The 56,505-nt window shown below is 64.2% G+C and carries 51 protein-coding genes (1 of these 51 only partly in view); 20 read left to right on the top strand and 31 right to left on the bottom strand.

Translation table 11 applies throughout. The annotated features are described in order from the left end of the window. From AAHB08_RS10245 to rpmE, 3 genes are all read right to left on the bottom strand, one after another. On the bottom strand, positions 1 to 1,213 hold the 5' portion of the coding sequence (locus AAHB08_RS10245; protein ID WP_342058862.1) for a malic enzyme-like NAD(P)-binding protein. It extends 44 nt beyond the left edge of the window; the window shows 1,213 of its 1,257 coding nt (coding positions 1-1,213); its start codon is at positions 1,211 to 1,213; its stop codon lies off the left edge, out of view. A gap of 178 nt (positions 1,214 to 1,391) precedes the next feature. Further along, on the bottom strand, positions 1,392 to 2,825 hold the full coding sequence (locus AAHB08_RS10240) for a DUF2867 domain-containing protein (RefSeq protein WP_342058861.1): 1,434 nt from the start codon (positions 2,823 to 2,825) through the stop codon (positions 1,392 to 1,394). 122 nt (positions 2,826 to 2,947) lie between these two features. Next, positions 2,948 to 3,163 carry a 50S ribosomal protein L31 gene (gene rpmE / locus AAHB08_RS10235; protein WP_016352348.1) on the bottom strand — a complete coding sequence of 72 codons (216 nt, stop codon included), beginning with the start codon at positions 3,161 to 3,163 and terminating at the stop codon, positions 2,948 to 2,950. A 148-nt stretch (positions 3,164 to 3,311) separates the two neighbouring features. On the opposite strand from rpmE, the gene priA reads away from it, so the two are divergent. After that, a complete protein-coding gene (gene priA, locus AAHB08_RS10230; RefSeq protein ID WP_342058860.1) occupies positions 3,312 to 5,519 on the top strand; it encodes a primosomal protein N' in 2,208 nt (735 codons plus the stop codon). 217 nt (positions 5,520 to 5,736) lie between these two features. Here the strand turns inward: priA and ompA are convergent, their stop codons facing one another. From ompA to ilvG, 6 genes are all read right to left on the bottom strand, one after another. Next, the gene (ompA, locus tag AAHB08_RS10225) at positions 5,737 to 6,858 is read right to left on the bottom strand and encodes a porin OmpA (protein WP_342058859.1); all 1,122 of its coding nucleotides are present in this window, start codon (positions 6,856 to 6,858) and stop codon (positions 5,737 to 5,739) included. Between the two features lie 235 nt (positions 6,859 to 7,093). Continuing rightward, positions 7,094 to 8,626, bottom strand: coding sequence for a threonine ammonia-lyase, biosynthetic (gene ilvA / locus AAHB08_RS10220; RefSeq protein WP_342058858.1), 1,533 nt, complete (start codon positions 8,624 to 8,626; stop codon positions 7,094 to 7,096). Between the two features lie 199 nt (positions 8,627 to 8,825). After that, positions 8,826 to 10,667, bottom strand: a complete 1,842-nt coding sequence (ilvD, locus tag AAHB08_RS10215) for a dihydroxy-acid dehydratase (RefSeq protein WP_342058857.1) — start codon at positions 10,665 to 10,667, stop codon at positions 8,826 to 8,828. Between the two features lie 146 nt (positions 10,668 to 10,813). Next, the gene (locus AAHB08_RS10210) at positions 10,814 to 11,758 is read right to left on the bottom strand and encodes a branched-chain amino acid transaminase (protein ID WP_342058856.1); all 945 of its coding nucleotides are present in this window, start codon (positions 11,756 to 11,758) and stop codon (positions 10,814 to 10,816) included. Positions 11,759 to 11,770: 12 nt separating this feature from the next. Next, entirely contained in the window at positions 11,771 to 12,034 is a 264-nt protein-coding gene (ilvM, locus tag AAHB08_RS10205; RefSeq protein WP_139438078.1) for an acetolactate synthase 2 small subunit, read from the bottom strand. After that, on the bottom strand, positions 12,031 to 13,677 hold the full coding sequence (gene ilvG, locus AAHB08_RS10200; RefSeq protein ID WP_342058855.1) for an acetolactate synthase 2 catalytic subunit: 1,647 nt from the start codon (positions 13,675 to 13,677) through the stop codon (positions 12,031 to 12,033). Before ilvG ends, ilvM begins: the two co-directional genes overlap by 4 nt. Before the next feature lie 384 nt (positions 13,678 to 14,061). Here ilvG and AAHB08_RS10195 point away from each other — a divergent pair, with 384 nt between their 5' ends. From AAHB08_RS10195 to AAHB08_RS10185, 3 genes are all read left to right on the top strand, one after another. Beyond that, entirely contained in the window at positions 14,062 to 15,579 is a 1,518-nt protein-coding gene (locus AAHB08_RS10195; protein ID WP_342058854.1) for a YifB family Mg chelatase-like AAA ATPase, read from the top strand. 132 nt (positions 15,580 to 15,711) lie between these two features. Then, positions 15,712 to 16,611, top strand: a complete 900-nt coding sequence (locus tag AAHB08_RS10190) for an acyltransferase (protein ID WP_265435079.1) — start codon at positions 15,712 to 15,714, stop codon at positions 16,609 to 16,611. 9 nt (positions 16,612 to 16,620) lie between these two features. Continuing rightward, a complete protein-coding gene (locus AAHB08_RS10185; protein WP_342058853.1) occupies positions 16,621 to 17,568 on the top strand; it encodes an acyltransferase in 948 nt (315 codons plus the stop codon). Here the strand turns inward: AAHB08_RS10185 and AAHB08_RS10180 are convergent. Then, entirely contained in the window at positions 17,511 to 17,999 is a 489-nt protein-coding gene (locus AAHB08_RS10180) for a DUF523 domain-containing protein (RefSeq protein ID WP_342058852.1), read from the bottom strand. The two genes, AAHB08_RS10185 and AAHB08_RS10180, sit on opposite strands and share 58 nt — an antisense overlap. 77 nt (positions 18,000 to 18,076) lie before the next feature. Further along, a complete protein-coding gene (locus AAHB08_RS10175) occupies positions 18,077 to 18,727 on the bottom strand; it encodes an NUDIX hydrolase (protein WP_342058851.1) in 651 nt (216 codons plus the stop codon). Between the two features lie 74 nt (positions 18,728 to 18,801). Between AAHB08_RS10175 and AAHB08_RS10170 the strand changes: the two genes are divergently transcribed. From AAHB08_RS10170 to phnE, 5 genes are all read left to right on the top strand, one after another. Then, complete coding sequence (locus AAHB08_RS10170) at positions 18,802 to 19,437, top strand: nicotinamidase (RefSeq protein WP_342058850.1); 636 nt, start codon at positions 18,802 to 18,804, stop codon at positions 19,435 to 19,437. 101 nt (positions 19,438 to 19,538) lie between these two features. After that, positions 19,539 to 20,717 (top strand): nicotinate phosphoribosyltransferase, encoded by a 1,179-nt coding sequence (gene pncB, locus AAHB08_RS10165; protein ID WP_342058849.1) that lies wholly within the window; start codon positions 19,539 to 19,541, stop codon positions 20,715 to 20,717. Between the two features lie 123 nt (positions 20,718 to 20,840). Beyond that, the gene (locus AAHB08_RS10160; protein ID WP_218329618.1) at positions 20,841 to 21,686 is read left to right on the top strand and encodes a putative selenate ABC transporter substrate-binding protein; all 846 of its coding nucleotides are present in this window, start codon (positions 20,841 to 20,843) and stop codon (positions 21,684 to 21,686) included. Continuing rightward, a complete protein-coding gene (locus AAHB08_RS10155) occupies positions 21,683 to 22,444 on the top strand; it encodes a phosphonate ABC transporter ATP-binding protein (RefSeq protein ID WP_342058848.1) in 762 nt (253 codons plus the stop codon). The genes AAHB08_RS10160 and AAHB08_RS10155 overlap by 4 nt, the downstream gene beginning before the upstream one ends. Beyond that, positions 22,441 to 23,979 (top strand): phosphonate ABC transporter, permease protein PhnE, encoded by a 1,539-nt coding sequence (gene phnE / locus AAHB08_RS10150; protein ID WP_446699523.1) that lies wholly within the window; start codon positions 22,441 to 22,443, stop codon positions 23,977 to 23,979. The genes AAHB08_RS10155 and phnE overlap by 4 nt, the downstream gene beginning before the upstream one ends. 105 nt (positions 23,980 to 24,084) lie before the next feature. On the opposite strand, the gene AAHB08_RS10145 is transcribed toward phnE, so the two are convergent. The 9 genes from AAHB08_RS10145 to rph all read right to left on the bottom strand — a co-directional run bounded on the left by AAHB08_RS10145 (position 24,085) and on the right by rph (position 33,747). Then, the gene (locus tag AAHB08_RS10145; RefSeq protein ID WP_342058846.1) at positions 24,085 to 24,693 is read right to left on the bottom strand and encodes a thiol:disulfide interchange protein DsbA/DsbL; all 609 of its coding nucleotides are present in this window, start codon (positions 24,691 to 24,693) and stop codon (positions 24,085 to 24,087) included. A 239-nt stretch (positions 24,694 to 24,932) separates the two neighbouring features. Continuing rightward, positions 24,933 to 25,922 carry a serine/threonine protein kinase gene (locus tag AAHB08_RS10140; RefSeq protein ID WP_042654444.1) on the bottom strand — a complete coding sequence of 330 codons (990 nt, stop codon included), beginning with the start codon at positions 25,920 to 25,922 and terminating at the stop codon, positions 24,933 to 24,935. 142 nt (positions 25,923 to 26,064) lie between these two features. Continuing rightward, positions 26,065 to 27,516 (bottom strand): cytochrome c oxidase accessory protein CcoG, encoded by a 1,452-nt coding sequence (gene ccoG, locus AAHB08_RS10135; RefSeq protein WP_342058845.1) that lies wholly within the window; start codon positions 27,514 to 27,516, stop codon positions 26,065 to 26,067. 197 nt (positions 27,517 to 27,713) lie between these two features. Beyond that, on the bottom strand, positions 27,714 to 27,977 hold the full coding sequence (locus AAHB08_RS10130; RefSeq protein WP_139438101.1) for a YihD family protein: 264 nt from the start codon (positions 27,975 to 27,977) through the stop codon (positions 27,714 to 27,716). 30 nt (positions 27,978 to 28,007) lie between these two features. Next, positions 28,008 to 29,162: a GGDEF domain-containing protein gene (locus tag AAHB08_RS10125; protein WP_162519267.1), complete on the bottom strand. Its 1,155-nt coding sequence runs from the start codon at positions 29,160 to 29,162 to the stop codon at positions 28,008 to 28,010. A 161-nt stretch (positions 29,163 to 29,323) separates the two neighbouring features. Beyond that, on the bottom strand, positions 29,324 to 29,713 hold the full coding sequence (cueR, locus tag AAHB08_RS10120; protein ID WP_005323722.1) for a Cu(I)-responsive transcriptional regulator: 390 nt from the start codon (positions 29,711 to 29,713) through the stop codon (positions 29,324 to 29,326). After that, positions 29,710 to 32,139 (bottom strand): heavy metal translocating P-type ATPase, encoded by a 2,430-nt coding sequence (locus AAHB08_RS10115; RefSeq protein WP_342058844.1) that lies wholly within the window; start codon positions 32,137 to 32,139, stop codon positions 29,710 to 29,712. The genes cueR and AAHB08_RS10115 overlap by 4 nt, the downstream gene beginning before the upstream one ends. 154 nt (positions 32,140 to 32,293) lie before the next feature. Beyond that, positions 32,294 to 32,947: an orotate phosphoribosyltransferase gene (gene pyrE, locus AAHB08_RS10110; protein WP_042078213.1), complete on the bottom strand. Its 654-nt coding sequence runs from the start codon at positions 32,945 to 32,947 to the stop codon at positions 32,294 to 32,296. Between the two features lie 83 nt (positions 32,948 to 33,030). Continuing rightward, on the bottom strand, positions 33,031 to 33,747 hold the full coding sequence (gene rph / locus AAHB08_RS10105) for a ribonuclease PH (RefSeq protein ID WP_025328763.1): 717 nt from the start codon (positions 33,745 to 33,747) through the stop codon (positions 33,031 to 33,033). Positions 33,748 to 33,894: 147 nt separating this feature from the next. Here rph and AAHB08_RS10100 point away from each other — a divergent pair, with 147 nt between their 5' ends. Next, positions 33,895 to 34,758, top strand: coding sequence for a YicC/YloC family endoribonuclease (locus AAHB08_RS10100; protein WP_342058843.1), 864 nt, complete (start codon positions 33,895 to 33,897; stop codon positions 34,756 to 34,758). Positions 34,759 to 34,937: 179 nt separating this feature from the next. On the opposite strand, the gene AAHB08_RS10095 is transcribed toward AAHB08_RS10100, so the two are convergent. The 3 genes from AAHB08_RS10095 to waaF form a co-directional block, all read right to left on the bottom strand. Next, complete coding sequence (locus tag AAHB08_RS10095; RefSeq protein ID WP_342058842.1) at positions 34,938 to 35,816, bottom strand: DMT family transporter; 879 nt, start codon at positions 35,814 to 35,816, stop codon at positions 34,938 to 34,940. Between the two features lie 145 nt (positions 35,817 to 35,961). Next, positions 35,962 to 37,227, bottom strand: coding sequence for a lipid IV(A) 3-deoxy-D-manno-octulosonic acid transferase (waaA, locus tag AAHB08_RS10090; RefSeq protein WP_342058841.1), 1,266 nt, complete (start codon positions 37,225 to 37,227; stop codon positions 35,962 to 35,964). A 1-nt stretch (position 37,228) separates the two neighbouring features. Then, positions 37,229 to 38,326 carry a lipopolysaccharide heptosyltransferase II gene (gene waaF / locus AAHB08_RS10085; RefSeq protein ID WP_342058840.1) on the bottom strand — a complete coding sequence of 366 codons (1,098 nt, stop codon included), beginning with the start codon at positions 38,324 to 38,326 and terminating at the stop codon, positions 37,229 to 37,231. 288 nt (positions 38,327 to 38,614) lie between these two features. Between waaF and AAHB08_RS10080 the strand changes: the two genes are divergently transcribed. Continuing rightward, a complete protein-coding gene (locus AAHB08_RS10080; RefSeq protein WP_265437240.1) occupies positions 38,615 to 39,403 on the top strand; it encodes a glycosyltransferase family 2 protein in 789 nt (262 codons plus the stop codon). 58 nt (positions 39,404 to 39,461) lie between these two features. Here the strand turns inward: AAHB08_RS10080 and AAHB08_RS10075 are convergent, their stop codons facing one another. Further along, positions 39,462 to 40,505, bottom strand: a complete 1,044-nt coding sequence (locus AAHB08_RS10075; protein WP_202047699.1) for a glycosyltransferase family 9 protein — start codon at positions 40,503 to 40,505, stop codon at positions 39,462 to 39,464. 223 nt (positions 40,506 to 40,728) lie between these two features. Between AAHB08_RS10075 and coaD the strand changes: the two genes are divergently transcribed. After that, a complete protein-coding gene (gene coaD, locus AAHB08_RS10070) occupies positions 40,729 to 41,211 on the top strand; it encodes a pantetheine-phosphate adenylyltransferase (protein ID WP_139744767.1) in 483 nt (160 codons plus the stop codon). A gap of 75 nt (positions 41,212 to 41,286) precedes the next feature. Here coaD and AAHB08_RS10065 read toward each other — a convergent pair whose 3' ends face one another. The 6 genes from AAHB08_RS10065 to radC all read right to left on the bottom strand — a co-directional run bounded on the left by AAHB08_RS10065 (position 41,287) and on the right by radC (position 44,958). Then, complete coding sequence (locus AAHB08_RS10065; protein WP_342058839.1) at positions 41,287 to 42,165, bottom strand: VirK/YbjX family protein; 879 nt, start codon at positions 42,163 to 42,165, stop codon at positions 41,287 to 41,289. Between the two features lie 176 nt (positions 42,166 to 42,341). Further along, entirely contained in the window at positions 42,342 to 43,154 is an 813-nt protein-coding gene (gene mutM, locus AAHB08_RS10060) for a bifunctional DNA-formamidopyrimidine glycosylase/DNA-(apurinic or apyrimidinic site) lyase (protein ID WP_163137455.1), read from the bottom strand. Positions 43,155 to 43,181: 27 nt separating this feature from the next. Further along, complete coding sequence (locus AAHB08_RS10055; protein WP_247627597.1) at positions 43,182 to 43,637, bottom strand: hypothetical protein; 456 nt, start codon at positions 43,635 to 43,637, stop codon at positions 43,182 to 43,184. A 94-nt stretch (positions 43,638 to 43,731) separates the two neighbouring features. Beyond that, a complete protein-coding gene (gene rpmG, locus AAHB08_RS10050; RefSeq protein ID WP_005323752.1) occupies positions 43,732 to 43,899 on the bottom strand; it encodes a 50S ribosomal protein L33 in 168 nt (55 codons plus the stop codon). Positions 43,900 to 43,910: 11 nt separating this feature from the next. Continuing rightward, complete coding sequence (gene rpmB / locus AAHB08_RS10045) at positions 43,911 to 44,147, bottom strand: 50S ribosomal protein L28 (protein ID WP_005307492.1); 237 nt, start codon at positions 44,145 to 44,147, stop codon at positions 43,911 to 43,913. A 136-nt stretch (positions 44,148 to 44,283) separates the two neighbouring features. Beyond that, complete coding sequence (radC, locus tag AAHB08_RS10040; protein ID WP_042648929.1) at positions 44,284 to 44,958, bottom strand: RadC family protein; 675 nt, start codon at positions 44,956 to 44,958, stop codon at positions 44,284 to 44,286. 147 nt (positions 44,959 to 45,105) lie between these two features. Here radC and coaBC point away from each other — a divergent pair, with 147 nt between their 5' ends. From coaBC to pgi, 5 genes are all read left to right on the top strand, one after another. After that, a complete protein-coding gene (coaBC, locus tag AAHB08_RS10035; protein ID WP_342058838.1) occupies positions 45,106 to 46,308 on the top strand; it encodes a bifunctional phosphopantothenoylcysteine decarboxylase/phosphopantothenate--cysteine ligase CoaBC in 1,203 nt (400 codons plus the stop codon). Between the two features lie 128 nt (positions 46,309 to 46,436). Further along, entirely contained in the window at positions 46,437 to 46,895 is a 459-nt protein-coding gene (dut, locus tag AAHB08_RS10030) for a dUTP diphosphatase (RefSeq protein ID WP_025328776.1), read from the top strand. A 71-nt stretch (positions 46,896 to 46,966) separates the two neighbouring features. Then, entirely contained in the window at positions 46,967 to 47,563 is a 597-nt protein-coding gene (gene slmA, locus AAHB08_RS10025) for a nucleoid occlusion factor SlmA (RefSeq protein WP_005323760.1), read from the top strand. Between the two features lie 269 nt (positions 47,564 to 47,832). Then, positions 47,833 to 48,669, top strand: coding sequence for a mechanosensitive ion channel domain-containing protein (locus tag AAHB08_RS10020; RefSeq protein WP_139438123.1), 837 nt, complete (start codon positions 47,833 to 47,835; stop codon positions 48,667 to 48,669). A gap of 401 nt (positions 48,670 to 49,070) precedes the next feature. Continuing rightward, positions 49,071 to 50,720: a glucose-6-phosphate isomerase gene (gene pgi / locus AAHB08_RS10015; protein WP_342058837.1), complete on the top strand. Its 1,650-nt coding sequence runs from the start codon at positions 49,071 to 49,073 to the stop codon at positions 50,718 to 50,720. 151 nt (positions 50,721 to 50,871) lie between these two features. Here pgi and ilvC read toward each other — a convergent pair whose 3' ends face one another. Next, positions 50,872 to 52,353, bottom strand: coding sequence for a ketol-acid reductoisomerase (gene ilvC / locus AAHB08_RS10010; protein ID WP_342058836.1), 1,482 nt, complete (start codon positions 52,351 to 52,353; stop codon positions 50,872 to 50,874). A gap of 224 nt (positions 52,354 to 52,577) precedes the next feature. Between ilvC and ilvY the strand changes: the two genes are divergently transcribed. The 3 genes from ilvY (at position 52,578) to AAHB08_RS09995 (ending at position 56,429) form a co-directional block, all read left to right on the top strand. Continuing rightward, the gene (gene ilvY / locus AAHB08_RS10005; protein ID WP_342058835.1) at positions 52,578 to 53,471 is read left to right on the top strand and encodes an HTH-type transcriptional activator IlvY; all 894 of its coding nucleotides are present in this window, start codon (positions 52,578 to 52,580) and stop codon (positions 53,469 to 53,471) included. Between the two features lie 102 nt (positions 53,472 to 53,573). After that, positions 53,574 to 53,765, top strand: a complete 192-nt coding sequence (locus AAHB08_RS10000) for a hypothetical protein (RefSeq protein WP_025328781.1) — start codon at positions 53,574 to 53,576, stop codon at positions 53,763 to 53,765. A gap of 90 nt (positions 53,766 to 53,855) precedes the next feature. Then, positions 53,856 to 56,429, top strand: a complete 2,574-nt coding sequence (locus AAHB08_RS09995) for a bifunctional acetate--CoA ligase family protein/GNAT family N-acetyltransferase (RefSeq protein WP_342058834.1) — start codon at positions 53,856 to 53,858, stop codon at positions 56,427 to 56,429. Positions 56,430 to 56,505 lie beyond the last annotated feature (76 nt).

Genomic DNA, 56,505 nt, shown 5'->3' with positions numbered 1-56,505 from the left:
CGGAGGCCACCGCCGCCAGCGCCACGGCGCGAGCCACGCGGGGCAGCAGACGGGCATCCATCGGCTTGGGAATGACGTACTCCTTGCCGAAGGTGAGCGCACTCACCCCGGCGGCGGTCAGCACCTCGGCCGGGACCGGCTCCTTGACCAGGCCGCGAATGGCCTCCACCGCCGCGACCTTCATGGCATCGTTGATGCGGCTGGCGCGCGCGTCCAGGGCACCGCGGAAGATGAAGGGGAAGCAGATGACGTTGTTGATCTGGTTCGGGTAGTCGGAACGACCCGTGCCCATGATGAGATCGCTGCGCACCGAGTGCGCCAGGGCCGGCTTGATCTCGGGATCCGGGTTGGAGCAGGCGAAGATCACCGGATTGGGGGCCATCAGGGCCACCGCCTCGGCAGGCAGCACGTCCGGGCCCGAGACGCCGACAAACACGTCCGCCCCGTCGATCACCTCCATCAGGGTGCGCAGGGGGGTGTCGTTGGCGAAGCGCTGCTTGTACTGGTTGAGATCGGTGCGACCGCTGTGGATCACCCCCTGACGGTCCAGCATGAAGATGTTCTGTGGCGCGGCGCCGCACTTGATCAGCAGGTCCATGCAGGCGGTGGCGGCGGCACCGGCGCCCATGCAGACGATGCGGCTCTGTTCGATGCGCTTGCCCTGCACTTCCAGCGCGTTGAGCAGACCGGCGGCGGTGACGATGGCGGTGCCGTGCTGATCATCGTGGAACACCGGGATGTCGCAGCGCTCGATCAGCGCCTGCTCTATCTCGAAGCACTCGGGAGCCTTGATGTCTTCCAGGTTGATGCCACCGAAGGTGTCGGCGATGGCGGCGACAGTGTCGATGAACTGCTGGCTGGTCTCGTGCTTCACCTCGATGTCGATGGCGTCGATGCCGGCAAAGCGCTTGAACAGCAGGGCCTTCCCCTCCATCACCGGCTTGGAGGCCAGCGGCCCCAGATTGCCCAGCCCCAGGATGGCGGTGCCATTGGAGATGACGGCCACCAGGTTGCCCTTGCCGGTGTAACGGTAGGCATCGGCCGGGTTGGCGGCGATCTCGCGCACCGGCTCGGCGACACCCGGACTGTAGGCCAGGGCCAGATCTCGGGCGGTCTCTGCGGGTTTGGTGAGGGCGATGGCTATCTTGCCGGGAATGGGCTGGGCGTGGTAATCGAGCGCTTGTTGACGAAGATCGTGACGCAGATCGGACATGGGGGACCCCGATACGGAAGTGAGTGAGTGGTGCATTGGCTCGCCTGTGGCGAGGGCTCGGGATCATAAAGAAAACCACCGGGCTTTCACAGCAGAAAATATCGCCAAATCCCACTGATAGCCGACTCAGCAGCATCTCCCGCCACGCAAAGATACCCATTTAGTTATAGATCCGCTTTCAGTCCATCACGGGAATACCGGCCCTCGCCTCCGCCTGGCGGGCGATGGCCTCCGTCATCCCCTGGAAGATGAAGAGGTGGAAGGGCAGCATGGCGAGCCAGTAGGCCAGCCCCCAGGCTCCCTGGGGGTGCCAGTGGGCGGTCACCCGCAGCCGGGTCAGGCCGGACTCCTGGGGCTGGATGTTGAACTCCAGCCGCCCGACGCCGGGGGCCTTCATGTTGAACAGCAGATCCAGCCTGCGCCCCTCGTCCACCCCGAGGATCTGCCAGGAGTCCAGCATGTCCCCCTTCACGAAGCGATCCGGATTGGTGCGGCCCCGGGTGAGGGCCGGCCCCCCTATCAGGTGATCCATCCATTCGCGCACCACCCACAGCTCATTCATGTAGAAGTAGCGCTGCTCGCCCCCCAGCTGCTGCAGCACCTGCCACACCACCTCGGGGGAGGCGAGGCACTCGGCCTCCCCGCTGGCGGTGCGGTCGTAGAAGCCGTACTCGGGATGGCGCCAGCGCAGGCCGAGCGGCGTCTCCTCCCCCTGCTGCTCGGCGCCGAGTGTCTGCTCCAGCGCCAGGCTCTCCGTCAGCGCCTCGTCGAAGCTGAGCAGGTGCTGGGGCAGCAGGGCGCGCAAGGGGCCATCGTCGGCCGGGATGTCGTGCTTGAGGCCGCCCACCAGCGCCTTGGCGATGGGTTGGGGCACAGAGGTGGCAAACTGCAGCCACCAGGCGGAGAGCCGGGGGCTCAGGAAGGGGATGGGGATGATGGGGCAACGCTTGCCGATGTGGGCGGCGAACTTCTGCAACTGCTGCTGGTAGCTGAGCAGCTCGGGGCCCGCCGCGTTGAAGATGCGGCCATCCACCCCTGGCGCCTCCACCAGGCCGCCCAGATAGTGCAGCAGGTTGGAGAGCGCAATCGGCGGCGTGCGGGAGCGCACCCACTTGGGCGTCACCATCATGGGCAGGTTGAACACCAGATCCCGCATCACCTCGAAGGCGGCCGAGCCCGGCCCTATGATGATGCCGGCCCGCAGCTCCACCGTGGGCACGCCCGCGTCCCGAAACAGCTCGCCGCAGTGGCGACGGGAGTTGAGGTGGCGACTGTTGCAGGGGATCGGCTGTATGGCCCCCAGATAGATGATGCGGCGCACCCCGGCGGCGCGGGCGGCGGCGGCGAAGTTCTTCACCCCCTGCTGCTCCAGCCGGTGAAAACCGGCGCCTGCCCCCATGGCATGCACCAGATAGAAGACGGTATCCACCCCGGCCAGGGCCGGCAGCAGGGTGATGGGCTTGAGGCTGTCGGCGAGACGAAACTCCACCCCCTCCGGCAGGCGGCAGGGACGGCGCGCACCGGCGATCACCCTGTAACCCAGCCCTTGCAGATGAGGCACCAGGTAGGAACCTATGTAACCCGCCGCACCCATCACCAGACAGTTTCGCATTCCGACACTCCTCATCCCCCATGGACTCGCACCACCATAGGGCAAAGCGCCGCATTACAGAACGCCCACAAGCAAAAAAGGCGCCCGATGGGCGCCTTTTTCAGAATTCTTCAGAAGCAAGATTACTTCTTGGTGGTCATCGCACCGAAACGCTTGTTGAACTTGTCTACGCGGCCGCCGCTAGAAACTTCTTTCTGCTTGCCGGTATAGAACGGGTGGCACTCGGAGCACACGTCCAGGTTCAGATCTTTACCCAGGGTAGAGAAAGTGTTGATGACGTTACCGCAAGAGCACTTGGCGGTGATGGCTACGTAGTCAGGATGGATACCAGCTTTCATGGACAACCTCAATTGATAGGCCGTGTCGCCATCCGATCTCTTGTCGGACACCACACGATTGTTGAACACAGTTTCAAAGGTTGCGAATAATATAGGAAATGCCTGAGTTCAGGCAAGTGGCTTCGCAGAAAAAATAGGCAACCTTTTGGTGGATTCATCGCAAACGCTTGATCTGGTTCGTGTCGCTGTCCCGGTGCCCTTGCGCCGTCACTTCGACTATCTTTCTCCCCTGCCTTTACCTGCCCCCGGCTGCCGGGTCGAGATCCCGTTCGGCCCCCAGACCCTGGTCGGTCTGGTGGTGGATCACCCGACCGAGAGTCAGGTGCCCCGCGCCAAATTGAAGCCCTTGAAGCGGGTTCTCGACACGGCTCCCGTGCTCGGGCCCGACATACTGGCGCTGATGGCCTGGAGCGCCAGCTACTACCAGCATCCGCTGGGGGAAGTGCTGCCTCACGCCCTGCCGGTGCTGGTGCGCAAGGGGGAGCCCGCCGCCTATCGGGAGCTGGAGTTCTGGTTTGCCACCGAGGCAGGCATGGCGCTCGACCTCAACGAGCTCAAGCGGGCGGCCAAGCAGCAACAGGCCCTCGCCCTGTTGCGCAAGGGGCCGCAGACGCCGTCGGCACTCAAGCAGGAGGAGATCCAAAGTGCGGCCCTCACCGCGCTGGAGAAGAAAGGACTGCTGGAGAAGCGCAGCCTGGAGCCGAGCCACGACGGCGACTGGGCCACCCATTTTGACGCGGGGGAAGGGCTGCGCCTCAACGGCGAGCAGGCCCTGGCGGTGGCCGCCGTCACCAGCCAGAGCGACAAGTTCGGCGCCTTCCTGCTGGACGGCATCACGGGCTCCGGCAAGACCGAGGTTTACCTGAGCATCCTCGAGCCCCTGCTCAAGGCGGGCAAGCAGGCCCTGGTGATGGTGCCGGAAATAGGCCTCACCCCCCAGACCATCAACCGCTTCCGCCGTCGCTTCAAGGTGCCCGTGGTGGCAATGAACTCCGCCATGAACGACAGAGAGCGGCTCGATGCCTGGCTCGCCTGCCGGGACGGTGGCGCCGCCATCCTGATCGGCACCCGCTCCGCCGTGTTCACCCCGTTCAAGAACCTCGGCATCATCATCATCGACGAGGAGCACGACGGCTCCTTCAAGCAGCAGGACGGTTTTCGCTACCACGCGCGGGATCTCGCGGTGATGCGGGCCCATCGCGCCGGCATCCCCATCCTGCTCGGCTCCGCCACCCCGTCGCTGGAGACGTTGCACAACGCCCGCAGCGGCAAGTATCACCACCTCAGCCTGACGCGGCGCGCCGGTAACGCCCAGACCGCCCGCCAGGTGATCCTGGACATCAAGAGCGTGCGGCTGCAGGCCGGGCTCTCCCCCCAGCTGGAGCAGCTGATGGCAGAGCATCTGGTGGCGGGCAACCAGGTGATGCTGTTTCTCAACCGGCGCGGCTATGCCCCTGCCCTCATCTGCCACCAGTGCGGCTGGAGCGCCGCCTGCGAGCGGTGCGATGCCTGGTACACCTGGCATCAGGCCGGGCGACGGTTGCACTGCCACCACTGTGACAGCGTGCGCCCCCTGCCCCACCACTGCCCCGAGTGCGGCAGCCACGAGCTGATCGGCTCGGGAGTGGGCACCGAGCAGCTGGAACAGCTGCTCACCACGGTTTTCCCCCAATACCCTGTGGTGCGTATCGATCGGGACAACACCCGCCGCAAGGGGGAGCTGGAGACTCATCTCGGCGACATCAAGGCGGGCAAGTACAAGATCCTGATCGGCACCCAGATGCTGGCCAAGGGCCACCACTTCCCGGATGTGACCCTGGTCGGCCTGCTGGATGTGGATGGCGCCCTGTTCAGTGCCGATTTTCGCGCCGCCGAGAAGCTGGCCCAGCTCTACACCCAGGTGGCGGGCCGGGCCGGTCGCGCCAGCAAGCCGGGGCTGGTGGTGCTGCAGAGCCACCACCCCGAGCATGCCCTGCTGCAGGATCTGACCCAGAACGGTTACGGCCACTTCGCCGACACCGCGCTCAAGGAGCGCCGCCTGCTGGGACTGCCGCCCTTCAGCTATCAGGGACTGTTCCGGGCCGAGGCCAACGGCCGGGACGAGGTGCAGCTGTTCCTCTCCCGTCTCGCCGATACCCTGCGCAGCGCCCGCTACCCCCAGGTGCAGGTGCTCGGGCCCATCAGCGGCTTCATGGAGCGCAAGGCGGGCAAGTTTCGCATGCAGTTGCTGGTGCAGGGGCCGAACCGGGCGCCGTTGGCCCAGCTGCTGGATTGGGCGGTGAAGGAGCTGGACGCCTGGCCGGAGACCAAGAAGGTGCGCTGGAGCCTGGACATAGACCCCACGGAGTTGAATTAAACCACCGCCATCGCGCGCCGCTAGTGGTGTTTCCCTTATCGTGTGTCTGACTACGCCGCTTAGCGGTGAAATACGGGCCTGGCGATAGTGCGCACCCGCCGTGGCGTGTTTGCTCCCTTCTCCCCTCGCGGGAGAAGGGTTGGGGATGAGGGGGGAGCCAGAACACAACGAGGGGGCCAAGGCCCCCTCGTTGTTTTTACCGCATGGCTGCTCCGGCTTACTCGGCGACCTGCGAGACCCCGGTCAGGCGCACCTCGACCCGGCGATCCGGGGCCAGACAGGCGATCATCTGCGCCTTGGCACCATCCGGGCAGCTGCCCCCCGTCACCGGTGACGACTCGCCCTGCCCCTCGGCCCGCACCTTGTCGGCAAACAGCCCCTTGGCAATCAGGTAGTCGGCCACAGTGCGGGCACGCTGCTCGGACAGGGACTGGTTGTACGCATCGGAGCCGATGCGGTCGGTGTGGCCGATCACCGTCGCCACCCCATCCTTCGGATTGGCCGCCAGGATCTGGGCAAACAGGTTATCCAGTGCCTGGCTGGCCTCGGGCTTCAGGGTCGCCTTGTTGAATTCAAACAAGACGTCCGAGTCCAGGCTGAACTGCTTCTCCACCAGCACGGGAGCCGGCTCAGGCACGGGAGCCGGCGTCGGCGCCACCGGCTCGTCACCGATCTGACCGAAGCGATAGAGCATGCCCACCGACAGCAGGCCGTTGTCCAGCTCTATGCCGGATTCATCCAGCGAGTCCTTGCCGAGCGGCGTGGTGTACTGGTATTCGAGGCGGGCGGCCCAATCCTTGTCGATGGCGTATTCGAGGCCCAATGCCCCCACAAAGGCGGCACCGTGATACTTGCCCCCGCCCGATGCCGAGAGGTTGTTGGTGCCATCGTTGGCCCAGGCACTGATGGAGCTGTCGGTCCAGGCGTAGGCGCCCCCGAGGCGGCCGTAGATATCCAGGGCCTCGGTCGCCGGGAAGCCGATCTTCATGGTGGCCTGGATCATCTGGGCCTTGGCCTCCCCATCCAGTCCTGCCTCCACCCCGTTGCCGCTGAAGCGCTGATCGACCTGATACTTGCCGAGCCAGTCATAGCCGAGCTCGACGGCCACGTTCCGGTTTACCTGATAGCCGGCGAAGGCCCCCAGGCCGAGGTCGCTGTGATCCTGGCCGGGATCAAAGGCATCGAACAGCTCCTTGACCTGATCGTCGTAATCCACCCCGTAAAAATTGGACCAGCCGGCCTTGCCGCCGACATACCAGGTGTTGTCCTGGGCGGCAGCCTGCACCGTCCCCGTTGCCATCAGAGCGCCGACGAAGACGGCGAGCATAGATCTGTTCATGGATGAGCCCCTGCAATGAATTGTTATGACGCGACTGCGCCTCTCTTCCCTGACGGGGCCCTGAACCCAAGCCCCGCACTCAGATTATCCCATCTGCAACCAGCCTCAAACGACCAGGGACTCAGGAGTGTGATATTGGCGACATTATCGGTAGATGCGCCCCCTGGAGCGCTCATAAAAAAACGAAGAGCCAGGCTCTTCGTTTGCATCTCAAGGCGGGATGGTCAAGCCGCCGTCACTGACTGCCCTGGCTCGCCAGGAACAGGCGGTAGGCGGGATCCTCGCTCACCTCCTTCCAGCCGTAGCCAATCTCGTGCAGGTAGTCGTGGAAGGCGGCCACGTCCTCGTCCGGCAGCTCGAAGGCGCACAGCACCCGGCCATAGTCGGCGCCGTGGTTGCGGTAGTGGAACAGGCTGATGTTCCAGCGGCAACCCAGGGTCTCGAGGAAGCGCATCAGGGCGCCCGGCTGCTCCGGGAACTTGAAGCTGTAGAGACGCTCACCGAGGGGCCGGGCCGGGCGGCCGCCAATCATGTAGCGCACGTGGTTCTTGGCCAGCTCGCTCTCGGTCATGTTGACCACGGGGTAGCCGTTTTCCTCCAGTTGCTGCTGGATCTGGCCGAGCTCCTCGTCACCCCCGGTGAGGCGCACCGAGACGAACAGGGAGGCCTGGGCCGCATCCGCGTAGCGGTAGTTGAACTCGGTCACCATGCGGGGCCCAAGCTGACGACAGAAGTCGAGGAAGGCCCCCTTGCGCTCGGGGATGGTCACCGCCAGCATGCCCTCGCGCTTCTCGCCTATCTCGCAGCGCTCCGACACGTAGCGCAGGCTGTGGAAGTTGACGTTGGCGCCGGACAATATGGCCGCCATCCGGCCGCCCTTGACCTGTTCCCGCTCGCTGTAGGCCTTGAGACCGGCCAGGGACAGGGCACCGGAGGGCTCGGCGATGGCGCGGCAGTCATCGAAGATGTCTTTCAGCGCCGCGCAGATCTGGTCGTTGGAGACGGTCACCACCTCGTCCAGATACTGGTTGCACAGGCGGAAGGTCTCCTCGCCGATGCGCTTGACCGCCACCCCGTCCGCAAACAGGGAGACCCGCTCCAGGTTGACCGGCTCGCCGGCCTCCATGGCGGCCTTGAGGCAGGCGGAGCCCTCGGCTTCCACCCCGATCACCTTGACGTCCGGCAGCAGCTGCTTGATGTAGACAGCCACCCCGGCGGCCAGGCCGCCCCCCCCCACAGGCACGAACACGTGGGTGAGGTGGGTGTCCTGCTCCAGCAGCTCCTTGCCTATGGTGCCCTGGCCCGCGATCACCTCGACGTCGTCGAACGGCGGTATCAGGGTGTAGCCCTCCAGTTCGGCGAGGCGGCGGCTCTCGCCGTAGGCCTCGTCGAAGCTGTTGCCAAACAGCAGCACGTTGCCGCCCAGGCGGCGCACCGCATCTATCTTGATGTCCGGCGTGGTCCTGGGCATCACTATGATGGCCTTGATGCCGAGCTTGGCCGCCGACAGCGCGACACCCTGGGCATGGTTGCCGGCCGAGGCCGTCACCACGCCATGGGACTTCTGCTCGGCGCTCAGGGTGGCGATCTTGTGATAGGCACCCCGCAGCTTGAAGGAGTGCACCGGCTGCAGGTCTTCCCGCTTGAGCGCCACCTGGTTGCCGAGTCGCTCGGAGAGTTTTTTCAGGGTCTGCAAGGGTGTCACCCGCGCCGCCTCATAGACGGGGGAGAGCAACACCTTGCGTAGATAATCAGCCGCAGAGACCATGTCTTACTCCTCCAGCTTGCTAAGGTCGCGTACCGCGCCCTTGTCGGCACAGGAGGAGGCGAGTAGCTCTTTGCATAGATGATTTGTCATTCCTTTCATCATCACTCCCCCAGCTTGCTAAGGTCGCGCACCGCGCCCTTGTCGGCACAGGAGGAGGCGAGCAGTACTTTGCATACATGATTTGTCATTCCTTTCATCATCACTCCTCCAACTTGCTAAGGTCGCGCACCGCGCCCTTGTCGGCGCTGGTGGCGAGCATGGCGTAGGCACGCAGGGCGTAGGAGACCTGGCGCTGACGGTTCAGCGGCTTCCAGCCACGGGCCGAGGCTGCCACGCGGCGAGTGGCCAGCACGCTGTCAGCCACCTCCAGCACCATGCTGCGGGCCGGGATGTCGATATTGATGATGTCCCCATCCTCCACCAGCCCTATGGTGCCGCCGGAGGCCGCCTCGGGAGAGACGTGACCGATGGAGAGGCCAGAGGTGCCGCCGGAGAAGCGCCCGTCTGTGATCAGGGCGCAGGCCTTGCCGAGGCCCATGGATTTCAGATAGGTGGTGGGATAGAGCATCTCCTGCATGCCGGGGCCCCCTTTCGGGCCTTCGTAGCGGATCACCACCACCTCGCCTGCCTGCACAGTGCCGTCCAGGATGCCGGCGACCGCCGTGTCCTGGCTCTCGAACACCCGGGCCGGGCCACGGAAGCAGAGGTTCTCGTCATCCACCCCGGCGGTCTTGACGATGGCACCATCGAGGGCCAGGTTGCCGGAGAGCACCGCCAGTCCCCCTTCCAGGCTGTAGGCGTTGTCCAGAGAGCGGATGCAGCCTTCTGCCCGGTCCAGATCCAGTTCTGGCCAGCGGCAATCCTGGCTGAATGCCTTGGTGGTGCGAATACCGGCCGGACCGGCGCGGTAGAAGTCGTGTACCGCCTTGTCGTCGCAGCGGCTGACGTCGTACTGCTCCAGCAGCTCGTGCAAGCTGGTGCCGAGCACGTTGCGGGTATCCCCGTGCACCAGACCGGCCTTCTCCAGCTGGCCCAGGATGGCGACCACGCCGCCAGCGCGGTGCACGTCTTCCATATGGTACTTCTGGGTGGACGGGGCCACCTTGCACAGCTGGGGCACCTTGCGGGACATGCGGTCGATGTCGGCCATGGTGAAGTCCACCCCGGCCTCCTGGGCCGCCGCCAGCAGGTGCAGCACCGTATTGGTGGAGCCACCCATGGCGATGTCCAGGGCCATGGCGTTCTCGAACGCCGCCTTGGTGGCGATGTTGCGCGGCAGGGCGCTCTCGTCATCCTGCTGGTAGTAGCGATTGGCCAGAGCGACGATGCGCTGGCCCGCCAGCTTGAACAGCTGCTCCCGATCGGCATGGGTCGCCAGCAGGGAGCCGTTGCCCGGCTGGGAGAGACCCAGCGCCTCGGTCAGGCAGTTCATGGAGTTGGCGGTGAACATGCCGGAGCAGGAGCCGCAGGTGGGGCAGGCGCTGCGCTCGATCTGATCGCTCTGGGCATCGGACACCTTGGGGTCGGCACCCTGGATCATGGCGTCCACCAGATCCAGCTTGATGATCTGATCGGAGAGCTTGGTCTTGCCCGCTTCCATGGGGCCACCGGAGACGAAGATCACCGGTATGTTGATGCGCAGGGCGGCCATCAGCATCCCCGGGGTGATCTTGTCGCAGTTGGAGATGCAGACCATGGCGTCGGCGCAGTGGGCGTTGACCATGTACTCCACCGAGTCGGCGATCAGCTCCCGGGACGGCAGGGAATAGAGCATGCCGCCGTGGCCCATGGCGATGCCGTCATCCACGGCGATTGTGTTGAACTCCTTGGCGACGCCGCCGGCGGCCTCGATCTCCCGGGCCACCAGCTGGCCCAGATCCTTGAGGTGAACGTGACCGGGCACGAACTGGGTGAAGGAGTTGACCACGGCAATGATGGGCTTGCCGAAATCCTGATCTGTCATGCCGGTGGCACGCCAGAGGGCGCGGGCCCCGGCCATGTTACGTCCGTGGGTGGTGGTGGCGGATCTCAACTTCGGCATTGTCTCTACTCCCTGAATGCCCCTGGGGCGCATTGTCTTTCAACATGAATGTGTGATTCGCGGATCGGGAATCGATCCTGGTGAAGGCACCACGGGGAGCCTTCACCGGAAGCGACTCGGGGAGGCGTGACGCCTCCCCTCTCTCATCAGTCGTTGACCGGCGTCAGCCAGCCCCACTTGTCCTCGGTCTTGCCGTTGAACAGGCCGAAGAAGGCGTTCTGCAACTGCTCGGTCACGGGGCCACGGCTGCCAGCGCCCACCTGCATCCGATCGACGGAGCGCACCGGGGTCACCTCGGCCGCCGTGCCGGTCATGAAGATCTCGTCCGCCACGTAGAGCGCTTCGCGCGGCAGTGCCTGCTCGCGCACCTCATACCCCAAGTCACGAGCGAGCGTCATGATGGTGTCGCGGGTGATGCCGGGCAGGATGGCGGCGGTGGCGGGCGGGGTGAACAGCACACCGTTCTTCACCAGGAAGAGGTTCTCCCCCGCCCCTTCGCTCAGGTAGCCGTTCACGTCCAGCGCCAGCCCCTCGGCGAAGCCGTTGCGCTTGGCCTCGCGGCTGATCAGCTGGGACGACAGGTAGTTGCCCCCGGCCTTGGCACCTGTGGGTATGGTGTTCGGCGCAAGCCGGCTCCAGGAGGTGACGCACACATCCACCCCGTTCTTCAGCCCCTCCTCCCCCAGATAGGCGCCCCAGGGCAGGGCCGCGACCATGAGATCTGCCTTGGCATCCAGCGGCGGGTGCAGCCCCAGCCCCACGTTGCCGACAAAGGCCAGCGGGCGCAGGTAGCCGCTCTTGAGGCCGTTCTCGCGCACCACGGTGCGGCAGGCATCATTCACCTCGGCCTCGCTGTAGGGCAGGTCCATCCAGTAGATCCTGGCGGAGTCGAACAGGCGACGGGTGTGCTCCTGCAGGCGGAAGATACAGGTCCCCCTGGGGGTGTCGTAGGCGCGCACTCCCTCGAACACCGAGGAGCCGTAGTGCAGGGCGTGGCTCATGACGTGCACCTGGGCATCCTGCCAGGGCACCAGCTTGCCGTTGAACCAGATGTATTGGGGGTGAGTGGCGGATTGGGAAGGCTGTGACATTGGCTTGGCTCCTTAAGCGCTGATCCGGGGTTGCTGTTCCAGTGCATCGACCCGGGAGACATCCACCAGCTTGACCAGCTGGCTCCACAACTGCTGGATGGGACGCTCCGACTCGACAGTAACCGTGATCCGCAGCTGTTGGCAATCCTGCTCCATGTTCAGAGCGCAGAGAGCGAAGCCACGGTGACGCACCACCCGCAGCACCCGCTCCATCACTTCGGGTCTGGGCTGGGCGTGGATATGCAGGGTGTGTTGGTGAAAGCTGTGCTGCTTCATGGGCGTTGCTCCATCATCTTGTGGTTGGCGACTCCCGGCGGAACCAGGGGCCAGACGTTTTCTTCCTCTGAAATGGCCACATGCAGCAGGTAGGCGCTCTCGCTCGCCAGCAGGCGGTCGAGTGCGCCGGCTATCTGCTCCTTGCATGTGATGGTCTCGCCCGGGATGCCGAACGCGGCGGCCAGGGCGATGAAATCCGGGTTGTCGGAGAGGATGGTCTCGCTGTAGCGGCCGTCGAAGAACAGCTCCTGCCACTGGCGCACCATGCCGAGACGTTGATTGTCGATCAGCACCATCTTCACCTTGAGCTGGGCGCGGCGTATGGTGCCGAGCTCCTGCACGTTCATCATGAAGGAGCCGTCACCGCTCACCAGCACCACCTCGTCATCGGGGCGCGACATCTTGGCGCCGATGGCGGCGGGCAGACCGAAGCCCATGGTGCCGAGGCCGGCGCTGGAGAGGTGATTGCGCGGGCTGGTGAAGCGCATGTGCTGAGCCACCCACATCTGGTGCTGACCCACGTCGCAGGCCACCACGCTGGTGTCCGGCAGCCGTGCCGAGAGCTGCTTGAGCAGGGCCGGGGCATAGATAGGCTGGCCGGGGTGGTCGTAGCGGAAGGCATATTCGCGAGCCATGGCGGCGCAGTGCTCACGCCAGGGATCGATCGCCAGCGCCATGGCCAGGGCGGGCAACACCCGCTTGAGATCCGTGGTGATGCCCACGTCGGCGGCGCGGCGCTTGCCGAACTCGGCGGCATCCACGTCCAGGTGGATCACCCTTGCCTCGGGAGCGAACTCCTCCAGCTTGCCGGTCACCCGATCATCGAAACGGGCGCCCACCACCACCAGCAGATCGCACTGCTGCACCGCATAGTTGGCGGCCTTGGTGCCGTGCATGCCGAGCATGCCGAGGTAGACGGGGCTGTCAGGGTCGAGGGCACCTATCCCCTTGAGGGTGGTGACCGCCGGCATGCCGGTGGCGGCGGCAAAGTCCCGCAACTGCTGCTCCGCATTGGCCATGCCCACCCCACCGCCGACGTAGAGCACCGGGCGCTCGGCGGCGGCCAGCAGGGTGCGGGCCAGGGTCAGCTCGGCTGGATTGAGGGGCTCGGGCTCCTCCACCGCAAACAGCGGGCTCTGGGTCGGCACGGCGGCCAGCTGCACATCCTTGGGAAAGTCGATCAGCACAGGACCCGGACGCCCCTCGGTGGCGATGGCGAAGGCTTCTGCCAGCACCCGCCCCAGATCGGCGGCATCGGTCACCATGAAGGAGTGCTTGGTGCAGGAGAGGGACATGCCGAGCACGTCGACCTCCTGAAACGCATCCGTGCCCACGGCGGCGCAGGGCACCTGACCGCTGATGGCGACCAGGGGCACGGAATCGAGCAGCGCCTCGGCCAGGCCGGTCACCAGGTTGGTGGCTCCCGGGCCGGAGGTGGCGATGCAGACCCCCACCTGGCCGGAGGCGCGGGCATAACCCACGGCGGCCATGGCGGCACCCTGCTCGTGGCGGCAGAGCTGATGGGCCAGGCCACCGTCATACAGGGCGTCGTAGACCGGCATGATGGCCCCGCCCGGGTAACCAAACACCTGGGTCACACCCTGTTTCTTGAGAGCCTGTACCAAAAACTGCGCGCCGTTCATGTGGAAAATCCTGTCCTTTGGTCGAAAAAAAACCCCCGGGCCGTGAGGCTCGGGGGTCGCTTGTTTCGTTCTGTCCGGTGGTGGGTCTATCCCTTGTTCCGTGCAGCTAAACGAGCCCCGAGCGGTGAGATAATAATCACCACTAGGACCACAATAATGCTGACGAAACGGGAGGCCATGTTCATAGTTACAACCGGAAATCCTGTGAGATGGGGGCGGTTTGCACCGCGAATGGCTATTAGAACTAGCACGGTGATTTTTATTGGGCAAGCATTTTTTACCTGACAAGACTCTGATTTTGACTGATCTGCAAGCTGCTCTCTGGAACAAAAAACTAATAAAAAACGGTTAACCAGCACATACATCAAACCAAGGACGGGATTTATGTCATTAGCTGTGGTTTATAGCCGTGCCAGCCTGGGGATCGCGGCGCCGCAAGTCACGGTGGAAGTCCATTTATCCAACGGACTGCCCGCCTTCAACATGGTGGGCCTGCCGGAAACCTCGGTGAAGGAGTCGCGGGATCGGGTGCGCAGCGCTCTGCTCAACGGCAACTTCGAGTTCCCCTCCAAACACATCACGGTCAACCTGGCCCCCGCCGATCTGCCCAAGGAGGGAGGCCGTTTCGATCTGGCCATCGCCATCGGCATTCTCGCCGCTTCCAAGCAGATACCTGCAAAATACCTGCTCGATCACGAGTTTTTAGGGGAGCTGGCCCTGACCGGCGAGATCCGGCCCGTGCTCGGGGTGCTGCCCGCTGTGCTTGCCTGCCGCGACGCGGGGCGCACCCTGCTGGTGCCGCGGGAGAACGGCCCCGAGGCCTCCCTCATCCAGGATGCCGAGGTGCGCACCGCCCACCAGCTGCTGGCCGTCACCGCCTGGCTGGCGGGTCAGTACGAGCTGCCCCTGCCCGACCCCCAGACCACGGACGTCCTGCCCGACGTGCCGGATCTGCAGGATGTGATCGGCCAGTCCCAGGCCAAGCGGGCGCTGGAAATCGCCGCCGCCGGCAGCCACAACCTGCTGTTCATCGGCCCGCCCGGCACCGGCAAGAGCATGCTGGCGAGCCGATTGCCCGGCATACTGCCGCCGCTGAGCGAGCAGGAGGCGCAGCAGACCGCCGCCATCCACTCCATCGGCGGCCTCACCCCCCGCGCTGGTCACTGGCATCACAGGCCCTATCGCACGCCGCACCACAGCGCCTCGGCGGTGGCCCTGGTGGGGGGCGGCAGCCACCCGAGGCCAGGGGAAATCTCCCTGGCCCACAACGGGGTGCTGTTTCTCGACGAGTTGCCTGAGTTCGAACGCAAGGTGCTAGACTCCCTGCGAGAGCCGCTGGAGACGGGCCACATCACCATCAGCCGCGCCGCCCGCCAGGTGGACTTCCCCGCCCGTTTCCAGCTGGTGGGCGCCATGAATCCCAGCCCCTGCGGCCACTACGGGGACGGCCAGACCCGCTCCAGCCCGGATCAGATACTGCGCTACCTCGGCAAGCTCTCGGGCCCCTTCCTCGATCGGTTCGATCTGACGGTGGAGGTGCCGCTGCTGCCCAAGGGGAGCCTGACCGGCAAGGCGGAGCGGGGGGAGTCTAGCCGGCAGATCCGCGATCGGGTACTGGCAGCGCGAGAGCGCATGCAAAGCCGCAACGGCAAACTCAACAACCTGCTTGATAGTCGTGAGATAGAGGATATTTGCCGATTATCGCCGCAAGACGCCGAATTTCTGGAGAACGCCATCCAGAAGCTGGGGCTCAGCATCCGCGCCTGGCACCGCATACTGCGGGTGTCGCGCACCATAGCGGATCTGGCGGGGTGCCCCGCCATCGAGAAGGAGCATCTCATCGAGGCGCTCGGTTACAGGGCCATGGACAGGCTGCTGTCACGGCTGCGCAGCGGCCAGTGATCGCGACATGATGGCGAGGAGATCCCGGCGTCAATGCGGTGCATTCATGGTCTAGCGCCGGATCGGCTGATATTATGGCCACAGATCTGACCACCTGGTTGCCACCCACAGACACGAAAACGGATCCGATTCATGCACAACAAGCTGATAGAGCGGCTGCGCGGCTGCCTCTCGACCCTGCTCTATTTCCTCAACACCCTCTTCTGGTTTGTCCCCATACTGCTGCTCGGCCTCGTCAAGCTGCTGCTGCCGCTCAAGGGCTGGCGCACCCTCTGCAACGCCCTGCTGGACGGCTGTGCCAGCTGCTGGATAGGTTTCAACAACCTGATCCAGAAAATCATCATCAGAACCCCTTTCGAGGTGGTCGGAGTGGACAAAGGGCGCCGGAATGAGTGGTATATGGTGGTTGCCAACCATCAATCCTGGGTCGACATACTGGTACTGCAGCGGATTTTCAATCAGAAAATTCCCTTCCTGAAGTTTTTCCTCAAGAAAGAACTGATTTGGGTACCTTTTCTCGGTCTGGCCTGGTGGGCGCTGGACTTCCCCTTCATGCGGCGATATTCACGCAGCTTGCTGGAAAAGAAGCCGCATCTGAAGGGAAAAGACATAGAAACGACGCGCAAGGCCTGTGCCAAGTTCCGCCACATTCCGGTGAGTGTGATGAACTTCGTGGAGGGCACCCGCTTCACCGCCCACAAGCACGACAAACAGGGCGCACCCTATCGCCACCTCCTGCACCCGAGGGCTGGCGGCATCGCCTTCACCCTGGCGGCCATGGGGGATCAACTGCACAAGCTGGTGGATGTGACCATCGCCTATCCGGGCGGCATCCCAAGCTACTGGGACTTCATGTGCGGCCGGGTCAAGGAGATCAAGGTTCGGGTCCGCTTTCTGCCGATCGAACGCAATCTGGTGGGGGATTACTTCAATGACCCCGAGTTCCAACAAGAGTTTCAACAGTGGCTGAACGGGATCTGGCGCGAGAAAGACCAGACCCTGGGTCAGCTGCTGGCGGACAAGACGCAGTAAACGACACCCATGCTAAGCCTGCTCCCCGGCCCCCTGGTGCTGCTCATCAGCGCCGGCCTGACCATATTGTTCACCGCCCTGTGCGCCAGCCTGATCCTGCTGGTCTCCCTAGGGAAATTGTTGTTGCCCATCCCGGTCTTCGGCCGTGCCTGCAGCCGGCTCAACAATGGCTTCATGAGGCTGTGGCTGGGTTGCAACGCCCTGGTGATCCGCCTCACCACCCGCATCGACTGGCAGCTCGAGGATGAGACCCGGCTGCGCAAGGATGGCTGGTACCTCATCATCAGCAACCACATGAGCTGGACCGACATAGTGGTGCTGGGCCATCTGTTCCGGGACAGACTGCCGGTGCCCAAGTTCTTCATGAAGCACGAGCTCATCTACATACCGCTGCTGGGGCTCGCCTGCTGGGGGCTGGACATGCCCTTTATGCGCCGCTACTCACGGGAGTTTCTGCTGCGCAACCCGCACCTGAGGGGCAAGGACATAGAGACCACCCGCCACGCCTGCGAGAAGTTTCGCCACATCCCCACCACAGTCATCAACTTCGTGGAGGGGACCCGCTTCACCGAGGCGAAGCGAGAGGCGACCCGTTCCCGCTACCGCCACCTGATGTCCCCCAAGGCGGCGGGGCTCGCCTTCACCCTGGCGGCCATGGGGGAGCAGTTCGACAGCCTGATCAACGTCACCATCCGCTACCCGGACAACAGCGAAACGCCGTTCAAGGACTTCCTGATGGGGCGGATGAAGCGCATTCAGGTGCGCATCGAGGAGTTGCCGGTGAATGAGGCGCTGGTGGGGGACTACTTCAACGACAAGCAGTTCAAGCGTGGTTTTCAGGCCTGGCTGAACCAGCGCTGGCAAGAGAAGGATGACGTTCTGGAAGAGTGGCAGCGAGCTCAGGAGCCCGCTGCGGTGGCCGCCAGGGAGAGGGCCGACGCCAGCTCGGGCAACTGATCCTCGCTGAACACCTGAATGCCGTGACGGCGCAGCAGGGCCGTGGTCTTGCCCTCTCCCGCCATGGAGACGCCTTCAAAGCGGCCGTTGTAGATGCGACCACTGCCGCAGGAGGGGCTCCCCTCCTTGAGCAGGGCAAAGCGAATGCCCTGTGCCTGGCAGAGTTGCAGCGCCAGCCGGGCGCCGTGATCGAACTCGGCCGTCACATCCAGCCCGCTTATCGTCACCACCAGCTCGCCCTGCCGCTCGGCGGGTGGACGGGGGGTCGGCAAGCCGCCCGCCACCTCAGGGCAGAACGCCAGCGCCCTCCCCTCGGCCCCCAGCGCCTTCAGCCAGTCGCTGACGATCCCCTTGCTCTGACCGTCGTAGCGTACCGGCTGGCCCAGCAGGCAGGCACTCACCAGCACCTTGTGCATTCCCGTCTCTCCCATGCTGTCACTCCCTGTGTGAGGGTGCCCGCGCACCAGACCCGCTATCGGGCGACAATCCGGCTTTCGCAGGCACCGGCTTATGCTTCCGCACCGTGCATCACCTGATCGAACATCACGCAGCAGGGATTCTCCAACCGGTAGAGAATGGCGGGCCTCTGCTTGCCGGTGCGCTTGCGGCCGGTATCCACCAGGATGTCGGCGCGATGGATCCGCTTGCGAAACGCCGCCGTGTTCATGGGGGTCTGCAGGACTATCTCGAACGCCCGCTGCACCTCGGAGAGGGTGAACTCGGCCCCCAGCAGTTGCAGCGGCAGTGTGCTGTAGCGGCTCTTGATGCGCAGCCGCTCCAGCCCCATGGCGACCAGCTGGCCGTGATCGAAGGCAAGATTCAGGTCGGGCAGGTCGGCAACCGGGTGCCAATGACCTCGCACGGCCTCCACTTTCGGCTCCACCAGACAGAGATAAACCAGGGTGGTGGACCAGCCACGGGGATCCCGTTCCAGATTGCCGAGGGTACAGACCTGCTCGCTGTAGCAATGACCCAGCCCCCACTCCCCCAGCAGGCGGTGACGGGCGGCATCCAGATCCCGATCCCGGGTCTCGTCGATGCGCAGGGCCGGCAACTGCCAGCAGTGGCTAAAGGGAGGGCGATCCCGGGTCTCGAGGAGCAGCTCGAGCCGCTCCTCGTGCAACCGCAGCACCACCATATCCAGACTCATTCTCGGCATCTCGGTCAACCTGCTCGCCTTCTAATAATGTTTGGTAGATAATATCACAAGAATATTATGTGCAGGAGCCACCCATGGGAACCATCGCCAGCCTGGATATAGATGCGCAGAAGGGATTTACTCCCCTCTGCCCGAACGAGCTGCCCGTCGCGGGCGGGGCTGACATAGTGGCCGCTCTCAACGCGCAGGCCGCCCTCGCCAGCCTGCGAATCGGCAGCAAGGACGCCCACCCAGCGAACGCCGCCTGGGTCGTGACAACCCCCGCCGCCATGCTGCAACCGCTGGACCTGCCCAACGCCGACCTCACCTGGCCGGCCCATTGCGTGCCGGGCACCCCGGGCTTCGAACTGCTCGATGGCCTGCCCGCCCCCATCGACTATGACTTCTTCGTCTGGAAGGGGGTCGAGCCAGACCTGCATCCCTATGGCGCCTGCTACCATGACCTGGCCGAGCGGCGCAGCACCGGGCTTATCGAATTCCTGCAAGCACGGGGGGTCAGCACAGTGCTGGTGGGGGGCCTCGCCACCGACTACTGCGTCAAGACCAGCGTGCTGCAGCTGCGCCGCGCCGGTTTCCGGGTGATCGTCCATCTCGATGCCTGCCGTGGCATAGCGCCCGAGACTGTGGCCCAGGCCCGCACCCGGATGACCGAGGCCGGCGCCGAACTGGCCCAGACCCTGGTCGATGTACAACGCCTGCTGGACGCCTGATATGTCACCCATTTTTTCCCGCCAATCCGATACCGGCGCCTGCAATCTACATATGTGGCAGGGGAGCGCCATCGTGCTCACCCGTCTGCGAGGAGCCTGATATGCCACCCATCCTCAACAGCCTGCTCGATACAGATGCCTACAAGCTGCACATGCAGCAGGCGGTGTTCCATCGTTACCCGGATGCCGAGGTGGTGGCCGAGTTCCACAGCCGCAACGAAGAGGATCTGTTGCCCATGATGGGCCAGATCGAGGAGCAGCTGCGCCTCGCCGGCTCCCTGCGGCTGACCAAGCCCGAGCTCGACTTCCTGGCCGAGCGTCCCTTCTTCACCGCCGATTACCTCGATCACCTGCGCCGCAAGCCGCTCGATGCCTCCCTGCTGCGGGTGTTCGAACAGGATGGTCGCATCAATGTGCGGGTCGAGGGCCCCTGGCAGGACGTGATCCTGTGGGAGATACCTGTGCTCGCCATCATCAGCGAGATGCGCAACCGCTTCCGCTATCCCCAGTTCGGGGTGAGCCAGGCGCTGGATCGGCTGGAGCAGAAGATCGACAAGCTGGAGCATGAGCTGAGCCCGGCGGAGATGCAGGATTTCAACCTCATCGACTTCGGCACCCGCCGCCGCTTCTCCCACGCGGTGCAGGATGCCGTGGTGGGCCGTCTCAAGGAGCGCCTGCCGGCATTCAAGGGCACCAGCAACTACCAGCTGGCCCAGAAATACCGGCTGCCGGCGGTGGGCACCCAGGCCCACGAATGGTTCCAGGCCCACCAGCAGCTCGGCTTCCCGCTGGAGCACAGCCAGCGCGCGGCCCTCACCAGCTGGCTGGATGAGTTCACCAACCACCTCGGCATCGCCCTGACCGACTGCATCACCATGGATGCCTTCCTGCGCGACTTCGACTTCGAGCTGGCCAGCCGCTACCAGGGCCTGCGCCACGACTCCGGCGATCCCGTGGTGTGGGGCGAGAAGGCCATCAGCCACTATCAGCGGCTCGGCATAGACCCCAGAGACAAGACGCTGGTGTTCTCCGACGGCCTCAACCTCGACAAGGCGGTGCAGCTGTTCCGCCACTTCCGCGGCCGCATCAACACCAGCTTCGGCATCGGCACCAAGCTCACCTGCGATCTGCCCGGCGTCAGCCCGATGAACATCGTCTTCAAGCTGATGGAGTGCAACGGTGGCCCGGTCGCCAAGATCTCCGACAGCCCGGGCAAGACCCTGTGCCGGGATGCGGACTTCATCCGCAACCTCAAGCAGGCGTTTCACATCGGGGTGTAAGGTAGCTTTTTAGGGGCAGCGCCTTGTGCATCACGCCGCCGGCGCCCTACCATGATTCACTTGCCAGGTCCGACAGTTGTCGGGCCTTTCTCTTGCCCGAACGACAGACCACAAGGAACTGCCATGACACGTAAATGGATGTTTGCCCTCACCACCCTGCTCGCCAGCCTGGGCGCCACCGCCGCCGAGCCGCTGCGCGTCTCCGCCATTCCGGACGAGGCTCCCACCGAGCTGCAGCGCAAGTTTGCCCCGCTGGGTGACTACCTGGCCGAGCAGACCGGCCGCGAGGTGGTGTTCGTGCCGGTCAACGACTACGCCGCCGTGGTGGAGGCGCTGGCCTCCGGCAAGCTCGACATGGCCTGGCTCGGGGGCTTCACCTACGTGCAGGCCCATCGCCGGGCCGACAAGGTAGTACCGCTGGTACAGCGTCAGGAAGATGCCCAGTTCACCTCCAAGTTCATCGCCAACGCGGACAGTGGCATCAAGACCCTGGCCGACACCAAGGGCAAGGACTTCGCGTTCGGTTCCCCCTCCTCCACCTCGGGCCACCTGATGCCGCGCCACTTCCTGGCCGAGCAAGGCATAGTGCCGGAGCGTGACTTCGCCCACGTCGCCTTCTCCGGCGCCCACGACGCCACCGTCGCCTGGGTCGCCTCCGGCAAGGTGCCGGCCGGTGCGCTCAACGCCTCGGTGTGGGACAAGCTGGTGGAAGAGGGCAAGGTCGATACCGCCAAGGTGAAGGTGATCTGGACCACGCCGACCTATTTTGACTACAACTGGACGGTGCGCGGCGACCTGGACCCGGCGCTGCAGGAGAAGATCAAGCAGGCCTTCCTCAAGCTGGATCCCGCCGTCCCGGCCCAGGCCGAGATACTCAAGCTGCAACGAGCCAGCCGCTTCATCGAGACCAAGCCAGAGAACTACCTGGGCATCGAAGCCGCCGCGACCCAGGCCGGCCTGCTGAAGTGATCGCCGTCGCCTTGACAGGGGAAGGACTGCGGCTCGGCCAGAGCCGCATCCTGCACCCGTTCAGCCTGCGGCTGGAGGCGGGTGAATGCGTCGCCATCATAGGGCCGAGCGGAGCGGGCAAGACCAGCCTGCTGCGCCTGCTCGGCACCGAGCTGCGCGGGGAGGGCAGCCTCAGCCTCTGGGGGCAGGATCCCTGGGCGCTCTCCAGCCACGCCCGCCAACGGCTGCGCAGCCGGATCGGCATGGTCTGGCAGCAACCGCCCCTGCCCGCCTCCCAGCCGGTGCTGACCGCCGTGCTGGCCGGGCGGCTCGGCCAGTGGTCCCTCGGCCGCGCCCTGCTCTCGCTGCTGCGCCCCTGCGACCCCGATGGGGCCAGGGCCGAGCTGGCCCGCCTCGGCCTCGCCGACAAGTGGCAGCAGCGCTGCGGCGAGCTCTCCGGCGGCCAGTTGCAGCGGGTCGGCATAGCCCGGGTGCTCTATCAGCAGCCGGAGCTGATCCTGGCCGATGAGCCTGTCTCCGCCCTCGACCCCGTGCTCGCCCGCAGCAGCCTGGACGCCCTGCTGGCCCAGGCCCGCGCCCGGGGCAGCACGCTCATCGCCAACCTGCATGCGGTCGAGCTGGCGCTCGAGCGCTTCCCCCGCATCATAGGCCTGCGCGAGGGACGGGTGCAGTTCGACTGCTCCGCCCAGGCGGTCACCCCGGCCATGCTGAGCGCGCTCTACGCCGGCGACGACGAGGTGGATGCGTGCCTGGGCTGACGGATCGCTGGCGCCATCCCCTGCCCTGGCTGCTGGCGCTGATCGGCTTCAGCCTGTGGCAGCATGCCGAGGGCTGGCTCGGACTGTTCGACGGCCAGAGCTGGCGGCAGATGGGCAACTTCCTCGCCACCAGCTGGCCACCCCGCATGGATCAGGACTTTCTCGGCCTGACCCTGAGCGCTGCCCTGGAGAGCCTGGCGGTCGCCACCCTGGGGCTGGCCGGTGCCCTGCTGCTCGGCGTCCCGTTCGCCCTGCTCGGCTCCCGCGCCCTGTCGCTGGCCGAGCTGGGCCCCATTCCCAGCCCGCTGCGCGGCGCCTTGCGGGTCCTCAGCCGGCTGATCGCCATCCTGCTGCGCAGCCTGCCCGAGCTCATCTGGGCGCTGCTGTTCGTGCGGCTGTCCGGGCTCGGGCCCCTAGCCGCCATCCTGGCCATCGCCGTCAGCTACGGCGGCATGCTGGCCAAGGTCTACAACGAGATCATGGAGAGCGGTGCCCTGCAACCGGCCCGCGCCCTGCTGCTCGGCGGCAGCGGCCGCCTGCAGGCGCTCTGGTACGGCGTGCTGCCCGCGGTACGCCAGGAACTGCTCTCCTACACCGTCTATCGCTGGGAGTGCGCCCTGCGCGCCTCCGTCATCATGGGCTTCGTCGGCGCCGGCGGGCTCGGCCAGCAGCTCGAACTCTCCCTGCGCATGTTTGCCGGCGGCGAGGTGGTGACCCTGCTGCTGGCCTTTATCCTGCTGGTGACCCTGGCCGACGGCCTCAGCGCCTGGCTGCGCCACAGCCGCTCCCCCGGCCTGCAACTGCTGGCCTGCCTGGGGCTGGCCGGCGCCTTGGCGTTCCACCAGCTCGACTGGCGCATGCTGAGCTTCTCCTTCGGCGGAGTGGGGCAGTTTGTCGGCGAGTTTCTGCAGCCGGACTGGTCTACGCCCTTCCTGCTGACGGTGGGCACCGGCCTGCTCGATACGGTGCAGATGGCGCTGCTGAGCACCTTGCTGAGCGCCCTGCTGGCCCTGCCGCTGGCCTGCCTCGCCCGTCACTGCTGGCCGCTGCGGCTGCTGTTCAACCTGCTGCGCTCCGTGCCCGAGCTCATCTTCGCCAGCCTGCTGGTGATCGCGGTCGGGTTGGGGCCGGTGGCGGGCATACTGGCGCTGGCGCTGCACACCACAGGGGTGCTGGCGCGGCTGTTCGTGGAAACGCTGGAGAATGCGGATCAGGCCCCCCGCCTCGCCCTGCAGCTGAGCGGCGCCGGTCGCATCGCCAGCTTCTGGTACGGCCTGTTCCCGCTGGTGGCGCGCCAGTGGCTGGCCTACAGCCTCTATCGCGGCGAGATGAACCTGCGCGCCGCCACCATCCTCGGGGTGGTGGGCGCCGGCGGCTTGGGGCAGCAGCTCTATGTGTCCCTGAGCCTGTTCCGTTACGATCAGGCGGCCACCCTGATCCTGGCCATATTGCTGCTGGTCTGGCTGGCGGAGGCCGTCAGCCGCCGCACCCGGCTGCCGCGGCCGGCGCCGTCCCAGCGGGACTGCCAGATCTGAATCCGGATCGATCCGCCCCGTCGGTCTTGCCCGCCGAGATGGCCGTAAAAAACAAAAAGCCCGCCGGTTCGCACCGGCGGGCTTTTTTCATGAGGTCAGGCGGGATCAGTCTTTCTTGGCCAGCAGGAACTTCACCAGCTGGTTGAACTGCTCCTGGGAGGTGATGGATTCAATCTTCACCATGTACTTGCCGTTGACCAGGAAGGCCGGCACACCGCGGATGTTGTAGCTCTCGGTGTTGCGATCGAACTGGGAGACCATGCCGGAGACCGCGAAGCTGTCGACGGCACCGTCGAACTCTTCGGCCGGTACGCCGTTGTCCACGAAGATCTGCTTCACGTCAGCACGGCTCTGCGGCATCTGACGCTGGGTATGGATCTTGTCGAAGATGGCCGGGGTCAGCTTGCCTTCCACGTTCAGCAGGTTGGCGACCGCATAGGCACGCTGCATCTCGGGACCCATCTCGCGACCCAGGAAGGCCACCGGGTTCTTCTTCATCGGCACGCCTTCCGGCAGGTTCTTCTTCAGATCCTCGGCAATCGGCTCGAACTTGGCGCAGTGCGGGCAGAAGTAGGAGAAGAACTCCAGCACTTCCGGTTGGGCGCTGCCGGTCTGGGTAACCACGTCATAGTTGACGCCTTCCTTGAATTCCGGGGCGGCGTGAACCATGGGGATCATCAGCATGGCAGCGAGGAAAAATAGTACTTTTTTCATGACGTTTCCTGTTAAGGGATCACTGTGAGGCACGCCCGGCGAACCGAAGCAGTCCAAGCCTATTGCGTCACCCTCTTGCCGTCAATGCCCAAGGCGAGCCAGGCAGGATCGCCAGCGGGCACGAGGACCCGCAAACGGCATCACCACCCCGGCGTCAGTGACAGCGGCGGCGCTTGCAGGGCGGCAAGCCGATCGTGCTCAGGGATGGCGATCTGCAAACAGCATCCCCATCCCTGGCATCACCATCCCGGCGTCAGCGACAGCGGCGGCGCCTGCAGGGCGGCGAGCTGGTCATGCAAGGTCGCGATCTGCTGGTGCCAGTAGTGGTCGGTGCCAAACCAGGGGAAGTGGCGCGGAAACGCTGGATCTTCCCAGCGCCGGGCCAGCCAGGCCATGTAGTGAACGATGCGCATGGCCCGCAGTGGCTCGATCAGCGCCAGCTCCCGCGGGTCGAACTCCATGAACTCCTCGTAGCCGGCCAGCAGGGTATCGAGCTGGATCAGCTGCTCGTTGCGATCCCCGGACAGCAGCATCCACAGATCCTGGATGGCGGGGCCGGTGCGGCAGTCATCGAGATCGACGAACATGGGGCCGTCACGCCACAGTATGTTGCCGGGGTGGCAATCCCCGTGCAGGGAGATCTGGGCCACGTCCAGGGTCATGGCGTCGCAGACATGCCGGATCAGCTCGTCGAGCACCCCGAAGAACTGCTTGGCCAGCCCGCTCGGCACCCACTCACCGGCCGCCAGCAGCTGACGCGGCTCGTGCAGCATGCTCTCCACATCCAACCGGACGCGGTGATGGAAGGGGCGGCTGGCGCCGATCCGGTGGATGCGGCCGAGATAGCGCCCCACCCACTCCAACTGCTCCAGGTTGTCCACCTCGAACTGACGGCCCCCCACGCTCTGCCAGATGGCGAAGGGGTAGCCCTGATGCTCCAGCAGAGTCTCACCGGCGAAGGCGAGCGGCGCCGCCACCGGGATCTCCGCCTCGTTGAGGCGGGCGGAGAAGCCGTGCTCCTCCAGGATCTGGGCCCGGCTCCAGCGGCCGGGACGATAGAACTTCACCACGAAGCGGCGGCGATCCTCATCCTGGAACTGGTAGACCCGGTTCTCATAGCTGTTGAGCTCGATGAGGCCGGAATCGATGCGCAGGCCGCTGAGATCGATCGCATCCATGATGAGATCGGGATTGAGGTCGGAATAGTTGAAACGCATGTCATCCACCATGAGAAAGGGGCGCTGTTGCGCCCCATTCTATCCGAGATGGCGGATGAATACCGCCCTCGGCACCGGTCGATAAGCCGGCCGGCTTGCCCCTGGGCAGGGAGCGGCCGCCATGGCGGACCCACTCCGCTCATGGCCAAGGCCGTCACAGCCGGCTGATAAACTTGCTGGCCTGGCGCAGGGTGCCCTTGCTGTCGCCCTCTGCCACCCCTTCCCGCTTCAGCACGAACTGGATGTCCAGGGTCGGCCGCTTCAGGTTGAAGGGGTCCACCGCCAGGCTCACCGGCAGGGTGAAGATTTCCCCTGGTTTGAGAGTCACCTCGCGCGGGCCGAACCACTGGTGCTCCGGCAGCCCTTCCACATCCAGCTGATAGGTCTGGGGCTGCAGGGTCTTGTTGAGGATCTTGAGGGTATAGGTGTTCTCAATCAGCCCCTCGCTGTTCTCGCGGAACAGCTGGTTGCGATCCCGCAGTATGTCGAGTCCCATCGGCATGATGGACATGGCGTTGTAGACGAACACCCCCAGCATGATGACCATCACCAGGCCATAGCCGAGCAACTTGGGCCGCGCCACCTGGGTGACGTTGTGGGCCAGCTTGTGCTCGGTGGTGTAGCTGATGAGGCCGGGCGCATAGCCCATCCGATCCATGGTCTGATCGCAGGCGTCGACGCAGGCGCCACAGTTGATGCACTCGTACTGCAGACCGTCGCGGATGTCGATGCCGGTCGGACAGACCTGCACGCAGAGGTCGCAGTCGATGCAGTCCCCCAGCCCCAGCGCCTTGGGATCGGCCTTGCGGCCACGGGCGCCACGGGTCTCGCCGCGCTTGGTGTCGTAGCCGACTATGTAGGTGTCCTTGTCGAACATGGCGGACTGGAAGCGGGCATAGGGACACATGTGGATGCACATGATGGCGCGCATCCAGCCGGCGTTGCCGTAGGTACAGGCGGCGAAGAAGATCACCCAGAAGATGACCCAGCCGCTCGCCTGCAGGGTGAAGAAGTCAGGCACCAGCTGGAACACATCCTGGAAGTAGGCGACGAAGGTGAGGCCGGTGCCCAGGGACAGCAGGATCCAGGCCAGGTGCTTAGCGCCCTTGCGGGCCAGCTTCTCGCCACTCCAGGGGGCGGCATCCAGCTTGCGGCGCTTGTTGGCGGCGCCTTCCAGCTTCTCCTCGAACCAGATGAACATGAAGGTCCACACCGTCTGGGGGCAGAGATAGCCGCACCAGACCCGGCCGAGGAAGGTGGTGACGAAGAAGAGGGCGAAGGCGGCGATCATGAAGACCCAGGCCAGCAGGGTCAGATCCTGCGGCCAGATGGTGGCGCCAAAGATGTGGAACTGCTGATGCTCCAGATCGAACAGCACCGCCTGGCGGCCGTCGTAACGCAGCAGGGGCAGGGTGACGAAGAGGGCGACGAAGAACCAGCCCATGGCCTTGCGCACCCGCTGCCAGTAGCCGGTCTGGGACCTGACGTAGATGCGGTTGCCGGGATTGAACCTGTCATCGCCCGCCTTGAACGTGTGGGGATTGAAGGTCCCGGTTACGTTCTTGTCGGTCACATCCTTGATATCGATCTTGTCCTGGTCGGCCATTGCAGCACATAGCTCCACTCATATTGTTATGAAGCCGATTATATCTTAAACAGCCTGCTAATTGTGTGGGTTAAATGTATCTATAGTTCGAGTGCCGTCGCAATTTCAGGCAACAAAAAAGGCCCATAGCCAGTTGACTATGGACCTTTTTGGAGATTCTCTTGAAACCTTCCTCTTCCGGCAACCCGGCGGCCGGGTTACTTGATGCCGCGGGCCTTGAGCAGGGCTTCCTTGAAGTCAGGAACATGATCCTTGGCCAGGCCCGGGATCATCGCCTGCTTGTCGGATTCGCGCATCTTGAGGTGGTAGATCAGCATGTCGTCGGTCAGCTCGGACAGGGCGCCCTCATAGCCGGCCTCCGCCGCCAGTTTGGCGATGAATTGCACCAGGCTGAGATCCTGATCCTTGATCCAGGCGGGCTGCAGCAGCTCCAGCAGCTCTTCGATACGATGACATTGCATAGACGACCTCTTTAATCTGTCATGTGAAACTCAGGCAACCTTACCCATCAAGGCTACTTCGATACGATCACGGCCATTATGCTTGGCCTGATAGAGGGCCGCATCCGCTTTTTGGATGAGCTCGGCGATGGAGTGGTGCTGATCCGGTACCAGGGTCGCCACCCCGAAGCTACAGCTGACCCGGCCGGATACCCGGGACTTGTGGTGGGGAATGCCAAGGGTGCGCAGGGCCGTGCGCACCTGCTCGGCGATCTGCATGGCCCCCTGCAAGGTGGTGCAGGGCAGCAGCAGGGCGAACTCCTCCCCGCCGTAGCGGGCGGCCAGATCGTCCTCCCGCCGCAACACCTCGGCCAGCAGGCTCGCCACCTGCTGCAGGCACTGGTCCCCCAGCTGATGGCCATAGTGATCGTTGAACTGCTTGAAGTAGTCCACATCCACCAGCACCAGGGAGAGGGGTGCCCTGGCCCGGTGACAGCGGCGCCAGGCCCGTGCCAGGGTGTCATCCAGGTGGGCCCGGTTGGCGATGCCGGTCAGGCCGTCCAGGCGGGAGGTGAGCTTGAGATGCTCGGAGACCGCCTTGAGTTCGGCCACCAGTTCGGCGTTGGAAAAACTGTGGTAGAGGGAGGCCACCTGATCCCGGCGCAACCGGCGCAGCAGGGTCGGCAGAAACACGAACAGGTAACCCGCCAGCATGCAGGAGACGATCCGCTCCTGCTCGTTGCCGCCGCTGAGCTCGAACAGCATGGCAAACCCGAGGGGCAGCACGGCACCGTAGAGGGTGCGGCGACTGCCGAACAGCATGATGGCGCTGCCGGTGAGGATCAGGCTGGTGAGCATCAACATGGCGGCGCGGTAGGTGTCCGGCAGCCTGTCCATGTAGAGCAGCACGCCGAGGGCCCAGATGATGGAGGTGATGGTCACCCCGATGAAGAGCTCCCGCTCCAGCACCGGCAGCGGCAGCTCTGCCAGCCGGGGCTGACGCCAGCGCAGGTGCCACCAGCGTCCCAGCAGCAACAGGAAGACCAGGCCAAGCCAGCCGAGCGCCTCCCTGGCGGGCAGGTAGTCGTGGAACAACAGGCTCCAGCTGATCGCCAGCAGCGCCAGACAAGGCAGGCTGAAGGAGGCGTGGGTATAGAGCTGGACCATGATGGCCCGCCGCACCTGGTGATTCACACTCTGGGTCAACTGGGTACTCCCTGTACAAGAGCCGCACAGTCTAACACTCCCTTTTCCTGCTCAACAATCAATCGCCCGCTATTAAGCAGCCACTCAGCCCCTGGCTCGTCGCGCCACGCAGGCAGGATCCCGGGACACTCCAGCCTGCTCGCGCTCGCCCGGCAACACCCTCAACCCTTCTCGAGCTCGTCGAGTATGGGGCACTGGGGATTCGCGTCCCCGTGGCAGCACCCCACCACCTCCTCCAGGGAACTGAGCATGGCCTGCAGGCCGGCGATGCGGGCCCGCAGATCGACGATCTTCTCCTGCGCCAGCTTCTTCACTTGGGCGCTGGTCCTGTGCTCGTCCCGGTAGAGCGCCAGCAGCTCCTGACACTCCTCCAGGTTGAAGCCGGTCTCCCGCGCCCGCTTGACGAAGCGCAGCTCCCGCAGGGCGCCGTCTGTGTAGCTGCGATAGCCGTTGTCACTGCGCACCGGCGCCGAGATGAGGCCGATGCTCTCGTAGTAGCGGATGGTCTTGGCGGACAGCCCAGTGGCCTTGGCAACCTTGCTGATGTTCATGGATGACTCCTTCTCGATTCAGATTGGCGCTGGCTGCCCGCCCTGGGCTGCCAGCGTTTCAGTAACAGGGAATTGCTCAATACCGTGATGCTGCTCAGGGCCATGGCCGCCCCCGCCAGCTCGGGGCTGAGGTAGCCCAGCGCCGCCAGCGGAATGCCGATGATGTTGAACACGAAGGCCCAGAACAGGTTCTGCTGTATGGTGCGCCAGGTGGCCGCCGAGATGTCGATGGCATCGGCCACCAGGCGAGGGTCAGATCGCATGAGCGTGATGGAGGCGGTTTCCATGGCGACATCCGAGCCTGAGCCCATGGCGATCCCCACGTCCGCCGCCGCCAGTGCCGGGGCGTCGTTCACCCCGTCCCCCACCATGGCCACCAGGCCCTGGGTGCGGGCGCGCAACGCCTCTACTTTTTCCACCTTGCCGGCGGGCAGCACGGAGTCGAAGGCGCCGTCCAGCCCCAGCTTGGCGGCAATGTGGGCCACGGGTGCCGGCGCGTCGCCGCTCACCAGCCAGCTGGCGATGCCGCGCTGACGCAGGGTAGCGATGGCCTCGGGGCTCTCGGGCCTCAGGGTATCGGCCAGGGCGGCGATCGCCACCGCCACGCCGTCGATGGCGACCCAGACCCGGGTCGCGCCGTCGGCGGGTTGTTCATCCTGTTGTGGTGGTTCAATACCGAGCTGGGCCAGCAAAGAGCCATTGCCGATGGCCACCGAATGGCCGGCCACCTTGCCGAGGATGCCGGCACCGACCCGCACCTCCACGGCTTCCGGCTGGGGCAGCGCGACCTCCTTGCCGACCGCCTCGCGCATCGCCAGCGCCAGCGGGTGTTCGCTCGCCTGTTGCAGGGCGGCGGCGAGGCGCAACTGTTCGTCGCTGCCGCTCCAGCTCGCCAGCACGGGCCTGCCCTGGGTGAGGGTGCCGGTCTTGTCAAAAATCAGCGCCTTGATGGCGTGGGCCTTCTGCAGGGTATCCACGTCCTTGATCAGAATGCCATGGCGGGCCGCCACCCCGGTGCCGGTGACGATGGCGGCCGGGGTCGCCAAGCCGAGGGCGCAGGGGCAGGCGATCACCAGCACGGCGACGGCGGCCAGCAGCGCCTGACCGAAGTCGTTGCTGTAGGCATACCAGGCCAGCAGGGTGAACAGGGCGATGGCCATGACCACGGGTACGAAGATGGCGGAGACCCTGTCCACCAGCTGCTGCAGCGGCGCCTTGCCCATCTGGGCACGCTCCACCAGGGTGATGATCTTGCTGAGGCTGGAGTCTTCCCCCACGGTCGTGGCCTCGATCTCCAGCACACCGGAGCGGTTGATGGCGCCACCCAGCACGGCATCTCCCAGCGCACGCGGCACAGGCAGGCTCTCACCGGTGAGAATGGATTCATCCAGCTCGCTCTCACCGCTCAGGATCTTGCCGTCCACCGGCACCCGCTCCCCCACCAGCACCCGCAGCCTGTCGCCACGCAGCACCTCGTCGATGGCGACGCTCTGCCAGGCCTCGCCGCGCCAGACGGTGGCGGTGTCCGGCCGCAGCGCCATCAGCTCGCGAATGGCGGACTGGGTGCTGCGGCGGGCTCTCGCCTCCAGCAGTTTTCCCAACGAAATGAGCGTGATGATGATGGCGCTCGCCTCGAAATAGAGCTGGCCGCTGGCGGCCATCCCCAGCGTCAGCAGCAGATAGAGGCTGTAGAAGTAGGCGGCGCTGGTGCCGGTCGCCACCAGCACATCCATATTGGCAGCCCTGTTGCGCAATGCGAGCCAGGCGCCGCGATAGAAGCGGGCACCGATCCAGAACTGCACCGGGGTGGCGAGCACCAGCTCCAGCCAGGCGGGCAGATGCCAGGGCAGCAGGCCGGCCATGGCGACCATGCCCACCAGCAGCGGCAGGGTCAGCAGGGCCGAGATGACGACCTGATTCAGCGCATGACGGGCGGCGGCAGCTTCCTGTTCCTCACGCGCCTGCAACTGTTGGCGGCGAGCACTGGCAGAGCCCTGTGCCAGCTGGGCACCGAAGCCAAGGGCTTCTATATGCTCACGCAACGAGGCAGGGGTCTGCATCCCCGGCACCAGCTCGATGCGGGCCTGCTCGAGGGAAAAATTCACCTCGGCCGAGAGCACGCCGGGCAAGGCAGTCAGCATCTTGTTGAGACGCGCCGAACAACCCGCGCAGGTCATGCCGCTGATCTGGAAGGAGATCGTCTCATGGCCATAGCCATAGCCCTGCCCTGTGATGCTGTCGAGGACCTCGGGCAGACGAGCCGGGTCACCGAGTTCGATGGCCGCCTGCTCCAATGCGAAGTTGACGGTAGCCGTCACCCCGTCGAGCTGGTTGAGGGCGGTGCTGATACGGCTGGCACAGTTGGCGCAGCTCATGCCGCTGAGCGGCAACTGCAGATGGATGGGATCTTGAGTCTGGGTAGTCATGTTGTTCCTCCTCGGAACTCATCGGCCAAACTGGCTGCCGATGACCAAACCCTAACCTTTACTGTAAGGGTAAGCTCAAGCCACCACACTCACTTTTTCAAAAAAAATGGCGCCACCCCGAGCCAGGGCGACGCCATGATGGCAGGAGAGGTCGTCAGATGCCGTACTGGGCGCGATAGGCCTTCATGGCCGCCAGCTGGGAGGCCAGCTCGGGCTGCTCGGCCTGCTTCTCTTCCAGATACTGGATCAGGTCGCTCATCTGGATGATGGCGATGATGTGGGCGCCGTAGTCACGCTCCACTTCCTGGATGGCAGAGAGCTCGCCCTTGCCCTTCTCCTGGCGATCCAGGGCGATCAGCACCCCGGCCAGGGAGGCGCCGTTGGCTTGGATCAGATCCATGGATTCGCGGATGGCGGTCCCGGCGGTGATGACGTCGTCCACCAGCATGATGCGCCCCTTGAGCGGGCTGCCCACCAGATTGCCGCCCTCGCCGTGATCCTTGGCCTCCTTGCGGTTGAAGCACCAGGGCACGTCCACGTCGTGCTGCTCCACCAGTTGCACCGCAGTGGCGGAGGCGATGGGGATCCCCTTGTAGGCCGGACCAAACAGCACGTCGAATTCGATGCCGGCATCCATCAGGGCGGCGGCATAGAAGCGGCCGAGGCGGGCCAGATCGCGGCCGCTGTTGAACAGGCCGGCGTTGAAGAAGTAGGGGCTCTTGCGGCCGGATTTCAGGGTGAACTCACCGAATTTGAGAACCTGTTTCTCCAGGGCGAACTCGATAAATTGACGCTGGTAGGCTTTCATTCTGGCTCCTTGCTTGGCTTGTCGTTGACTGGTGTGGGGGTATAAAAAAACGCGGTCAATGCCGCGTTTTTCAAATCAGAAATTCAAGAGAGCGCCTGCTTCTGCAGCGCTATGATGTCGTCGATGCCGCCCTTGGCCAGCGCCAGCATCGCCAGCAGCTCCTCGTGGGTGAAGGGCTCGGCCTCGGCGGTGCCCTGCACCTCTATGATGCGGCCGTCTTCGGTCATCACCACGTTCATGTCGGTCTCGGCGGCGGAGTCTTCCACATACTCCAGATCGCAGATGGCTTCGCCCTGATACATGCCGACGGAGACCGCCGCTATCATCTGCTTGAGCGGGCTCTGCTTGAGCATGCCCTTCTCGACCATCCAGTTCAGCGCGTCCACCAGGGCCACGCAGGCGCCCGTGATGGCGGCGGTGCGGGTGCCGCCGTCGGCCTGCAACACGTCACAGTCTACCGTGATGGAGTGCTCGCCCAGCGCGGTCAGGTCCACCGCGGCGCGCAGAGAGCGGGCGATCAGTCGGGAGATTTCCAGGGTGCGACCGCTCTGCTTGCCGGCGGCCGCCTCGCGGTTCATGCGCGAATGGGTGGAGCGCGGCAGCATGCCGTACTCGGCGGTGACCCAGCCCTGACCCTTGCCTTTCAGGAAGCGCGGCACGCTGGTGTCGACGCTGGCGGTGCACAGCACGCGGGTGTGGCCGAACTCCACCAGCACAGATCCTTCCGCATGCTTGGTGAAGTTGCGGGTGATGGTAACCGGGCGCACTTGCGCGGCACTGCGATCGCTGGGACGGGACATGGGACTGACCTCTGGGCTGGCTCAAATTGGCGGGGGATTATAAGTGATCCCGCCCCAAATATCAGCCGCTAAAACCACGGCATCGGCTGACGGGGCAAGCCTGGCTGAGTATACTGGCCGCACACTTCATCAAGCCCGGAACAATCAATGATTCACAGCATGACCGCCTACGCCCGCAAGGAATTCAAGGGCGACTGGGGCACAGCCGTTTGGGAAATTCGTTCGGTCAACCAGCGCTATCTGGAAACCTATATCCGCCTGCCGGAGCAACTGCGCAGCCTGGAGCCGGTGCTGCGTGAGCGTTTCCGTGCCAAGCTGCAGCGCGGCAAGGTGGAGTGCAACCTGAGGTTCGAGGCAGCGCAAGCCGCCGCCAGCCAGCTCCATATCAATGAAGAGCTGGCCAGGCTCATCATCGACAGCGCCAACTGGGTAATGAAAGAGGCGGGCCAGGGCCAGCTCAACCCGGTGGACGTGCTGCGCTGGCCGGGTGTCATGGCCGCCGCCGAGCAGGACATGGACGCGGTCGCCACCGAGCTGCTCGGCGGTTTCGATCTGACCATGGAAGAGTTCCTCGCCTCCCGCGCCAGCGAAGGGGCCAACCTCAAGGCACTGATCCAGCAGCGCCTGGACGGCATCCAGGTGGAGGTGAAGAAGGTGCGCGAGCACCTGCCGCAGATCATCGAGTGGCAACGCCAGAAGCTCACCGATCGCCTGGCCGAGGCCAAGGTCGAGCTGGATCCCGCCCGCATCGAGCAGGAGATCGTGCTGCTGGCCCAGAAGATCGACGTGGCCGAAGAGCTGGATCGTCTGGAGATGCACATCGGCGAGACCATCAAGATCATGAAGAAGGGGGGCGCCTGCGGCCGTCGTCTCGACTTCATGATGCAGGAGTTCAACCGCGAGTCGAACACCCTGGGTTCAAAGTCCATCAACGCCGAAGTGACCCAGTCCGCCGTCGAGTTGAAGGTCCTCATCGAACAGATGCGCGAGCAAATTCAAAACATCGAGTGATCCCTCTCACCGATGCACCAGCCCCCGCCACCCGGGGGCTTTTTTATGTCATATCCCCAGTGTGATCAACGGCATGGCTTATGGCGACGCCAGCCCGGCCCTCGCCATCAAGCAGAGAGGGTCTGCCATTCAGACCCTCTCGTTTTTCCGAACCATGCACGCTCGTCGCCGGTTCAGGCTCAGAGCGGTGACTTCAGCTTGCGGCTGCGCAGCAGCAGGGGGAGCTGGTAGAGCACCAGGGCACCTAGCACCAGGCCGGCACCGACCAGCTTGGCGCCGCCCAGCGGCTCGTCATAGAAGAGGGTGCTCAGGATAAGGGTCCAGACCGGTTCCAGCAGCATCAGCAGGGCGGCGTGGGCCGTGGTCATCCGGCTCAGGGCGTGGGTGAGCAGCCAGTAACGCAGGGTGGTGGCGATCAGGACGCTGGCGGCAAACCAGCCCCAGATGCCAGAGCTGATGTCGGCGGGCCATTGCTCGGTCAGCAGGGAGAGAAGGGTGCCGAGCAGCCCTGTCATCGCCAGCTGGATGCAGGTGAGCCAGGTGGGGGGAATGGACTGGGCGAAGTGGCGGTGCACCGCGAGCTGGACCCCCAGGGTGGCAGCAGCAGCCAGGAACCAGAACAGGGAGAGCGACACGCCCCAGTGGGTGCTGCTGGAGAGCAGCAGCAGGCCGGCCACGGCGACGGGCAGGGTCAGCCAGTAGTGGCGGCCGGGTCTGGCCTTGAACGCTGCCCAGGCGGCGAGCGGCGCCATCAGGGTGGCCACGCTCATGATGAAGGCGCCGCTCCCCAGCGCATCGCTCTGGCTGATGGCGGTGACCCAGAACAGCAGGCTGGCCCCGAGCAGGGTGCCGCATCCGGCGGCGCGCAGCAGCTGCGAACGGCTGGGGGGCGGCTCGCGCAGCCAGGCCAGTGGCAACAGCAGCAGGGCGGCCAGCAGGAAACGGCTGCCGATAAAGGCGGCGGTGGGCAGTTCGCGAATAGCTTCTTTCGAGAAGAGCCAGCCAGCGGCGGCCAGCAGGGTGACCAGTATCATCAGCAGCAGGGGAGCGCGGTTCATCGGGGCATCACAGGGTCAGGGCAAAGGGCAGAGCATAAAGGAAAGCAGGCCGGATTGCCTGCGGCGTTTGCCCCTGCCCCGGGAGGAGGCGGGACGACGGGAGAGTGCAGGATAAGGCACGGGGTGGCCACCAGGGCCACCCGCGCTAGTCGTTTTCCAGCGCGGCGAGGCAGTGGGACAGGGTGCGCGCCAGCGCCCCCTGGTTGCGCAGCACCACGGCACGGGCCTGCTCCCCCATCTGGCGGCGGGCGCCCACATCGCCGAGCAGCGCATTCACCTTGTCGCCCAGGGCATCGGCATCCGCCACCACGGCGGCCCCCCCCTGAGCCACCAGCTGGCGGGTGATGTCGCTGAAATTGAAGTAGGCGGGGCCGGTCAGACAGGGTTTGCCGAGCGCCGCCGGCTCCAGCAGGTTGTGACCACCAATCTTCACCAGGCTGCCGCCGACGAAGGCCAGATCGGCGGCCGCCAGCATCAGCGGCAACTCGCCCATGGTGTCCCCCAGGTAGATTTTGTCGCTCTCGCCGACCGCACTGCCCGCCGTGCGCCGCACACAGCCGTAGGGGGCGCACAGTTCGGCCACCCGGGCAAAGCGCTCGGGGTGGCGCGGCACCAGAATAAGCAAGGCAGACGGATGTACCTTGAGCACCCGATCGAAGGCGGCCAGCACCTGCTCGTCTTCCCCCTGATGGGTGCTGGCGGCGATCCAGACCGGCCGCGCCTGTCCAAGCTGCTGGCGCAGGGCGCGGCCCCTGGCCTGCACCTCATCGCCAAACTGGATGTCGAACTTGATGGAGCCGGTCACCGCCAGCCGCTCGCGGCCGATCCCCAGACGATGGAAGCGATCCGCGTCGTCCTGGTGCTGGCACAGCAGGTGAGTCAGCGGGCGACTGAGGGCATCGAAGGCGCCCTGGAAGCGGGCATAGCGCTGGCAGGATCGCTCGGAGAGCCGGGCATTGAGTATGGTCACCGGCAAGTTGCGCGCCTCGCAGGCCGCCAGCCAGTTCGGCCACAGCTCTGTCTCCATCACCCAGAGGGCGCGGGGCTTGAAGGTGGCCAGAAATGCCGAGACGGCCCAGGGGTAGTCCAGGGGCGCATAGCGATGCACCACCAGATCCCCGAGCCTAGCCGCCTGCTCGGCGCCGGTGCGGGTGGTGGTGGTGAGCAGTATGGGCAAGGAGGGCTGCTCCGCCTTGAGGGCGCGGATGAAGGGGCTGATGGCCAGCGTCTCCCCCACGCTCACCGCATGGATCCAGAGCGGCGCCTCCTGCCCGGTGGCAGGTGCCCGCCCCAGGTGCTCGGCCCAGCGCTTGCCGAAGCCGGGCTTGCCTTTTTTGGGCTTGTAGAGCGCCAGCAGCGCCAGCGGCAGGCCCAGGTGGATAAGCAGGTTGTAAAGCAGCCGATAGATCATGCTACTGGCCTTCGGCGCCGGTCGCGGGGCCCGCCACCGGCTGCAGCGCGATCACCAGATCTTCCGACTCGCTGCGTTCCAGCCGTTTGCCCGCCTCGATGACCTGCTCCGGCATCAGCTCGATCAGGCACTTGAGGTGGCCGAACTTGCAGGTGCGCTTGAAGCAGGGGCGGCATTCGATGTCGGTGTGCACTATCTCCACCCTGTCCGCCAGGGGCGGCGTGTAGAGCGGCGAGGTGGAGCCGTAGACGCCGATCAGCGGCCGGTTGAGGGCGGCGGCGACGTGCATCAGCCCCGAATCGTTGGCGATGACCCGACCGGCCAGGGCCATCAGATCGATCGCCTCGTGCAGGCTGGTCTTGCCCGCCAGCACGTGGCAGTTGGGGCGGGACAGGGGGTTGATCCGGTCCCGTATGGTGTTCGCCACCTCCACATCCTTGCCGGAGCCGAAGATCCACACCTGCCAGCCTTCATCCAGATGCTTCTGGGCCACCACGGCGTAGTGCCCCTCGGGCCAGCGCTTGGCCGGGCCGAACTCGGCCCCGGGGCAGAGCACCAGCACGGGGCGGGCGCGATTCAGGCCGAGCCGCTCCAGCGCCTTGCCCTGGTTGACGAGATCCACGTGCAGGGACGGATGGGGAATGGACGGAATGTCGCTCCGGCTCTTCATCTGCGCCTTGGGGTAGGCCAGCGCCAGATAGGCCTCCACCATCAGCGGGAAGGCCTGCTTGTTGCTGCGCATGTCGTTGAGCAGGCCGAAGCGGTGCTCCCCCTTCCAGCCGGTACGCACCGGGATCCTGGCAAACCAGGGGATGAGCGCCGACTTCATGGAGTTGGGCTGGATGATCGCCTGATCATACCGCTCGGCGGCCAGCTGCTTGCCGAGCCGGCGGCGGGCCCCCAGCTTGAAGTCACCGTGGCCGAGCGGCATGGGGATGGCCTTGTCCACCTCGGGCATCCGCTCAAGCAGGGCCACGCACCAGGCCGGCGCCATCACATGCAGCTCGCTGCCCGGGTGGTTGGCCTTGAGTGCCTTGTAGAGGCTCTGGGACATCACCATGTCGCCGACCCAGGAGGGGCCGATCACCAATATCTTCATCGCGCGTCTTCTCTCGGGACTGGCCCGGCAGTTAATCGTTACTGGGCGAGATTATGCCCCAAGAAAGGCCGAAGAAATAACAGAAGATACCTGCCTGATGCGCAAGAGGCCTTAAAGACCGCGCTGCGGGAAGTGGATACTCCCTCTTGTCAGCACCGGCGCCCTGTCCCCCATCGAAAGCGGCTCGACATGGCCTGCGGCCCCATGCCCCGGCCGGGGTTTTAGGCTAGAATGGGCGCCAATCCGAGCATGACCCGCCCGCCGGGCGCCAACAAGAGTCCAGAACCCGTGAAAAAACCGACCCTGGCGGCCGTCCTGATCGTCAAGAACGAAGCCGACAACCTGCGCGCCTGCCTCGCCTCCCTCGATGGCCTGGTGGACGAAATCGTCATCCTGGACTCCGGCAGTCAGGATGAGACCCCCGCCATCGCCGCCGAATTCGGCGCCCGTTTCTTCGTCAACACGGCCTGGCCTGGCTTCGGTCGCCAGCGCCGCCTCGCCCAGTCCCATGTCCAGTCGGAGTGGGTGCTGTGGCTGGATGCGGACGAGCGGCTCACCCCCGAACTCAGGGAGGCCATCAAGGGGGTCATGGCCAATCCGGCCGGCGACACCATCTACTCCATCCCCCGCCTCTCCTGGGTGTTCGGCCGCTTCATCCGCCACAGCGGCTGGTACCCGGATCGGGTGCTGCGCCTCTACCCCAGAGCGCTGACCGGCTACAACGAGGCCCTGGTGCACGAGAAGGTGGAGGTGCGCGCCAACATGAAGATCGTCAACCTGCACGGCGACCTGCTGCACTTCACCTACCGGGATCTGGAGCACTATCTGGTGAAATCCGCCGGCTACGCCAGGGCCTGGGCCGATCAGCGCACCGCTCGCGGCAAGAAGGGCTCCCTCGGCCAGGGACTGGTGCACGCCATCGGCTGCTTCCTCAAGATGTACCTGCTCAAGGCCGGCTTCCTCGATGGCAAGCAGGGACTGCTGCTGGCCATCCTCTCCGCCCACTCCACCTTCGCGAAGTACGCGGACCTCTGGATCCGCCAGCAACCCCAGGCACCGGACCAGGCACCCAAGTAAGCCGGCATGGCGACACCCCCATGACGAGACAGGGCCCCGAGGGGCCCTGTCTGCATTCTCAGCGCTCTGCCCGCCAGAACGGCGGAGCCCAGCGGGCGATCGCCGCCGCCATGGTCTTGGGATCGAGCTGGCTCATGTCTTCCGGGTGATCGCTGTCTTCCGGCGGACTGAAGGCCAGATGACGCCCCTCGCTGTTGAGCGGACGCCAGCGCAGCGGCGTGGCGGATCGATGTGCCGGGAAGAAGCCGATGGTCGGCACGTCCAGCGCCGCAGCTATGTGCAGCGGCCCCGTGCTGCCAGCCACGAACAGGGCGGCATTGGCCATCACCTGGCAGAACTTCGGCAGCCCCTCGTCGGAGCGGTAGATCCAGCCGTTGCCGCCGTGGGCCAGCAGCTCGGCCGCCAGCTGCTCCGCCTTGCTCTCCTCTCCGGGCCCCGCCGTCAGCACGCACTGCAATTCCGGGCAGGCCTGGTTGAGCTTGATGATGAGGCGCGAGTACTGCTCGATGGAGAGGTTGTTGGCCGAGCCGCCGCTGCCGGCGTGCACCATCAGCCAGGGGCGGCTCGCATCCAGCCTCAACCGGCTGGCGACCTGCTCGCGCACCTGTTGCAGGCTCTCGGGATCGAAGCTGAGGTAGGGCCCCTGGGGCTCCACCACGCTCAGTTGCTGGTCGGCCAGGAAGCGGCGCACCAGATCCAGGTTGTACTCGTACTCCGGCTTCTGGGAGCGGGAACGGCGCTGCACCAGCCGCTGGTTGTAGAGCACCTGGGCCAGCTTGGTGGCCGGGGCCAGCCGGTAGGGAATGTGCGCCTTCCACACCAGCTTGGCGTTACGGGTGTTGGAGAAGAGGCAGATGGAGGCATCGAAGGCGGCCGCCTTGATGCGGGCCAGCAAGGCCCGTTGCTGTTCCTTGTCGGCCCGGGCACCCGGATCCAGGATGATCTCGTCGATCCAGGGGCAGAGGCGGGCCAGCGGCGCCGTGTAGGCGGGAACCAGGGCAGTCACATGACACTCCATGGAGCGCTTGAGCATGGCAAAACTCGGCCAGGCCAGCATGAAGTCACCAATCTTGTCATTGCGTACTACCAGAATGCGTTTCATAAAAAATCCCTTTGCTCCCTGTCACCAATGCAGGGAGGCTTGATGCGCGGTGCGGCTATTCTTGCCTGATGCCGGGCTATTCTCAAGCGAAGACGCCGAGGGGCGCTGATTTGGGCGATCCAACCTGGGGCGTCGCGCCAGAAATCCGCGCCATCCCGGTCGCGACAAACCACCAACAGACCCTATAATGCGACCAATTTTCCCGGTTGCAGGAATCAGCAGCATGACCAACAAGGTAATCTATCCCGGCACCTTCGACCCCATCACCAACGGCCACACCGACCTGATTGGCCGGGCCGCCAGGCTGTTTGACGAGGTGGTGGTCGGGGTCGCCAACAGCCCGAGCAAGCGGCCGCTGTTCGATCTGGCGGAGCGCGTCCTGCTGGCCCAGCAGGTGACCGCCCATCTGCCCAATGTCAAGGTGGTGGGCTTCTCCGGTCTGCTGGTGGATTTTGCCAGGGAGCAGCAGGCCAACGTGCTGATCCGCGGCCTGCGCGCCGTCTCCGACTTCGAGTACGAATTCCAGCTGGCCAACATGAACCGCCGCCTGATGCCGGAGCTGGAGAGCGTCTTCCTCACCCCGGCGGAAGAGAACTCCTTCATCTCCTCTACCCTGGTGAAGGAAGTCGCCCTGCACGGCGGCGACATCCACCAGTTCGTCGATCCCCTGGTGGCCCAGGCCATCGCAGCCAAACAGGGCAAGTGACAACGCAAACAGGCTACCCCAGGGTAGCCTGTTTGTCGGGGCAGTTGACGCTGCCCCTGTCTCCCACCCCTGCCATCAGTCCGGCGCGCGGTTCAGCACCTGCTGACAGTTGAGCGCCAGCTCGTCCAGCCAGGCGTAGCGACGCCGGTACATGGCCCGCTTCCTGGCGGCCACCTCCTCCAGCGGCTTGCGCACCACGGGCTGCAACCGCACGAAGTTGGCATCCTGATCCAGGGCTCCGAACTCCTGCCACAGCTCGTCATAATCCGCCTGCAGGCAGGCTTTTTTCTTCTTGCTGTAGCGTCTGGCCTGGAAGATGTGCGCCTTCATCCGCACGGCCGAGACACGGCTTGCCCCCATGGCTCCGGCCAGCGCCATCACCAGCATCACCACCAGCGACTTGGGTCTCAGGCCATGGCCCGCCTTGGTCAGGGCTCGTACCTGCTCCTGGGGCTGCTCGACACCGGGCGCGGGCCCCTGCACCGAGCCTATCACCAGCGCCAGCTCGTGCTCGCTGCCCGCCAGCGAGAAGGCGCAGCTGTAGAGCCGCTCCCCCTGCTCGTTGACGATGGAGAGGGCCAGCTCGGCCTCCCGGCGGAAGGTGCCGTCGTGGCGCAGCACCAGGCGACAGCCTCCCTCGGGGTAGCGGCCGAGTTCGATCCCCTCCCCCAGATAGAGCGGGTCGATCAGGTCGGGATAACGGGCCAGCAGCAGCCGGTAGTGATCCTCCACCATCCTGACTCGCTGGTTCACGGTCGAGCAGGCGAAGCGATAGGGGCGCATCGGCTTGTCGAGCAGCTCGGGATAGTGGGCGGGCAGGGCCCTCAGGGGTTCTGTCTGAAACAGCTCGAACACCCGGTTCAACTGCGGCCGGTAGAGCAGACTGCGCAGCACGAACTTGCCGCGATTGAAGGTCTTGCGGGCGCTGTCATCGGGATAAAGGAAGCGGGCCATTTTCTGGGCGCAATAGTGCCCCTGCCGGGATAAATGATCCCAGTCTATTGATTCTGCTGTCATTTTATTATCTCTTCTGCGTGTACAGCGAGATACTAGTCAGCGACAGCCGGGGCTTCAACAGACTGGAAATACGTCGTTACAACTTCACCGCGTCTCCCCCCAAATGGTCCGGATCAGCGCTGGCAGTGGGAGCAGAACACGGTGGTTCTCTGACCCATCCTCACCTCGGTCAGCAGGGTATGGCAGTGGAAACAGGGCTGGCCGCCCCGGCCATAGACCTGCAACTGCTGCACGAAATAGCCCGGTTTGCCATCGGCACTGGTGAAATCCTTGAGGGTGGTGCCCCCCTGGCGAATGGCCTCGGCCAGCACCCGCTTGATCTCGGCCACCAGGGTCCCCAACCGCTCGCCACTGATGTTGCCCGCCGCCCGCTTGGGGTGAATGCCGGCGGCATAGAGCGCCTCGTTGGCGTAGATGTTGCCCACCCCGACCACCACCTGGTTGTCCATCAGGAACTGCTTGATGGCGGTGCTGCGCCCCTTGGCTCGCGCCCGCAGATAGTCGGCGCTGAAGGCGTCGGTGAGCGGCTCAGGACCCAGCTTGGCGAGCAGGGCGTGCGCCTCGGCCGGTTCACGGGTCCACAGCAGGGCACCGAAACGGCGCGGATCGTTGAGCCGCAGCAGCTTGCCGTTGGCGAGCTCGATATCCACGTGATCGTGCTTCTCGGCCGGGGTGCCTATGTCCAGCACCCGCAGGCTGCCGGACATGCCGAGATGCAGGATGGCGGTGCCAAAATCGGTCTCCAGCAGCAGGTACTTGGCGCGGCGGCTGACCCTGTGGATGACGAGATCCACCAGCTCCTGGATCTCCCCAGGCACGGGCCAGCGCAGCCGGCCATCCCTGACCACCACACGGGTCACCTTGATGCCGGTAAGCCAGGGAGAGATCCCCTGGCGGCTGACTTCGACTTCCGGTAATTCAGGCATAGACAGGTCTCTCGCTCACGGCAGGGTTCAGGGGGTGGGACGCAGCAGGTCGCGGTACTGCTCCTGGCTCAGGGTGAGCCAGGTCGAGGGGGGCAGCAGGGCGGCAAACTTGCCGTCGTCCTGATAGAGCCCCACTTCAACCGGATCGCTCTGGCCGGCGACCCATATCTTGAGGGTGACAGGGGTGCCGCGCACGGCCCCGCCCGGGGGCAACAGCCAGCCTTGCCATGTCTCGATGCGGGCGGCCAGCTGGGCGCTGCTGAGCCCCAGATCCGGCCCGCTGCGCCAGCCCTGGCCGATCCGCTCTATCTGCCAGCTCGGCCCCTGCCAGGTCAACACCACGGCAGATTCGGGCAGCAGGGGACGGGCGCGCTGGGCGCTGTTCTCCTGCTGGGCCTGCTCCAGCCGGTGCAGCAGGGTGATAACGATCAGCACCACCACTATGATCACGTTATTCCAGCCTTTACGGCTCAATTTGAACATGGCAAGCCTCCCTTTGAAGCGGCAGTGTACTGAATTCCATCCATAAAAAAACCCGGCACTAAGCCGGGTTTTTTGGGAATGCAGCATCAAGTGATTACTTGATTTTGCCTTCCTTGTAGATCACATGCTGACGAATAACGGGATCAAATTTCTTGATCTCCATTTTTTCGGGCATGGTGCGCTTGTTCTTGGTAGTGGTATAGAAGTGACCAGTACCGGCGCTGGAGTTCAGGCGAATCTTATCGCGAATACCTTTAGCCATGATCTAATTCCTTATACCTTAACGCCGCTGGCACGCAGTTCAGCCAGAACCACTTCAACGCCGCGCTTGTCGATGATACGCATGCCTTTTGCGGATACGCGCAGGCTTACGAAGCGTTTTTCACTCTCAACCCAAAAACGGTGAGTGTGCAGGTTCGGCAGGAAACGACGCTTGGTAGCGTTGTTAGCGTGCGAACGGTTGTTACCAACTGCCGGGCGCTTGCCGGTTACTTGGCATACTCTAGACATGTCAGTCTCTCCAAATCTTACTTCATTGCTCGAGCAAATATCTGCCCCGCTGGCCTTCGATTGCGGGGCAAACAGAAGGCGGCATTTTATACAGCATCCGTGATCAAAGATCAACTAATACAGTGCCAGAGCCCAGTCATAACCAACCACGCTCTGCGAAAGAAACCGTGATGCCGTCACCGATCACCAAGTGATCCAGCACTCTGATATCGACCAAGGCCAGGGCGGCCAGGATCCGATCCGTGATCTGGCGGTCGGCCCGACTGGGCTCGGCTACGCCGGACGGGTGATTATGCGCCAGAATCACGGCGGCTGCATTATGTTTGAGCGCGATCTGCACGATTTCCCTGGGCCAGACGCTCGCCGAATCCAGGGTGCCGTAGAAAAGTTCAACAAATTGAATCACTCTGTGCTGGTTATCGAGCAATAACAGCGCAAACACCTCCCGCGGCCTGTCCCGCAGCTGAGCCTGCAGATACTCCCGGGTCAGCTGGGGGGACGTGAGGGCCTCCCCCCGTTGCAACTGCTCGGCAAGATGCCGTCTGCCCATCTCCAGCACCGCCTGCAACTGGGCATATTTGGCCGGCCCCAGCCCGTGAGCGCCGCAAAAAGCCTGTTGCTCGGCCCCAAGCAGCGCCCGCAGGGAGCCGAACTGCTGCAACAGCTGGCGGGACAGATCCACCGCGCTCAGGCCGCTGACCCCGGTGCGCAGGAAGATCGCCAGCAATTCCGCATCGGAGAGCACCCCCGCCCCACGGCGCAGCAGCTTCTCCCGGGGGCGCTCATCTTCCGGCCACTCCTTGATGCTCATTTGTCTCTCCCTCATGGCTATTGAGAGAAAACATAGCAAAAAATCGCGGGAGCCCGACCACAACTCCCCCATGTCAGCCTCTGTCGTCGTCCATCGCCTGTGCTATCTTACCCGACCAGTCAGAGTGAGCCGAAAGAGAAGCAACAGATGAGATTGGCCGATAAACGCATCCTGTTGGGTGTCAGTGGCGGGATCGCCGCCTACAAGAGTGCCGAGCTGGTACGCCGCCTGAAAGATCAGGGGGCCGAGGTGCGGGTGGTAATGACCCGCTCCGCCAAGGAGTTCATCACTCCCCTGACCCTGCAGGCCGTCTCCGGCCACCCGGTGGCCGACAGCCTGCTGGACCCGGCCGCCGAAGCGGGCATGGGCCACATCGAGCTGGCCAAGTGGGCGGATCTGGTACTGATCGCCCCCGCCAGCGCCAACCTGATGGCGCGCATGGCCGCCGGCATGGCGGACGAGCTGCTCACCACCCTCTGCCTGGCCACCCCGGCAACCGTGGTGCTGGCCCCGGCCATGAACCAGCAGATGTATCGCAACGCCGCCACTCAGGCCAACCTCAAGACCCTGGCCGGCCGCGGCATCCTGCTGTGGGGGCCGGATTCCGGCAGCCAGGCCTGCGGTGACGTGGGCCCCGGCCGGATGCTGGATCCCCTCGAACTGGTGGAGCGCTGCTGCCAGCAGCTGGCTGACGAGCCATTGCTGGCGGGGGTCAAACTGCTGCTCACCGCAGGGCCGACCCGCGAGGCGCTGGATCCGGTGCGCTACATCAGCAACCACAGCTCCGGCAAGATGGGTTACGCCATCGCCCGCGCCGCCCGCGAGGCGGGGGCAGACGTAACGCTAGTAAGCGGACCGGTGACGCTGGCTACGCCTCAGGGGATTGAGCGAGTCGACGTGGAGAGCGCCCTGCAGATGCACGAAGCCGTGATGAGCCGGGTCGGTGAGTGCGACCTCTTTATCGGCTGCGCCGCCGTGGCGGACTATCGCCCGGCCCAGGTCGCCAGCCAGAAGATCAAGAAGACTGGTGACAACGACCAGATGGCGCTGACCCTGGTCAAGAATCCCGACATCATCGCCGCCGTGGGGGCACTGCCAGACAAACCCTTCACCGTCGGATTTGCCGCCGAAACCGTGGATGTGGAACAATACGCCCTCGACAAACTGCGACGTAAGCGGCTGGACATGATCGCCGCCAACGACGTGTCCCGCGCGGGTCAAGGCTTCAATGCCGATGACAACGCCCTGACCGTCTTCTGGCAAGGGGGTCAGGCCGCCCTGCCCCTGGCCGACAAGCTGACGCTGGCTCGTCATCTTGTCGCCCTGATTGCACGCCACTATCGACCCTGAGCCCCGGGCCATGACCACTGGCGACGGACTCACGGCGACCGGCATCGCATTGACAACATGCTGGGCGACCCAAGGGCGCCCACTGAACCACTCGATCGCCCCAGAGCGATCCAATTGAAAAACGATTCATGACGACACAAATTGAACTGAAAATCCTGGATGCCCGCATCGGCACCGACTTCCCGCTGCCTGCCTACGCCACTCCGGGTTCCGCCGGCATGGATCTGCGCGCCCTGCTGGATGCACCGATCACGCTGGCACCGGGCGACACCACCCTGGTGCCGACCGGGCTCGCCATCCACATTCAGGATCCGGGTCTGTGCGCCACCATCTTGCCTCGCTCCGGCCTGGGTCATAAGCACGGCATAGTGCTGGGCAACCTGGTCGGCCTCATCGACTCCGACTACCAGGGCCAGCTGATGGTCTCGGTCTGGAATCGCGGCAACGACAGCTTCACCATGCAGCCAGGCGAGCGCATCGCCCAGCTGGTGATCCTGCCCGTGGTGCAGGCCAGCTTCCAGCTGGTCGACGAATTCAACCAGAGTGAACGGGGTGAAGGCGGGTTTGGTTCTTCTGGTCGCCAATAACAAGACCACACAACCCCCTGGGGTCTGTGTCTAATAACAGAATCAAGCCATTGTTTTTTTTAGGGGAATCCATGGCAAGCAGTAACCAGAAACAGAGTCGGCGCGATCAGATCCTGCAGGCACTCGCCCACATGCTGGAAACCAGTCCGGGCCAGCGCATCACCACGGCGCGCCTCGCAGCCGAGGTGGGTGTGTCCGAGGCGGCCCTCTATCGACACTTTCCGAGCAAGGCGCGGATGTTCGAGGGACTGATCGACTTTATCGAGGATTCCCTGCTGTCACGGGTCAACCTGATCATGGCCGAAGAGAAGGACACCATGGCCCGCTGCCACCATATACTGCAGCTGCTGCTGGTGTTCGCCGAGCGCAATCCCGGCATCACCCGCATCCTCAACGGCGATGCCCTGCTGGGCGAGCACGATCGGCTGCGGGATCGCATCAGCGCCCTGTTTGACAAGCTGGAGACCCAGCTCAAGCAGGCTCTGAGGGAGAAGCGGCTACGGGAAGGTCAGGGCTTCCAGCTCGATGAGACCATGCTGGCCAACCTGCTGCTGGCCTATGCCGAGGGCCGCATCAGCCAGTTCGTCCGCTCCGAGTTCAAGCTCAAGCCCACCGCCGGCTTCGAGGATCAGTGGCAATTTATGCGCAGCCAGTTATTGCAAAGCTGAGCCGAGCCAGAGGGACGGATCGACCTACATATCAGCTCCGAATAAAACCCTTAACCCATCACCGGGTTAGAGGCTCGGTGGCAATAGATGCGCAACCCATAGCTGCAAAGCTGGACCATACTGGTGGGTGCGAAGCGGGAGGCCTTGGCCTCCCTTGTTTTTTGTGGCAGCTTTTGATGGCAGAGAATAAGCACCAGATGCGACCCAGGTTGTCGCGCTCCGGTGTTAGATTTATCCGCCATAAATCTTCAATACCAACAGGACACCCTATGGAACCCGAGATCATCACAGAAGCGCAGACCTGGCTGGTCAATAACCAGGGACTGATCATCGAGTATTCGGTCAACATCGCCGCCGCCCTGCTCACCCTGCTGGTCGGTTACATCGCCGCCAACATCATCAGCGGCGGCGTGACCAAGGTAATGCATACCCGCAAGCTGGACACCACAATTACCCACTTCGTCGGCAGCATCCTCAAGTACACCATACTGGTGTTCGTGGTGATCGCGGCCCTGGGCCGGGTCGGGGTACAGACCGCCTCCTTCGTGGCCATCATAGGTGCCGCCGGTCTGGCAATCGGTCTGGCGCTGCAGGGCTCTCTCTCCAACTTTGCCGCCGGTTTCCTGCTGATCATCTTCCGCCCCATCAAGGCCGGTGAGTTCATCGAGGTGGCCGGTACTAACGGCGTGGTGCAGGCCGTTCAGCTGTTCACCACCACCCTCACCTCCGCCGACAACAAGATGGTGGTGGTCCCGAACTCCGCCATCCTCAACGGCACCATAGTCAACTACTCCCGCATGGACACCCGCCGGGTCGACATGACCTTCGGCATCGGCTACGGCTCGGACCTGCGCAAGGCCAAGCAGATCCTGGAGCGTCTGGTGAATGAAGAGACCCGCATCCTCAAGGATCCGGCCGTCACCATCGCCGTCGCTGCCCTGGCCGACTCCTCGGTCAACATAGTGGTGCGTCCCTGGGTCAAGACGGGCGATTACTGGGGCGTCTGGTTCGACTTCCACGAGAAGGTGAAGCTGGCCTTCGATGCCGAGGGCGTCGAGATCCCCTTCCCCCAGATGGTCATGCACATGCAGAAGACTCAGGCCTGAATCCAGTGATGATGGCCACGATGCCAGCCTTAGGGCTGGCATCGTCGTTTTCGGGGCAGGGGAAAGGCCAACCACCGCAAGGGCGACCTGCCCGATACCCGCTCGAAAGGCAGCTGTCTCACCCCATCTCCGGCCCCGCCTCCCCCCTGCCACATTGAAACCCCTTTCAACCTGACGAGACCGGCGAAGCATGAGCCAACGCAAGATCTCATGATCCCTGCTGACTCATAATCGCAGCGTTTTGGTTGTAAACTCCTTCGATGCAGACAATTGGTAAAGCTCTGTTACACGGGCCGCACCATGTGCCCGGTATAATGGGCCCGGTATAGTGCTCGAATAATAAGGTTTGGCGGGAGCCTTGCCTGCAAGGTTCAAACACAACTTGGAAGACTGATAATCCTATGAAAAACATCAATCCAACCCAGACCCAGGCCTGGCAGGCACTGGAAGCCCACTTTGCAGCGAACAAAGAGACCCGGCTGAAAGATCTGTTCGCCCAGGATCCCCAGCGTTTCGACAAGTTCTCCCTCACCTATCAAGGCGACATCCTGGTCGACTACTCCAAGAACCTGATCACCGAGGAGACCCTCAAGCTGCTCATCGATCTGGCCAAGGAGACCGATCTGCGCAGCGCCATCGATGCCATGTTCAACGGCGACAAGATCAACATGACCGAAGGCCGCTCCGTGCTGCACGTGGCCCTGCGCAACCGCTCCGACCGCCCCATTGAGTGCGACGGCAAGGATGTGATGCCGGAAGTGAACGCCGTGCTGGCCAAGATGAAGGGCTTCTGCGAGAAGATCATCTCCGGCGAGTGGAAAGGCTACACCGGCAAGGCGATCCAGCACGTGGTCAACATCGGTATCGGTGGCTCTGATTTGGGCCCGGTGATGATCACCGAGGCGCTGCGCCCCTACAAAAACCACCTGCAGATGCACTTCGTCTCCAACGTCGATGGCACCCACATCGCCGAGACGCTGAAGAAGATCGATCCGGAAACCACCCTGTTCCTGGTGGCCTCCAAGACCTTCACCACTCAGGAGACCATGACCAACGCCCTGACCGCCCGCGACTGGTTCATCCAGATCGCCGGTGACAAGGCCCACGTTGCCAAGCACTTCGCCGCCCTCTCCACCAACGGCAAGGCCGTGGCCGAGTTCGGCATCGACACCGACAACATGTTCGAGTTCTGGGACTGGGTTGGCGGCCGCTACTCCTCCTGGTCTGCCATCGGCATGCCCATCGCCCTCTCCGTCGGTTTCGAAAACTTCGAAGCCCTGCTGCAAGGCGCCTTCGAGATGGACATGCACTTCGCCACCGCCTCCTATGAGCAGAACGTGCCTGTGCTGCTGGCGCTGATCGGCCTCTGGTACAACAACTTCCACGGTGCCGAGTCCGAAGCCATCCTGCCGTACGATCAGTACATGCACCGCTTCCCTGCCTACTTCCAGCAGGGCAACATGGAATCCAACGGCAAGTACGTGGATCGCAACGGGAACCCGGTTGACTACCAGACCGGCCCCATCATCTGGGGTGAGCCGGGCACCAACGGCCAGCACGCCTTCTACCAGCTGATCCACCAGGGTACCAAGCTGATCCCCTGTGACTTCCTGGCACCAGCCATCAGCCACAACCCGATCGGTGACCACCACCCGAAACTGCTGGCCAACTTCTTCGCCCAGACCGAGGCGCTGGCCTTCGGCAAGAGCAAGGAGCAGGTCGAGGCCGAGTTCCTGGCGGCTGGCAAAACGCTCGACCAAGTTAAAGAGCTGGTGCCGTTCAAGGTGTTCGAAGGCAACCGCCCGACCAACAGCATACTGTTCAAGAGTCTGACCCCGAAGACGCTGGGTGCCCTGATCGCCATGTACGAGCACAAGATCTTCGTACAGGGCGCAATCTGGAACATCTTCTCCTTCGACCAGTGGGGCGTGGAGCTGGGCAAGCAGCTCGCCAACAAGATACTGCCGGAGCTGGGCAGCAATGACGCCGTCACCAGCCACGACTGCTCCACCAACGGTCTGATCAACACCTGGAAATCCTGGAAAGCCTGATTTTCCAAGTCTTTCTGAATGCAAAAGCCCCGCTCATTGAACGGGGCTTTTTGTTGCCGGAAGCCGGCGTTGCCATCCTGTGGAGATCTGGCCAGGTGTCTAAGCCAACCAGAAGACGGGGATCGTCACCCCCGCCCTTCCATCGCCGGCATTAACCGCCGACGGCGATGCGTTTCATGTCTTTCATGTAGCCACGCAGGGTCTGGCCGATCGCTTCGATCGGATGGCTACGAGTCGCCTCATTGGCCGCCAGCAGGGCCAGGTTGTCCACCGCCTTCGGCTCGGCGCGGGCGCTACCCAGATCCCCGGCTTGCAACGTCGGCATAAAGTGCTCGCGCAGCAGCGGCACGGCGGCGTTGGCGAACAGGTAGTTACCGTACTCCGCGGTGTCGGAGATGACCACGTTCATCTCGTACAGACGCTTGCGAGCGACTGTGTTGGCGATGAGCGGCAGCTCGTGCAGGGACTCATAGTAGGCGGACTCTTCATAGATGCCGGAGGCCACCATGGTTTCGAACGCCAGCTCCACACCTGCCTTGACCATGGCCACCATGACCACACCATTGTCGAAGTACTCCTGCTCGGCGATCTTGCCCGCATAGGCAGGGGCATTCTCGAAGGCGGACTTGCCGGTCTCTTCGCGCCAGCCGAACAGCTTGGCATCGTCTTCGGCCCAGTCGGCCATCATGCCGCGGGAGAACTCGCCGGCGATAATGTCATCCATGTGCTTCTCGAACAGCGGACGCATCAGGGTACGCAGCTGCTCGGAGAGCTCGAAGGCGCGCAGCTTGGCCGGGTTGGAGAGGCGGTCCATCATCAGGCTGATGCCGCCCTGCTTCAGGGCCTCGGTGATGGTTTCCCAGCCGAACTGGATCAGCTTGCCGGCATAGGCCGGGTCAGTGCCCTCGGCAACCAGCTTGTCGTAGCAGAGCAGGGAACCGGCCTGCAACATGCCGCAGAGGATGGTCTGCTCGCCCATCAGGTCGGATTTCACTTCCGCCACGAAGGAGGACTCCAGCACGCCCGCACGGTCGCCGCCGGTGGCGGAGGCCCAGGCCTTGGCGATGGCCATGCCTTCACCCTGGGGATCGTTCTCCGGGTGAACGGCGATCAGGGTCGGCACGCCGAAGCCGCGCTTGTACTCTTCACGCACCTCGGTACCCGGGCACTTGGGCGCCACCATGACGACTGTGATGTCGGCGCGGATCTGCTGACCCTCTTCCACCACGTTGAAGCCGTGGGAGTAGCCCAGGGCGGCGCCCTGCTTCATCAGCGGCATGACGGTCTTCACCACGTCGGAGTGCTGCTTGTCCGGGGTCAGGTTCAGTACCAGATCGGCGGTCGGGATCAGATCTTCATAGGTACCGACGACGAAGCCGTTGTCGGTAGCCTTCTGCCAGGAGGCGCGCTTCTCGGTGATGGCGGCCTTGCGCAGGGCATAGGAGATATCCAGCCCGGAGTCGCGCATGTTCAGACCCTGGTTCAGACCCTGGGCGCCACAGCCCACAATCACCACCTTCTTGCCCTTGAGCGCCGCACAACCGTCAGCGAACTCCTCGCGCTGCATGAAACGACACTTGCCCAGCTGGGCCAACTGCTGACGCAGGTTCAAGGTGTTGAAATAGTTAGCCATGGTGATTGCTCCGTTCGATTGATTCCATGCCGGGTAGCGGCGTTGTCCAAACCACTATAGCGCGGGACACTTATTGCCTGAACTGATATATTCGAAACAGTACGTTGCAGAAATTGAAATGTGACTCTTGGCATTCTCAGGCCGTTTTTCCCACCCGGTGCATCTCGGGGGCTTGCGGCCTGAAGGTATATGGTCGGCACAAGCGCCGCTGCAGGAATTCAAAGATGGACCTTCGCAATCTCGAACTGTTTCTCCACCTCGCCGACTCCCTCCACTTCGGCAAGAGCGCCGACGCCATGGCGGTCAGCCCCTCCACCCTGAGCCGCGCCATCCAGCGGCTGGAGCAGGAGACCGGCTGCATGCTGTTCGAGCGGGACAACCGCAGCGTGCGGCTCACCCCGGCGGGAGAGAAGCTGAGGGAGTTCGGTGGCAGCCTGTTGCAGGAGTGGCGGCGGCTCAAGCAGGAACTCAGGCGCAGCGACGAGCCGTTGCAGGGGCGGCTGCGGGTCTTCTGTTCGGTCACCGCCAGCTACTTCCTGCTGCCCGAGGTGCTGGAACGCTTTCGCCGCCGCTATCCCCAGCTCGAGATCAAGCTGGAGACCGGCGACCCCGCCCTGGCGGTGGACAAGATCCTGGCCGACGAGGCCGATCTCGCCATCGCCGCCCGCCCGGATGCCCTCTCGTCCAAGCTGGAGTTCGCCAGCCTGCAGCAGGTGCCGCTGGTCTTTATCGCCCCCCGCAATGCCCCCCAGCAAAGCCAGTGGTTCTCCCAGGGTGAACCCGACTGGGAGCGGCTGCCGCTCATCCTCTCGGAACAGGGGCTGGCCCGCAAACGCTGTGACCAGTGGTTCCGCAACAAGGGCATAGCCCCCAACATCTATGCCGAGGTGGCGGGCAACGAGGGCATAGTCGCCATGGTGGCCCTCGGCTTCGGCGTAGGCCTGGTGCCTGCCGCCGTGATCGATCACAGCCCCATGGGGGACAAGGTACGCATCGTCGATCCCAAGCCCGCCCTCAAGCCGTTCGATGTCGGTATCGCCGTGCTCAAGAAGCGGCTGGAAGAGCCGCTGATCCGCGCCTTCTGGGACACGGCCCGCGGTCAGGGAGGGCTGCGCTGATTCCGGGGCTGCCCCAGCATCAGTGTCAAATGTGTCAGTATGAAAGCCCTGGAGAAGAGGGGACACTGGCCGGCAAATCCATCCACCACAGAGGATCATGCCGTGAGCCAGCATCTTGTCGAAATCCAGAGTGCCATCCTGTTTGCAGAGTACCTGCAGAGCCTCGGAGTCCAGCGCACCCCGCTCGATCGGGAGCAGGAGATCTATGTGCAGGACAGGCACCTGGCCACTGTGCGGCGCATCCAGGGTGAACTGAGATTTTATCTGCGTGCCAATGCCCTGGCCCGGTCGTGATCCGCAATGGGTCACAGAACGAACGCCTGAAGCGTATTAGACTGGCACCATACGTCGCCCTCGCCTCGGGGGTCGCCATGAGGAGTGCCCATGAAACCAAGCGGCCTGGACCGGCTCTTCAAACCCCAATCGATTGCCGTCATCGGTGCCTCCAGTAACCCCCAGAAGGCCGGGCATGTGGTCATCCGGCATCTGCTCGCGGGCCAGTTCAAGGGCCCCATACTGCCGGTCAGCCCGCACTGCCGGGCCGTCGCCGGCGTGCTCGCCTATCCCGATATCGAGAGCCTCCCCCTCTCCCCGGATCTTGCCATCGTCTGCACCCGGCGCGAGCGGGTACTGCCGCTCATCGAGGAGCTCGGCAAGAAGGGCACAGGGGCGGCCATCATACTGGCCGCCCACTTCTCCGGCGACGAGCGCCAGCGGCTCAGGCAGCTCTGCCGGCAATACGGCATCCGCCTGCTCGGCCCCAACAGCATGGGCATGCTGTTGCCCGGACAGGGCATCAACGCCAGCTTCTCCCCCATTGCCGCCACCCCGGGGCAGGTGGCCTTTTTGTCCCAGTCGGCGGCGGTCAGCACCACCATCCTCGATTGGGCCAAACAGCGGGAGATCGGCTTCTCGGCCTTCGTCTCGCTTGGGGATCACTGCGACATCGACTTCGGTCAGCTGCTGGATCAGCTCTCCCGCGACGGGGCAACCCGCGCCATCCTGATCTACATGGACAAGCTTCACGATGCCCGCCACTTTCTCTCCGCCGCCCGTGCCGCTTCCCGCAACAAGCCCATTCTGGTGCTCAAGAGCGGCCGCCACGATCCGGCCAACGGCCTCGACAACGTCTATGACGCCGCCATCCGCCGGGCCGGCATGCTGCGGGTACGGGACACCCACGAACTGTTTGCCACCGTCGAAACCCTGAGCCACTCCCTGACCCTCAAGGGGGAGCGACTCGCCATCCTCTCCAACGGGCGCGGTCTGGCCAATATGGCCGCAGACGTGCTGCTGGCACGCGGCGGCAAGATGGCCATGCCCCCTCTGGACATAGGCAGCGACGCCGATGTGGAGGCCTACCGAACCGCGCTGGACGAGCTGCTGCAAGGGGACGGGGCCGATGCCATCCTGCTGATCCACGCCCCCTCCCTCACCGCTCGCGGTGCGACCCTGGCCAGCAATCTGATCGATTTCCTCAAGCAACACCCCAGAGCCAGGCGTTTCAACATACTGACCAACTGGGCGGGAGAGTACTCGGCCCAGGAGGGTCGACGCCTGTTCAATGAAGCGGGGATCCCGACTTACCGTACTCCGGAGAGTGCCGTCACCGCCTTCATGCACATGGTGGAATACCGCCGCAACCAGAAGCAGCTGATGGAGACCCCCGCCTCCCTGCAAGGGGACAGACTCGATGTCGAGCGTTGTCAGCAGCTGCTCCGCCAGGCGCTGGATCGCAAGCAGCAGGTACTGGACACCCACCTGGCACAACCCATCCTGCAGGCGGCCGGTCTCTCCACCCTGTCGACCTGGATAGTTTCCGATGCCATCGAGGCGGCGCTGACCGCGGAGCAGATAGGTTATCCGGTGGCGGTGAAGCTGCGCTCACCTGACATTGCCCACAAATCCGAGGTGCACGGCGTCATGCTGAATCTGCGCACCTCGGCGGAAGTGGCCCAGGCGGCGGATGCCATCCTGGACCGGGTCCGCCAGCACGACCCAGGGGCCCGAATAGAAGGGCTGCTGGTGCAACGCATGGCGCGCCGCAGCGGGGGTCTGGAGCTGAGGATCCGCTTGCAGCAGGATCCTGTGTTCGGCCCCGTCATCCTGCTCGGTGAATCCGGTGCCGAACCCCACGAGATGGTCGCGGCCCTGCCACCACTCAACCAGGCGCTCGCTCGTTACCAGATCATCGGAGCCCTCAAGAACAGCAAGATCCGCGAACAGGCCAGCCCGGTACGACTCGATATCGATGCCCTCGCCCAGGTCTTGTGCCAGCTCTCCGAGCTGCTGCTGGCCTTCCCCGAAATCCAGGAGCTGGACCTGCATCCACTGCAGGCTTACGGCGAAGAGATGGTGATCCTGGATGCCAGGCTGGTGCTGATGGAAGAGGGTCGGCAGATGTTGCCACTGGCCATTCGCCCCTATCCCACCGAACTGGAGGAGGGTGCCTGGCTGAAAGATCAGAACCATGTGCTGCTGCGTCCGATCCGGCCGGAGGACGAACCGGCCCACAAGCAGTTCGTGCTCAAGGTCTCCGATGAGGACAGATACAAGCGCTTCTTCGCCGACGTGGGGGAGTTGGGGCACGAAGAGCTGGCCCGCATGACCCAGATCGATTACGACCGGGAGATGGCCTTCGTCGCCGTGGGACAGGATGGGCCATACAACCAGCAGATCCTGGGAGTGGTGCGCGCCATCTCCAACCCGGACCAGTCTGACGCGGAATTTGCCATCCTGGTGCGATCGGATATGAAAGGGCTGGGGCTCGGCAAGCTGATGATGGAGAAGATAGTGCGCTACGCCAGAGAGCGTGGCATCGGCCAGCTATCGGGCATGACCATGCCCAGCAATCGCGGCATGATCAATCTGGCCAAGCGGCTGGGTTTCCTGATCGACATCCAGCTGGAAGACGGCATAGTCAATATGGTGCTGCCCTTCGCAGATCAGGGCCGATGAAGAGAGGATGCGGTTGTAAATCAACCGGATATAGATGAAGGTTATGAATTTCAGGCAATAAAAAACCCCGCTCATT

The organism is Aeromonas sp. OTU364 (assembly GCF_038440395.1).
Classification (GTDB): Bacteria; Pseudomonadota; Gammaproteobacteria; order Enterobacterales; family Aeromonadaceae; genus Aeromonas.
This window is presented reverse-complemented; position numbering and strand designations above follow the sequence as displayed.

Coding starts and splice junctions, on each gene's coding strand:
- AAHB08_RS10240 (WP_342058861.1), bottom strand. CDS start 2,825: ATGCGAAACTGTCTGGTGATGGGTGCGGCGGGTTACATAGGTTCCTAC.
- rpmE (WP_016352348.1), bottom strand. CDS start 3,163: ATGAAAGCTGGTATCCATCCTGACTACGTAGCCATCACCGCCAAGTGC.
- ompA (WP_342058859.1), bottom strand. CDS start 6,858: ATGAACAGATCTATGCTCGCCGTCTTCGTCGGCGCTCTGATGGCAACG.
- ilvA (WP_342058858.1), bottom strand. CDS start 8,626: ATGGTCTCTGCGGCTGATTATCTACGCAAGGTGTTGCTCTCCCCCGTC.
- ilvD (WP_342058857.1), bottom strand. CDS start 10,667: ATGCCGAAGTTGAGATCCGCCACCACCACCCACGGACGTAACATGGCC.
- AAHB08_RS10210 (WP_342058856.1), bottom strand. CDS start 11,758: ATGTCACAGCCTTCCCAATCCGCCACTCACCCCCAATACATCTGGTTC.
- ilvM (WP_139438078.1), bottom strand. CDS start 12,034: ATGAAGCAGCACAGCTTTCACCAACACACCCTGCATATCCACGCCCAG.
- ilvG (WP_342058855.1), bottom strand. CDS start 13,677: ATGAACGGCGCGCAGTTTTTGGTACAGGCTCTCAAGAAACAGGGTGTG.
- AAHB08_RS10195 (WP_342058854.1), top strand. CDS start 14,062: ATGTCATTAGCTGTGGTTTATAGCCGTGCCAGCCTGGGGATCGCGGCG.
- AAHB08_RS10190 (WP_265435079.1), top strand. CDS start 15,712: ATGCACAACAAGCTGATAGAGCGGCTGCGCGGCTGCCTCTCGACCCTG.
- AAHB08_RS10185 (WP_342058853.1), top strand. CDS start 16,621: ATGCTAAGCCTGCTCCCCGGCCCCCTGGTGCTGCTCATCAGCGCCGGC.
- AAHB08_RS10180 (WP_342058852.1), bottom strand. CDS start 17,999: ATGGGAGAGACGGGAATGCACAAGGTGCTGGTGAGTGCCTGCCTGCTG.
- AAHB08_RS10175 (WP_342058851.1), bottom strand. CDS start 18,727: ATGCCGAGAATGAGTCTGGATATGGTGGTGCTGCGGTTGCACGAGGAG.
- AAHB08_RS10170 (WP_342058850.1), top strand. CDS start 18,802: ATGGGAACCATCGCCAGCCTGGATATAGATGCGCAGAAGGGATTTACT.
- pncB (WP_342058849.1), top strand. CDS start 19,539: ATGCCACCCATCCTCAACAGCCTGCTCGATACAGATGCCTACAAGCTG.
- AAHB08_RS10160 (WP_218329618.1), top strand. CDS start 20,841: ATGACACGTAAATGGATGTTTGCCCTCACCACCCTGCTCGCCAGCCTG.
- AAHB08_RS10145 (WP_342058846.1), bottom strand. CDS start 24,693: ATGAAAAAAGTACTATTTTTCCTCGCTGCCATGCTGATGATCCCCATG.
- AAHB08_RS10140 (WP_042654444.1), bottom strand. CDS start 25,922: ATGGTGGATGACATGCGTTTCAACTATTCCGACCTCAATCCCGATCTC.
- ccoG (WP_342058845.1), bottom strand. CDS start 27,516: ATGGCCGACCAGGACAAGATCGATATCAAGGATGTGACCGACAAGAAC.
- AAHB08_RS10130 (WP_139438101.1), bottom strand. CDS start 27,977: ATGCAATGTCATCGTATCGAAGAGCTGCTGGAGCTGCTGCAGCCCGCC.
- cueR (WP_005323722.1), bottom strand. CDS start 29,713: ATGAACATCAGCAAGGTTGCCAAGGCCACTGGGCTGTCCGCCAAGACC.
- AAHB08_RS10115 (WP_342058844.1), bottom strand. CDS start 32,139: ATGACTACCCAGACTCAAGATCCCATCCATCTGCAGTTGCCGCTCAGC.
- pyrE (WP_042078213.1), bottom strand. CDS start 32,947: ATGAAAGCCTACCAGCGTCAATTTATCGAGTTCGCCCTGGAGAAACAG.
- rph (WP_025328763.1), bottom strand. CDS start 33,747: ATGTCCCGTCCCAGCGATCGCAGTGCCGCGCAAGTGCGCCCGGTTACC.
- AAHB08_RS10100 (WP_342058843.1), top strand. CDS start 33,895: ATGATTCACAGCATGACCGCCTACGCCCGCAAGGAATTCAAGGGCGAC.
- AAHB08_RS10095 (WP_342058842.1), bottom strand. CDS start 35,816: ATGAACCGCGCTCCCCTGCTGCTGATGATACTGGTCACCCTGCTGGCC.
- waaA (WP_342058841.1), bottom strand. CDS start 37,227: ATGATCTATCGGCTGCTTTACAACCTGCTTATCCACCTGGGCCTGCCG.
- waaF (WP_342058840.1), bottom strand. CDS start 38,326: ATGAAGATATTGGTGATCGGCCCCTCCTGGGTCGGCGACATGGTGATG.
- AAHB08_RS10075 (WP_202047699.1), bottom strand. CDS start 40,505: ATGAAACGCATTCTGGTAGTACGCAATGACAAGATTGGTGACTTCATG.
- coaD (WP_139744767.1), top strand. CDS start 40,729: ATGACCAACAAGGTAATCTATCCCGGCACCTTCGACCCCATCACCAAC.
- AAHB08_RS10065 (WP_342058839.1), bottom strand. CDS start 42,165: ATGGCCCGCTTCCTTTATCCCGATGACAGCGCCCGCAAGACCTTCAAT.
- mutM (WP_163137455.1), bottom strand. CDS start 43,154: ATGCCTGAATTACCGGAAGTCGAAGTCAGCCGCCAGGGGATCTCTCCC.
- AAHB08_RS10055 (WP_247627597.1), bottom strand. CDS start 43,637: ATGTTCAAATTGAGCCGTAAAGGCTGGAATAACGTGATCATAGTGGTG.
- rpmG (WP_005323752.1), bottom strand. CDS start 43,899: ATGGCTAAAGGTATTCGCGATAAGATTCGCCTGAACTCCAGCGCCGGT.
- rpmB (WP_005307492.1), bottom strand. CDS start 44,147: ATGTCTAGAGTATGCCAAGTAACCGGCAAGCGCCCGGCAGTTGGTAAC.
- radC (WP_042648929.1), bottom strand. CDS start 44,958: ATGAGCATCAAGGAGTGGCCGGAAGATGAGCGCCCCCGGGAGAAGCTG.
- coaBC (WP_342058838.1), top strand. CDS start 45,106: ATGAGATTGGCCGATAAACGCATCCTGTTGGGTGTCAGTGGCGGGATC.
- dut (WP_025328776.1), top strand. CDS start 46,437: ATGACGACACAAATTGAACTGAAAATCCTGGATGCCCGCATCGGCACC.
- slmA (WP_005323760.1), top strand. CDS start 46,967: ATGGCAAGCAGTAACCAGAAACAGAGTCGGCGCGATCAGATCCTGCAG.
- AAHB08_RS10020 (WP_139438123.1), top strand. CDS start 47,833: ATGGAACCCGAGATCATCACAGAAGCGCAGACCTGGCTGGTCAATAAC.
- pgi (WP_342058837.1), top strand. CDS start 49,071: ATGAAAAACATCAATCCAACCCAGACCCAGGCCTGGCAGGCACTGGAA.
- ilvC (WP_342058836.1), bottom strand. CDS start 52,353: ATGGCTAACTATTTCAACACCTTGAACCTGCGTCAGCAGTTGGCCCAG.
- ilvY (WP_342058835.1), top strand. CDS start 52,578: ATGGACCTTCGCAATCTCGAACTGTTTCTCCACCTCGCCGACTCCCTC.
- AAHB08_RS09995 (WP_342058834.1), top strand. CDS start 53,856: ATGAAACCAAGCGGCCTGGACCGGCTCTTCAAACCCCAATCGATTGCC.